This window comes from Caballeronia sp. LZ003 (assembly GCF_031451465.1).
Taxonomy (GTDB): domain Bacteria; phylum Pseudomonadota; class Gammaproteobacteria; order Burkholderiales; family Burkholderiaceae; genus Caballeronia.
Map to the genome: position 1 here is coordinate 1 of NZ_JARUXJ010000186.1, position 57,671 is coordinate 57,671.

The 57,671-nt window shown below is 63.4% G+C and carries 38 protein-coding genes, 2 pseudogenes and 1 other annotated feature (1 of these 41 running past the window's edge); of the genes and pseudogenes, 19 read left to right on the plus strand and 21 right to left on the minus strand.

Going from position 1 to position 57,671, the window contains the following annotated elements:
• Positions 1-449 precede the first annotated feature (449 nt).
• Positions 450-2,342: a methyl-accepting chemotaxis protein gene (locus tag QCE79_RS33720; RefSeq protein WP_309851896.1), complete on the minus strand. Its 1,893-nt coding sequence runs from the start codon at positions 2,340-2,342 to the stop codon at positions 450-452.
• Between the two features lie 314 nt (positions 2,343-2,656).
• Here QCE79_RS33720 and QCE79_RS33725 point away from each other — a divergent pair, with 314 nt between their 5' ends.
• The 8 genes and pseudogenes from QCE79_RS33725 to QCE79_RS33760 all read left to right on the plus strand — a co-directional run bounded on the left by QCE79_RS33725 (position 2,657) and on the right by QCE79_RS33760 (position 11,432).
• Positions 2,657-4,123 carry a diguanylate cyclase domain-containing protein gene (locus tag QCE79_RS33725; protein WP_309851899.1) on the plus strand — a complete coding sequence of 489 codons (1,467 nt, stop codon included), beginning with the start codon at positions 2,657-2,659 and terminating at the stop codon, positions 4,121-4,123.
• Between the two features lie 21 nt (positions 4,124-4,144).
• On the plus strand, positions 4,145-5,908 hold the full coding sequence (locus QCE79_RS33730) for a sensor domain-containing phosphodiesterase (RefSeq protein ID WP_309851902.1): 1,764 nt from the start codon (positions 4,145-4,147) through the stop codon (positions 5,906-5,908).
• Positions 5,909-6,431: 523 nt separating this feature from the next.
• A complete protein-coding gene (locus tag QCE79_RS33735) occupies positions 6,432-6,665 on the plus strand; it encodes a hypothetical protein (RefSeq protein WP_309851905.1) in 234 nt (77 codons plus the stop codon).
• A 413-nt stretch (positions 6,666-7,078) separates the two neighbouring features.
• Positions 7,079-8,167, plus strand: a complete 1,089-nt coding sequence (locus tag QCE79_RS33740; RefSeq protein ID WP_309851908.1) for a hypothetical protein — start codon at positions 7,079-7,081, stop codon at positions 8,165-8,167.
• Positions 8,168-8,556: 389 nt separating this feature from the next.
• Entirely contained in the window at positions 8,557-9,186 is a 630-nt protein-coding gene (locus QCE79_RS33745; RefSeq protein WP_309851911.1) for a hypothetical protein, read from the plus strand.
• 15 nt (positions 9,187-9,201) lie between these two features.
• Positions 9,202-10,442, plus strand: a pseudogene (locus QCE79_RS33750) (IS3 family transposase).
• Positions 9,504-9,620 (plus strand) — a sequence feature (AL1L pseudoknot). (Overlaps the previous pseudogene by 117 nt.)
• A 185-nt stretch (positions 10,443-10,627) precedes the next feature.
• Entirely contained in the window at positions 10,628-11,029 is a 402-nt protein-coding gene (locus QCE79_RS33755) for a hypothetical protein (RefSeq protein WP_404989479.1), read from the plus strand.
• A gap of 202 nt (positions 11,030-11,231) precedes the next feature.
• A complete protein-coding gene (locus QCE79_RS33760) occupies positions 11,232-11,432 on the plus strand; it encodes a hypothetical protein (RefSeq protein ID WP_309851913.1) in 201 nt (66 codons plus the stop codon).
• Between the two features lie 33 nt (positions 11,433-11,465).
• Here QCE79_RS33760 and QCE79_RS33765 read toward each other — a convergent pair whose 3' ends face one another.
• Entirely contained in the window at positions 11,466-11,774 is a 309-nt protein-coding gene (locus QCE79_RS33765; protein WP_309851217.1) for an HU family DNA-binding protein, read from the minus strand.
• 630 nt (positions 11,775-12,404) lie between these two features.
• Here QCE79_RS33765 and QCE79_RS33770 point away from each other — a divergent pair.
• The 4 genes and pseudogenes from QCE79_RS33770 to QCE79_RS33785 all read left to right on the plus strand — a co-directional run bounded on the left by QCE79_RS33770 (position 12,405) and on the right by QCE79_RS33785 (position 15,926).
• The gene (locus QCE79_RS33770; protein ID WP_309851916.1) at positions 12,405-13,286 is read left to right on the plus strand and encodes a site-specific integrase; all 882 of its coding nucleotides are present in this window, start codon (positions 12,405-12,407) and stop codon (positions 13,284-13,286) included.
• Positions 13,287-13,291: 5 nt separating this feature from the next.
• Positions 13,292-14,494, plus strand: a pseudogene (locus tag QCE79_RS33775) (IS91 family transposase).
• 878 nt (positions 14,495-15,372) lie between these two features.
• On the plus strand, positions 15,373-15,630 hold the full coding sequence (locus QCE79_RS33780; RefSeq protein ID WP_053572633.1) for a type II toxin-antitoxin system ParD family antitoxin: 258 nt from the start codon (positions 15,373-15,375) through the stop codon (positions 15,628-15,630).
• Complete coding sequence (locus QCE79_RS33785; protein ID WP_309851919.1) at positions 15,627-15,926, plus strand: type II toxin-antitoxin system RelE/ParE family toxin; 300 nt, start codon at positions 15,627-15,629, stop codon at positions 15,924-15,926. Before QCE79_RS33780 ends, QCE79_RS33785 begins: the two co-directional genes overlap by 4 nt.
• Positions 15,927-15,975: 49 nt before the next feature.
• On the opposite strand, the gene QCE79_RS39545 is transcribed toward QCE79_RS33785, so the two are convergent.
• Complete coding sequence (locus tag QCE79_RS39545; protein ID WP_404989480.1) at positions 15,976-16,401, minus strand: DUF4148 domain-containing protein; 426 nt, start codon at positions 16,399-16,401, stop codon at positions 15,976-15,978.
• Positions 16,402-16,988: 587 nt separating this feature from the next.
• On the opposite strand from QCE79_RS39545, the gene QCE79_RS33795 reads away from it, so the two are divergent.
• Complete coding sequence (locus QCE79_RS33795; protein WP_309851921.1) at positions 16,989-17,783, plus strand: hypothetical protein; 795 nt, start codon at positions 16,989-16,991, stop codon at positions 17,781-17,783.
• A 175-nt stretch (positions 17,784-17,958) separates the two neighbouring features.
• Positions 17,959-18,204, plus strand: coding sequence for a hypothetical protein (locus QCE79_RS33800; RefSeq protein WP_309852014.1), 246 nt, complete (start codon positions 17,959-17,961; stop codon positions 18,202-18,204).
• Positions 18,205-18,371: 167 nt separating this feature from the next.
• On the opposite strand, the gene QCE79_RS33805 is transcribed toward QCE79_RS33800, so the two are convergent.
• The 3 genes from QCE79_RS33805 to QCE79_RS33815 all read right to left on the minus strand — a co-directional run bounded on the left by QCE79_RS33805 (position 18,372) and on the right by QCE79_RS33815 (position 20,660).
• Complete coding sequence (locus QCE79_RS33805; protein ID WP_309851923.1) at positions 18,372-18,695, minus strand: hypothetical protein; 324 nt, start codon at positions 18,693-18,695, stop codon at positions 18,372-18,374.
• A 160-nt stretch (positions 18,696-18,855) separates the two neighbouring features.
• Positions 18,856-20,094: a hypothetical protein gene (locus tag QCE79_RS33810; RefSeq protein ID WP_309852009.1), complete on the minus strand. Its 1,239-nt coding sequence runs from the start codon at positions 20,092-20,094 to the stop codon at positions 18,856-18,858.
• Positions 20,095-20,219: 125 nt separating this feature from the next.
• Positions 20,220-20,660, minus strand: a complete 441-nt coding sequence (locus tag QCE79_RS33815) for an SET domain-containing protein (RefSeq protein WP_309851926.1) — start codon at positions 20,658-20,660, stop codon at positions 20,220-20,222.
• 99 nt (positions 20,661-20,759) lie between these two features.
• Between QCE79_RS33815 and QCE79_RS33820 the strand changes: the two genes are divergently transcribed.
• Positions 20,760-20,960 (plus strand): hypothetical protein, encoded by a 201-nt coding sequence (locus QCE79_RS33820; protein ID WP_309851929.1) that lies wholly within the window; start codon positions 20,760-20,762, stop codon positions 20,958-20,960.
• Positions 20,961-20,989: 29 nt separating this feature from the next.
• Here QCE79_RS33820 and QCE79_RS33825 read toward each other — a convergent pair whose 3' ends face one another.
• The 3 genes from QCE79_RS33825 to QCE79_RS33835 all read right to left on the minus strand — a co-directional run bounded on the left by QCE79_RS33825 (position 20,990) and on the right by QCE79_RS33835 (position 22,716).
• Positions 20,990-21,268 carry an HU family DNA-binding protein gene (locus tag QCE79_RS33825; RefSeq protein ID WP_309851932.1) on the minus strand — a complete coding sequence of 93 codons (279 nt, stop codon included), beginning with the start codon at positions 21,266-21,268 and terminating at the stop codon, positions 20,990-20,992.
• 80 nt (positions 21,269-21,348) lie between these two features.
• Positions 21,349-21,624: a hypothetical protein gene (locus tag QCE79_RS33830; protein ID WP_309839577.1), complete on the minus strand. Its 276-nt coding sequence runs from the start codon at positions 21,622-21,624 to the stop codon at positions 21,349-21,351.
• An 84-nt stretch (positions 21,625-21,708) separates the two neighbouring features.
• Entirely contained in the window at positions 21,709-22,716 is a 1,008-nt protein-coding gene (locus tag QCE79_RS33835; protein WP_309851934.1) for a DNA-binding protein, read from the minus strand.
• A 134-nt stretch (positions 22,717-22,850) separates the two neighbouring features.
• Between QCE79_RS33835 and QCE79_RS33840 the strand changes: the two genes are divergently transcribed.
• The 4 genes from QCE79_RS33840 (at position 22,851) to QCE79_RS33855 (ending at position 25,603) form a co-directional block, all read left to right on the plus strand.
• Positions 22,851-24,077: a tyrosine-type recombinase/integrase gene (locus QCE79_RS33840; RefSeq protein WP_309851938.1), complete on the plus strand. Its 1,227-nt coding sequence runs from the start codon at positions 22,851-22,853 to the stop codon at positions 24,075-24,077.
• 42 nt (positions 24,078-24,119) lie between these two features.
• Complete coding sequence (locus QCE79_RS33845; RefSeq protein WP_309851941.1) at positions 24,120-24,389, plus strand: DUF1488 family protein; 270 nt, start codon at positions 24,120-24,122, stop codon at positions 24,387-24,389.
• 225 nt (positions 24,390-24,614) lie between these two features.
• Positions 24,615-24,911, plus strand: coding sequence for a hypothetical protein (locus QCE79_RS33850; protein ID WP_309851945.1), 297 nt, complete (start codon positions 24,615-24,617; stop codon positions 24,909-24,911).
• Entirely contained in the window at positions 24,908-25,603 is a 696-nt protein-coding gene (locus tag QCE79_RS33855; RefSeq protein ID WP_309851948.1) for a 4'-phosphopantetheinyl transferase superfamily protein, read from the plus strand. Before QCE79_RS33850 ends, QCE79_RS33855 begins: the two co-directional genes overlap by 4 nt.
• 137 nt (positions 25,604-25,740) lie before the next feature.
• Here the strand turns inward: QCE79_RS33855 and QCE79_RS33860 are convergent, their stop codons facing one another.
• The 12 genes from QCE79_RS33860 to QCE79_RS33915 form a co-directional block, all read right to left on the minus strand.
• Positions 25,741-26,778 carry an acyltransferase gene (locus QCE79_RS33860; protein ID WP_309851952.1) on the minus strand — a complete coding sequence of 346 codons (1,038 nt, stop codon included), beginning with the start codon at positions 26,776-26,778 and terminating at the stop codon, positions 25,741-25,743.
• Between the two features lie 47 nt (positions 26,779-26,825).
• The gene (locus QCE79_RS33865; protein ID WP_309851955.1) at positions 26,826-29,327 is read right to left on the minus strand and encodes a penicillin acylase family protein; all 2,502 of its coding nucleotides are present in this window, start codon (positions 29,325-29,327) and stop codon (positions 26,826-26,828) included.
• Positions 29,328-29,411: 84 nt separating this feature from the next.
• Positions 29,412-31,058 carry a cyclic peptide export ABC transporter gene (locus QCE79_RS33870; protein WP_309851958.1) on the minus strand — a complete coding sequence of 549 codons (1,647 nt, stop codon included), beginning with the start codon at positions 31,056-31,058 and terminating at the stop codon, positions 29,412-29,414.
• A 58-nt stretch (positions 31,059-31,116) separates the two neighbouring features.
• On the minus strand, positions 31,117-39,060 hold the full coding sequence (locus QCE79_RS33875; protein WP_309851961.1) for a non-ribosomal peptide synthetase: 7,944 nt from the start codon (positions 39,058-39,060) through the stop codon (positions 31,117-31,119).
• Positions 39,061-39,062: 2 nt separating this feature from the next.
• Positions 39,063-47,372: a non-ribosomal peptide synthetase gene (locus tag QCE79_RS33880; protein WP_309851964.1), complete on the minus strand. Its 8,310-nt coding sequence runs from the start codon at positions 47,370-47,372 to the stop codon at positions 39,063-39,065.
• A gap of 46 nt (positions 47,373-47,418) precedes the next feature.
• Positions 47,419-48,387: a YqcI/YcgG family protein gene (locus tag QCE79_RS33885; protein ID WP_309852011.1), complete on the minus strand. Its 969-nt coding sequence runs from the start codon at positions 48,385-48,387 to the stop codon at positions 47,419-47,421.
• 232 nt (positions 48,388-48,619) lie between these two features.
• Positions 48,620-50,047: a peptide synthetase gene (locus QCE79_RS33890; protein WP_309851966.1), complete on the minus strand. Its 1,428-nt coding sequence runs from the start codon at positions 50,045-50,047 to the stop codon at positions 48,620-48,622.
• 399 nt (positions 50,048-50,446) lie between these two features.
• Positions 50,447-52,630, minus strand: coding sequence for a TonB-dependent siderophore receptor (locus tag QCE79_RS33895; protein WP_309851969.1), 2,184 nt, complete (start codon positions 52,628-52,630; stop codon positions 50,447-50,449).
• Between the two features lie 311 nt (positions 52,631-52,941).
• The gene (gene fhuB, locus QCE79_RS33900; protein WP_309851972.1) at positions 52,942-54,969 is read right to left on the minus strand and encodes a Fe(3+)-hydroxamate ABC transporter permease FhuB; all 2,028 of its coding nucleotides are present in this window, start codon (positions 54,967-54,969) and stop codon (positions 52,942-52,944) included.
• Positions 54,959-55,939: an ABC transporter substrate-binding protein gene (locus QCE79_RS33905; protein ID WP_309851975.1), complete on the minus strand. Its 981-nt coding sequence runs from the start codon at positions 55,937-55,939 to the stop codon at positions 54,959-54,961. Before QCE79_RS33905 ends, fhuB begins: the two co-directional genes overlap by 11 nt.
• The gene (locus QCE79_RS33910) at positions 55,936-56,727 is read right to left on the minus strand and encodes an ATP-binding cassette domain-containing protein (RefSeq protein WP_309851978.1); all 792 of its coding nucleotides are present in this window, start codon (positions 56,725-56,727) and stop codon (positions 55,936-55,938) included. The genes QCE79_RS33905 and QCE79_RS33910 overlap by 4 nt, the downstream gene beginning before the upstream one ends.
• A 54-nt stretch (positions 56,728-56,781) precedes the next feature.
• A protein-coding gene (locus QCE79_RS33915; RefSeq protein WP_309851981.1) for a non-ribosomal peptide synthetase crosses the window boundary here: on the minus strand, positions 56,782-57,671 show its end. Its footprint extends 4,594 nt past the window's final position; the window shows 890 of its 5,484 coding nt (coding positions 4,595-5,484); its start codon lies off the right edge, out of view; it ends in the stop codon at positions 56,782-56,784.

Sequence of the window (57,671 nt, forward strand, 5' to 3'; positions counted from 1 at the left end):
GCGGTTTCCTCCCTTGGGGCTTGTAGGACGCCTGCCCGCGGGCGTCTGGGCGAGTTGACGTGCCGATGGATCGGGGCAGGCGTCCTACAACCCTAAACAACAAGAGACGTTCGGACTTGCGCTTGATGAGCGGCTGAGTAGGGTCGTCAAGACTCATTCGCCTGTCGAGAAGCCGACGTTTCCCGGCGCCGCGTCGTGAATGACAGCGATGCGGTGAGCAGCCGCCGCACGGCTGCTTAACGCGGAACGTCCGCAAAGGCCGAATCCCTGCATCGACAGATTTGTGCGCCCCGTCGAGAACTATCCGCTCCCAGGAACGTTGATCGGCTGATTGAGTTCGAGGAAGTTATCGCCCTGGCGATCCCCAAAGGGAACCCCAGCCCGGTTGCCAGGCGAATCAGCATTCCAAGGCGACGAGACGGGCGGCCTAGACGGTAATGGATGCTGCCTCAAAGCGAAACTGAATCTACGATGCTCTCATCGAGCTGGAACTTTGCGACGATTCGACTTAGCACCTCCGCCTGTTGCTCCATCGAAGTCGCCGCAGCCGCGGCCTCTTCGACCTGCGCCGCGTTTCGCTGGGTGTTCCCGTCGATCTGCATGACTGCTTGGTTGACCTGTCCGATGCCGTCGCTCTGCTCGGCGCTCGCGTGGGCTATCTGAGTCATGATGGCGGTGACGCTTTCAACGGCCGAAACGATGTCGACCATCGACTGTTGAGCGTGTGCAACTTGACGGCTTCCCGCCTCGACGCTTTGCGATGAACCGTCGATGAGCGCCTTAATCTCTTTCGCGGCACCCGCACTTCGTTGCGCAAGAGTCCGAACTTCCGACGCCACCACCGCGAAGCCCCGGCCTTGCTCGCCGGCGCGTGCTGCTTCGACTGCGGCGTTGAGCGCGAGAATGTTGGTTTGGAACGCAATGCTGTCGATGACAGAGATGATGTCAACGATCTTGCGTGAGGATTCGGTGATCTCGTTCATGGTGCCGACAACGTCGCTCACGACGACGCCTCCTTGTCGTGCCCGCGTCGAAGCCGCAATCACTAGCTGATTGGCTTCGTTTGCGTGGGCGGCGTTCTGCTGCACGGTTGTGGTCAGTTCCTCCATGGCAGCGGCGGTTTGCTGAAGATTGGAGGCTTGTGCTTCGGTTCGCGCGGACAGGTCAAGGTTTCCCGTCGAAATCTGCCGGGATGCCGATGAAATCGCAAGCGTGCTCGCGCGCACCTCACCGATGATGTGGTTGAGCGATTCGATGAAGCGGTTGAAGGAAGCAGCCAGCACACCGACTTCGTCTTCCGTCTCGACCGGCATACGTCGCGTCAGATCTCCATGGCCCTCCGCAATTTCTCGGAGCATGGCGGCGGCACGGCCCAGCGGACCTGAAATGGACCCGCTCACGAAAATAATGATCACCACGCCGATGCCTCCGCCTACCAGCGCGGCAAGCAGCGCGGAGATCGTAGAGGTCCGCGTAATCCCGCCGAGTATTTCCGACTCGGGCACTTCGGCTACCACATAGAGATTCAACTCGGGCACGAACGAAGTGGCGACGACATGTTTTCCGTCTGCGGCTGAATAGATCGAGTGGTCGAAGCGTTTGCCACTCAACAGTCCAGACACGATCTGTTTGGTTAAGCCGCTGGCTTCCCCAAAGAAATGTCGTCCGTCGGCAAGCGCGGCGTCGGGATGGATAACATACGCGCCGTCAGGGCTGACAAGGTAGACGAAACCGTGCTGTCCGATCTTGTAACTGCGGATCGTATCCGCCAGGTCGTTCACTGACAGGCCAATCGAAGCGACGCCCGTCTTTCCGTTGGCATCGAAACGGACGTTGATAAAAAGGTTATAGGCCGGCGAAGCCTTGTCCTTGTCCAAGTCCAATTGATAAGGCTTGCCGCTGGCAAGGAAGCGATAGAACCATTGATCGCCCGGGTCGCTTCTGGATACTGTGCGGGAAGCGCCGCTGTCGCTCAGATACTTGCCGGTGGTTTCAGAAACCCACGAAATCGTTGCCGCCTTCGCTTCACGCTTGATGCGCATGGCATAGGTCTTCCAGGCATCGATACCGTTGTCTGGAAGACCTTTTTCCTCGAAGTCGAGCATAAAGGTATTCGCCGCGATTCCCTCGGTGAGCGCAAGCGGCCCCGCGATCTGGCGTAGTATGTCGTTTCGAATCTCGCCTACCGCCGCAGGCAAATCTTGCTCGACAGCGCGTTGCTTCATGCTGTTTCCAGTCAGGAATACGCTCAACGTCGTCGAAGCCATCACGAAGACCAGAACGGATATGCCCATCGAGATAATGAGCTTTTGACGAACGGAGAGACGTCTCAGGAATGTCATGAAATAGGATGTCGAGGGTAGGGAATGAGATGTTGTCAACCATGGGGCCAGAACCGGTGCTGGCCGGCGACAAGGACGCCGAAGCCGATGACCTCAGTTACGGCCGAGCAGAATCAAACTTGAGGCAGTGAGTTGCGAATTTGCGCGCCAGATGCAGCAGTGCGCGCGGCGATAGCGGCTACAGCACGCGTGCGTCGAAGGCAGGAGCATGCGCGCTCAAGTTCGGTCGCATCCGGTCGTTATACGTTATATCTCCACAATGCCAGTCTGTTCAAGAAAGCGGTCCTTTCGCACCTGGTCGGCCACCGTGTCCTATGAAGTTGCTTTCAAAAGTCAGCGCGATTTCGGTCGCGTTTGCGATAGCCGCGAGCTTCGGCATAGCTCTGACGCATGCGACATGGGGCGTGAGCAGCATCTGGCCCGCTAACGGGCTTATCGTCGGCATGCTGTTCCAGCGGCGGAAGACGCCATGGCGCGAAATGATCGGGGCTGTCGCGATCGGCGGCGTCGCCGCGAACCTTTGGCTTCATATCGACGCCGCAACGGCATTCATCTTCGCTTCGGGCAATGTCGTCGAGGTTGCCATTTTGTCGGTCGTTCTGGGAGGACACTTCGCGCCGGTGTCCCCTGTCGTGCATCCGAAGGGACTGTATCAGTTCCTCGCGCTCGCCGTGCTTGCTCCGGCGGCGGTCGCGGGAGCACTCATTGGGTTACTGTCGCATGTGCTATTGAGCTGGCCAGCCCTGACGATAGCTTTAACCTGGCTCCGCAGTGATGCGCTCGGCCTCGCGGTGTTTTTGCCTATCGGTTATATGGCAAGACGGGCATTTCGCGGACAGATACATCGATGCATATGGAATAGCACGCGACGACGTTGCGCGAGAGGACTGCTGGCGCACGGTATTGTGCTTGCCGTCAGCGCGAGCATCTTTGCTCCGAAGCATCTCATCTCGCCGTATTGGGCCCTTCCTTCCATCGTACTGGCGGTACTGTGGGCGGGCGGCTATGCCGCCATTACAGGCACCTTCATTACCGCCGCGTTCGCGGTTGTCACAACGGTCAACCACCCGGTGCAAAGCACGTTCGGGTCATTTCGCTTTCCTACGGGCGCGATTCTCGAAGTTCAGGGATTCACGCTTGCGTGCACGGTGGCGTCGTATCTCATGGCGGCGGTGTTATCCGATAGGCAACGATTCTTTCGACAGGCAACACGGGGCCATAAGAAGCAGCTTGAACTGGCGGCCAGTTTGCTCGCTGTCAATGAGGAATTGAAGGTCCTCGCGCGACTCGATCCACTGACTGGCCTGGCTAACCGGCGCAGTTTCGACGGATCGTTGAGCGACGCCCTCGCCAAGGCACGAGCAGGCGCAAGCGCAATCGGCGTGATGTTCGTCGACATCGATTGGTTCAAACGCTACAACGACCGCTACGGGCACGGGAAAGGAGATGACGCTCTGGCCGAGGTTGCGCGCGCGCTGCGCACGGTCTTTCCGGAAGGCTCTAGTATTGCCAGGCTCGGAGGCGAGGAGTTCGCGGTCATCGTGCCGGAAGGCGACGCGGCAGCACTCGTTGAGCTGGCCACAGCCGCTGTGCAGCGCATATATGATCTTTCCATCCTTCACGGTGATAGTCCTTATGGATGCCTGACCATCAGTGTCGGGGTGGCGACTTCAAGCGTCCCACCAACCGATGATGGCGCGCAATTGCTTCGCCAGGCGGACGCCGCGATGTACCGGGCAAAGCGTGACGGTCGTAACGGATATGCGACGCATCTTGAATAGGTGCATTAGACCGAGGAAGCCATGTTCATACCGCCGTATCCTGCTGACGAAGCCGAACGACTGAGTGCGTTGCGCTCCACTTACCTGTTGGACACCCGGCCTGAGTCGTTCTTCGACGACATCACGCGGCTGGCCGCCGAGATGTTCGACGTTCCGATTTCATTGGTGACGCTCGTGGACAAAGAACGGCAGTGGTTCAAGTCACGTGTAGGCTTGAAGCTCGCCGAGAGCGCCAGGGAGATTTCCTTCTGTGGCCACGCGATTCTGTCGAAAGAGCCCACCGTTGTTCTCGACGCGAATCTCGATGAGCGCTTCCACGACAATCCATTGGTCACGGGTGAGCCGAGTATCCGCTTCTATGCGGGAGCGCCTGTCGTAACCGACGACGGGTATGCCATTGGAACCCTTTGCATCATCGACAGCGAAAGCCGGCCTGTTTTCGGTGACAGCGAGCAATCGCGTCTCTCGGCGCTCGCCGGACTCATTGCACAACGAGTCGACGCATTACGCTCGAATGCATACCGCGACAACGTGACCGGTTTGCCGAATCTTGCTCGCTTCACGGACGACACCGCCCTCAGCTGCGCTTCGGCGCATGCCGTGCTCCTGGACGTCTGCACGCTGGACTACATCAATAGAATGGTTGTAGCGGTCGGACTGGAGACCGTGAACGCCGTAGCAGTGGCGACGACAAGCAGACTGATGAGGGCGCTCGGAACGGGCGTCACCCTGTACCGTATCGGCTATGCTCGTTATCTGTTCGTCACTGAAGCGTCTTGCGGCGAGATCAGCGAGATGGTTCGGAAATGCGTGAGGGCATTCGAAAGTCCCTTGATCGTCGGACGAGACTTGCCTATTGATGTCACACCGTCGGTCGGCATTGCACGAATCTGCGACACTTCCGGACCTTCCGACCTGATAGCAGCATTGATCTTCGCTTCGGAACGGGCGCGTGAAAGCCACGCAAATGCAGTTGTCTATGACCGTGAAATGGGTCTTGGCAGACATAGGACGTTTTTGCTGCTCAACTCGTTCAAAGATGCACTCGCCCGAAACCAGCTTCGGCTCGTTTATCAGCCGCGCGTGCGCCTGATCGATGGGGTATGTGTCGGCGCTGAAGCACTGGTCCGATGGCGGCATCCGCAGTTGGGCGAAATCTCTCCAGGTGAATTCGTCCCACTCATCGCGAACACCGCATTGATCAATGCACTCACGGATTGGGTACTGGCGACGGCGCTGCGGCAACTCGCTGAATGGCACATACAGCATCCGGGGCTCGTCATCTCAGTCAATGCCGTTGGCTCGGACTTGTCACGCGCCGACTTCGTGGAGCAGGTGAACGTCGCGCTTCAATCGGCCGGCGTCAGTCCACAACGACTGGAGCTCGAAGTCACGGAGGGCTCGCTCATGCTTCACACCGAGAGAAGCGCCAGCAACGTGAGCGCGCTCCGGCGGCTTGGCGTGTCCCTGGCAATCGACGACTTCGGTTCGGGATTCAGTAACCTTACGCAATTGAGTTCGCTAGACGTAGCGGCAGTGAAGATCGATCAAGCGCTGGTCAGGGCCATCATGACGAGCCCGCGCGACGCGACGATCGTGCGTTCGGTCATTCGACTGGTTCACGAATTAGGGTATAAGGCCGTCGCGGAAGGTGCGGAGACCGCCGAGATACTTGGTCAGGTCCGTGATTGGGGATGCGACGAAATCCAGGGCTACTTCATTGGACGCCCAATGGAAGAAGACGTCTTCGCGGCATGGCTCGCGGGGTCAGTCTGTCAGCTTTAGCCCTAGCTACAGCGCGCATCGGCGCATGTGCAATGGGCCTCCGGGGAAAGCCTTATCAGCGATCGGCGACTGCCAAGTGGAAAGACCGGAAGGAAGCGGATAGCAGCCGGAACTCCACCAGAACTTTGACGTCCGCAAAGGCCGAACAGGGAGCAGTGCCGCCTGCTTTGCTTCGCCGGTCCTGTTCACAGCGGTCGTCCACTCAGGCTGACGACGTTCCAACGCAACTCTGCGTCGATCCATCGACTGCCGAAAGCGACGTTTTTCAATGCGCTCAAGTTCGCCGACGCCCGAATAGGCGTTCAGTCCGCGGGGCAACGCGGCGCGCGCCACAGTAACACGTCCAGTGGCCTGATATTATTTCCCCGCACCCGTTGAGTACACTTTCTTTCCGTCTTCGCCGATGTCATCCCGCCGCCCCTCCGCGCGAACTGCCCGGTCGCTGTTTCGAAAACCTCTCAGCAAAGAGATGTTGCTTCCCCTCCCTTCGTCAGCGGCACGGACCGTCGCATTATCGAACCACTTGACGTTCGCGGCGTGTCAATCCGGCGCTGGATCGGCGTATCTCTTCAATGAGCTTGTCCAACTCCTCTACGTCACCTTCTTTGTGCAAGATGCGGGCTATGGGGACACGGATTTAATCATCTATGCACGCGCTGAAGCAGTTCTCGAGCGCGGCTTGCAACGCGCCGAAGTCGAGCGACTGTGGGAACTTGAGGCGGCCGAGCTACCGTCGTTTCAAGCGGTGCTGCAATAGGCCGACCGCCAACTAGCAAGCGCGCCAAAGTACGTTCATGCCGATGCACGAGACCGGCTCAAGCGGTTTGCCGCCAGCGGACGCGCCTCGCCGCTCAAGTCCACCGCGTCGCGCCACTGACGGCGATAAGGTCATCCAGTAACGAACGCGCCATCACCTCGCCCCTACCCGCGATTCACGAGAGTCGTTCACGTGGAGGACGGCCGATATAATAGTTGCCGGAATCTTACGCATTGCATCGGAGTTCTCCTATGAGTCAAACCCGCGGACCAAATGCGGGATATCGGGGCAAGCCAAACAGTCGACGCCAACCACATCACCTGGCGAGTCCAAATCGCGCACCGCGAGACCAACCTCCTTTAAGAGCGCGTGACGACGGGCCCACGCAGGCGTCCATTATCAAGACTCGTTCGTTGAAATTCCTCGTCGATGCAGTCGGCGCGGAGAATATTGCTTTGGCACTTGAGTCCAGCTTGGCCCGAATCGCAGAACTGCTACGAGGAGAGCGATTCACGCCCGAGACCGCGTTCCACATGGAAACTACGCTTGGGCTACCGTCCGGCTTTTTCGACCAATCTCATCCACTTCTTTCGTCGGAGACGATTGCGCGCCTGAAGGTGCCGCTCGAGTTCGTCCATACGGACGAGTTCAGCCACGAAGGGGACGTCGGGGAAGCACCCGTCCTTCCAAGTGCGCAGAAGCCTTCGCTGCTTGCCAGCAGTTTGTCCGAGGACACCACAATGTCGTCTAAGAGTTCGAAAGAAGTGTTGGGCGCGCCCAAGACCCGCGCCCAAAAGCTTTCAGAGCGGGAAAGCGGTCAACCTTCCGGAGAAGGAAATTCGCCCAAACCGCACCGATCGCATCAAGCGGCCGGGCGGAAGCAGTCCCAAGCGAGCGGCGGTGCGACAGTAGAGAGTATCAGGCAGGCCAACCTTCACGTTCTTACCACACGCAACGGTTCAAAGGTCAAGCTCGGCGCAGTCTTGGGTCTAGGCGGATCGAATATGGCGCACCGACTGCACGGAAAGAAGCGCATGGATGATGCTGAAGCCGAGCGCTTCACCGCGGGGCTCGGTTTGCCTGCGGGCTGGTTAGACACACCTCGCTCTGTAGCCGACATTCCCGAGTCCGTCGCGCTGCTGCTTGCGCCCGCATCACGCGTGCGCGCGCCCGGTCGAGCACCCGCGCCAACCGCCGCGGTACCGTATGAGGACACCCAAGCCACCGCCGCTCCGACCGACGAGATCGACCGCGCCCTGCCCACCTCTGCGAGCAGCCCGAACAGTGAAGCATTGCCAGCCGATACCGCGGGGACGACGGCGCAGCACGCGTTCACAACGAAAACGTCATCAATTCATCCGTCACCCGCGACGACGGTTTCGTCGAACGCGCCGAGCCAGGAACGCCAGCAGCCATCGCCGCACCGGCGGAGTCCCTGCCCGCATTCTCGATGGCAAAGCCTACAGCCACGCCACCCTCCGCCACTTTGGGAACCAGCTTAGCCGGTCTTGACGGAATCGCACCTATCGCAGAGGCGCTCTTGAAGACGCTCGCGGGCAAGGCACGCTCCGGTCGCTTGGACGAACTGAAAGCGTTGGAGCTATTGCAACAAGCCGTCCTGCTATAACAGGGACGTCTGGAACTATCGTCTAGCCACGTCGGTAACAGGCGGTGATCGAGCTGACGGCCGAGCAGTTGCATTGGCTGCTCGACGGCATCGACATGGACGCAGTACGCCGCCGTCCGATGCTGCGGTACCGTCACGCGAGCTTGATGCCGATACCCGTGCTGTCGCCCTTCAAACTTCGAACCACACAGGTCGCTTGCGCAGCCGGCATCCGGCTAAAATATCGCCTTGGTTTCGACTCCCGCGACAACCGGAAGCTCTCTCATGACCAAGGCGATCCGCCAGGCCGTCAGCATCGCGCCGGGCCACAACCAGGCTAGCCTGTCCCGGGGACAGAAGGCATTCAACACCCTGATCAGACAGATCGAGAAGCGCCGTGACCGTCTGCGGGCGTGGGAGACCGTCATGCCGGCGTTCCAGAAAAAGTACATTGACGAACTATTGCCTCTCGAACGGGAATCGACGGATCTGCACGTCAAGATGGTTTATCGGCTCGATGGTGCCTTCGACCAGAAAGGACTGACCAAGGCCGAGCGGCGCACCATCTCGGAGCTGATCGCCGGCCTGGCTGGCGATCTGATCGAGGAAAGCGACGATGCGCAGTTGAAGGTCATTTACAACAGACATAGCCAATCCGACTACGATAGCGAAGCGGCGGCCGAACTCGAGGATATGAAGTTGGCGCTCGAGGCAATGCTCGGCGTTGAACTGGGTGACGACATCGACATGAGTTCGCCCGACGAAGTCTTGCAGCGCGCGCATGCCAGAATGGAAGAGCAGCACACGCAGGAAGCAGCCGCAAATCAGGCTCGGGAAGCGCGACGCGCCAAACGGAAGAAGTCGGCAAAACTGAACCGCACCGGGAATGTAGGAGACTTCGGATCTTGGCTGTAATTGGAGATTTGAAGTATGGAAAACGAAAGCAGGGCAAGGAAGCCCACCGGGACGCGATATTCGGATGAGGTCCGTGAGCGAGCGGTGCGAATGGTGTTCGAGCACCAATACGAGTATCAAACGCAGGGGGCGGCGATCCGCTCGATCGCCTCGAAGATGGGGATGTCGCGCGAGACGCTTCGCAACTGGATCATTCAGGCTGAGCGCGACCGTGGCCAACGAGCGGGCGCGACAACTTCGGAGCTAGCGCGTCTGAAGGAACTGGAGCGCGAGAATCGTGAACTGCGCACGACCAACGAGATCCTGCGCAAGGCCTCCGCATATTTCGCGCAGGCGGAGCTCGACCGCCGATCGAAGCCGTGATCGCGTTCATCGACGAGCATCGCGACGTCTACGGTATCGAGCCGATCTGCCGCCTGCTGCCGATCGCGCCGTCGACGTATTACCGCCACGCCGGGCGGCGCAGCGATCCGGAGCAATGGCCAGCACGAGCGCGTCGCGATATTAAACTGAAGGCCCTCATCCGGGCGGTCTGGGACGAGAACTTCGGCGTGTATGGAGTGCGCAAGGTCTGGCGCCAGTTGTTGCGCGATGGCGTAAAGGTCGCGCGCTGCACGGTTGCGCGCCTGATGAAGGTGATGGGCCTCGAAGGTGTGCGGCGTGGGCGCCGGATCAAGACGACGCAGCGCGACGATGCGGTGCCGTGCCCGCTGGACCGGGTCAAACGTCAGTTCCGGGCCGAGCGGCCTAACGCGCTGTGGGTCGCAGATTTTACCTACTGCTGGACATGGTCGGGCTTTGTCTACGTGGCCTTCGTGACCGATGTGTTTGCGCGCCGTATCGTCGGCTGGCGCGTGTCGGCATTGATGAAGACTGACTTCGTGCTGGATGCGCTGAATTAGGCGTTACACGATCGCCAGCCACCGCCCGGGCTCATTCATCATAGCGATCACGGGTCGCAATATCTCAGCATTCGGTACACCGAACGTTTGGTGGACGTGGGCGTTGAGCCATCAGTCGGAACTGTCGGCGACTCTTACGACAACGCTCTGGCCGAAACGATCAACGGCTTGTAAAAGACCGAAGTCGTGCATCGCCGTTCATGGCGTACGCACCAGGATGTCGAACTCGCCACGCTCGAATGGGTGCACTGGTACAACCACCATCGGTTGCTCGGCCCGCTCGGGTACGTATCGCCTGCGGAAGCAGAGGAAGTCTACAATCGGAATCTGGTGCGCTCCGCTCGCGCGGCGTAGCGCCGAACTCGGCGGTCTCCGACAAAGCCGGGGCGGTTCAAAACAGCTCGCCGCGCAGGCCAAGCAGGAAGCAGAGCAGGCAGAGTTGAGCCAGTCTATCCGCGAGGTCTATCGAAAACTCGCCAGCGCTTTACATCCTGATCGCGAAGCGGATCCTCAGGAACCGCGAACGCAAGACCGGGCTGATGCAGCGGGCCAACCAGGCTTACGGCAAAAACGATCTCCTGAAATTGCTGGAATTGCAACTGGAGCTCGAGCACATCGACCAGCGCGCCATCAATGTCATCAGCGAAGATCGACTAAAGCATTACAACAAGATCCTCAGGGAGCAGCTCGGCGAACTGGACCAGGAAATCCTGCACGTCGAGGCCGGCTTCAGGCATGCCTACGGAATTCCTCCATTCGCTGAAGTATCTCCCGGGACCGTCTTGCGCAATCTCTCGAATGACATCGTCGGGCTCCGGCAAAGCATGCGCGATCTGGAAGCAGATCTGCATGTGTTTGAAGACCTCAAGCAATTCAAAAGCTGGTTGAAGCACCTGAAACGTCGGCAGGCCGCGCTCCATTTCGACGAGATGCCATTCTGACATTCATGCGTTTCGCATGAATATGCCCGTTGTGGGGTGAATGGAGCGCTTGCGCTGACCGCGAACACACTGCGAGCCGTGGACGAAGGACGACCGGATGGCAGTCGGCGGCTCGGTGCGAATCTGAAGAGACAAGAACAAAAGGGTCGCGGTGAATCGCGCAACGTTGGATAATCGGTCAAGCCCGTATTGCAATACGCCTATGCCCCGCTCCGCTGATCGCCCTATCAAGCGCAAGCCGCCTCGCGGCACACTGGCTCACTACCGAGACCGGATCGTTGAGGTGCTCGGCGAAGCGCGCGGGCAACGCGTCATGATCCGTTCTGTCCACGAGGACGGAACCGAGCGACGCACGGCGATCAAGCTCGTGAATCTGTTGCCGTTGGACAGCCAGCTTTTCTGACGAACGGGGCGGAGCCTCCTCGCCCCGTTTGCCTTACGCGCCGTTGACTGCGTCCTTGAACGCTTTGCCGGCCGTGAACTTCACCGTTTTCGCGGCAGCGATTTGAACCGTCTCGCCAGTCTGGGGATTCCGGCCGGTCCGCGCCGCACGCGCGCCGGTGGAGAAGCTGCCAAACCCGATCAACTGAACCGGCTTCCCCTCGGCCACTTCGCGCGAGATCGTGCTCACAACGGCGTTGATCGTCTCTTCCACGGCGGCCTTGCTGGTTCCCGCCTGTGCGGCGACCGCGTCGATCAGTTCCTGCTTGTTCATTCGGCTTTCCTCTTTGGAATCGACTGTCATCTTACCGGACGCGGGCGAGCACCCAGGTCAACGCGTGTAACGATTGATACATGCGCGCCGTGAGGCGCATCGAGGCGAAGTGGCTAGAAGGTGCACGGCTATGGTTGGCGTGTGCAGATGGCCCAGGGTCGTCACCCACGTTGAGGTAAGCGTCGCGCGGCGCCGCGGAACAATTACGCTGCGCGGAGGCAGCTACCAGCTTGCGGTTTGCCGACCCTCCGGCGCAACGCCACGCTAATCAAATGAACTGCCGCGGCTAGGCTACGGCCTCGGCGACCGGCACCGACGACGCGCGGAATCGCCTGTCGCGCCGACGCAATCCGTCTGTCTAGCACTCGATCTCCGCGGTTCGCTTAAGAAAGGGGCACAGCGGGCAAAGGAACGCCAGATATGTTGCCCGGCAACGCGATTCGGACTTGCAGGCCCCGCGGAACGACGCAAGCCGACCACAATCAGCGCCGTCTCAGCGCTTCCCATGCGTGATAAGTCGTATTGAACTAACCCGCTGACGCGGGAGGAGGCGGTCGGCCAGTCGCATTGGCTGCTCGAGGACCGTTGGCGCGGCATCTCCGTTCGGGTGGACCATGGCAGGGCAGTTTGCTGCCGTGCCCATTTTCAGCGGAGTCCACCATGACACCCCTACGTCGACGCATGATTGAGGATATGCGTGTGCGCAACCTCGCCGCCAACACGCAGCGCGCTTACCTTCAGCAGGTGAGCGCCTTTGCCCAGCACTTCGGGCGTTCCCCTGAACTACTGGGCCTCGAGGAGGTGCATCTCTGGCAAGTGCACCTGATCGAGGTGCAGCGGCGCTCATCTAGCACCCTGGTGGTGGCCACTGCAGCGCTGCGCTTCCTGTACAACATCACGCTCAAACGCGATTGGTCAGTGGACGAGATTCCCATGTCCAGGACGCCGCGCAAGCTGCCGGTGATCCTCAGTCAGGAGGAAGTCAGCCAATTTCTCGAAGCGATCCGCAGCGTCAAGCATCGTACCGTGCTGATGGCGGCCTACGCCGCGGGCCTACGTGTCTCGGAGGCCACCCAGCTGAAGGTCAGCGACATTGATAGCGAACGCATGACGCTGCGTGTCGAACAGGGCAAGGGGCATGCCGACCGCTACGTGATGCTCTCGCCACGACTGCTGGAAATTCTGCGCAATTACTGGTGCATTGGTCGGCCCCAGTGCTGGTTGTTCCCCGGCCGCTTCCCGGATCAGCCCGTGGGTGCCGACGTGATACGGAAGGCCTGCCAGGACGCTCGCCGCCGCGCCGGTATCAGCAAGCCCATCACGCCGCATTCTTTGCGTCATGCGTTCGCCACGCACCTGCTCGAATCCGGCACCGACGTGCGCACCATACAATTGCTGCTCGGTCATTGCAGCCTCGCCACCACCTCTGTCTATCTGAAGGTCGCAACCAGCACCGTCTGCGCGACGACCAGTCCGTTCGATCGACTGCCTCAGCAACCCACCACGCTCGTCTGCCCCGAGCCATCGCGCACGACCGACTGAGTGCGATGATGCGCGCCGCGCTGGAACTAGCGGACGTTCTGCGTCGTCACGGCCCCGCCTATCGGGAAGTGCACGCCGCCTCGCTTAGCCGCGAGCAGCATCGCGTCATGGCCGCGATCGAGCAATGTCGTACGGCCGCGTTGGGTGGCCACGTCGAACAGTGTGACACCTGCGGGCATCAGCGCATCGCCTACAACTCTTGCGGTAATCGGCACTGTCCGAAGTGTCAGTCGTTCGCCCGCGCACAATAGCTCGAGGACCGCCAAGCTGATCTGCTGCCTGTGCCGTACTTCCACGTTGTCTTCACGCTTCCCGAGCAGATCGCGTCCATCGCCTTCCAGAACAAGCGGGTAGTCTACGACCTCCTGTTCCAGGCCACCGCCGAAACACTGCACACGATCGCAGCCGACCGACACCATCTCGGCGCGACGATCGGTTTTATCGCGATTCTGCACACTTGGGGGCAGAATCTTGTGCATCATCCTCATTTGCACTGCGTTGTCCCGGGCGGTGGCCTCGCTTCCGACGGCGCCCGCTGGGTGGCGTGCAAGCCAGGTTTCTTCTTGCCCGTGCGGGTGCTTTCGCGTCTGTTTCGACGACTGTTCTTAGAGCGGTTGCAGCATGCCTTCGACATGGGCGAGTTGCGCTTCTTCTCCTCGCTCGCGCACCTCGCCGAACGGAGCGAATTCGCTCGCTATCTCGCCGGTCCGCGGCGCGCCGAATGGGTGGTCTACGCGAAGGAGCCGTTTGGCGGCCCGCAGCAGGTCCTTGATTATCTCGGACGCTATACTCACCGCGTTGCGATCTCCAACAACCGCCTCATCGGTTTGACTGACGGACGCGTTACTTTCCGCTGGAAGGATTATCGCCATCCGGGCCGGTCACGCGTGATGGGGCTGGACGCCCACGAATTTATTCGACGCTTCCTGCTGCACGTGTTACCGCGCGGGTTGCAACGCATCCGTCACTATGGGTTGCTCTGCAATCGCTTGCGTGAGGCTAAGTTGAGTGTGTGCCGCCATCTCCTCAACGTCGAGCCTGTTCGCGTGACTTGCCACGCACCAGAACCCGACTATCGCGACCGCTACGCGAAACTCACAGGTCGTTCGCTCGACGTCTGTCCTGTATGTTCGCGCGGGCGCATGCTCTGCATCGAGCGCTTATTACTTGGTGCGCCACCGCGAGCACCCCCAGCGAATCGTCGATGAATCCCGATCCGCTCACATCCAACACCGATTCCCGTGCGTCCCGCGGACGCCGGTGGAATCGCTCGGCCAAAAGCCGTCGACCGTCTCATGAAGCACCTCGCATCGCCTGTTTATCGCGTGCGCTGCGCGGGCTTCTCTTCACTAGAATTGGCCGAGAGCGATCCGTCCCGGACGCTGCGAATACTGTCGGCTCGTACATCGCATACGCACTTCGATTCAATACTCATAGCCCCCCGTCTGCGGAGCGGCTTAGCTCAAAGAATTCTTAACGAAGTACAGACGGCCCTTACGTTGTGCCAATGCGGACCCATTGCGCCGTCTGTACTTCGTTAAGAATCCTCTGCATTAGCAGGAATAGCTTTAATGCCGGTCTCCGATGTCAGTGCCATCGCCGTGAATAGACCGTCCGCTAAGGCCGATTAGCGAGCAGCGGGGCCCTTCTCTTTGCCCCGACTTCGTTGACGGGCCGGGAATCGCCGCAAAACCGGCAAGCAATGAGCCTTGTGATGGTTGCCGCGCCGCGGTTCAAGGCCGCCCGTCATCGCGGATCTGGTCTGTGGAGACACACGCCGACAGCAGATTGTCACCGTCTTTGCCGATCCGGCTGCTTGCCTCATCAATGCCAACATCGCGCACGGAGTGCGCGAACGCTTTCCGCTAGGCCTTGCAAGGTGCAGGTTCGCGGGCGATCGCGGAGCCGGTGGACTTCTACAACCGTATCGTCCCACTCCTCCTGAGCGGTCTGTTTGCTAAAAACATTGACACCGGCCTCCTGCGCCGTTGTCTGAGCTGTCCTTTGCAGCAGACGGTGCTGACTACGCTTGATAATAGTTATTAAGGGTTATACTGTGGGGGTGACTTGCCTGGAGGACAGAACCATGATCAGTGCAGACCTTGGACAACAGCTCGAGGGATACATTACGAAGCTGGTCGAAACCGGACGGTACGGCTCGAAGAGTGAAGTGCTGCGCGAAGGCGTGCGATTGATTCAGGATCGCGAGACGCAGCTTGCCGCGTTGGATGCCGTGATCGAGCGAGGCATCGCCGATTCAGAGGCTGGCCGAGGACAACCCGGCCAAGAAGTGTTCGACCGACTTGAAGCTAAGTATCAGGCGATGATGAACGGCAAGGCATGATTGTTCGCATTTTACCGGCCGCCGAGGCCGAGCTTGAGGCCATCGGCGACTACATCGCCCGCGACAATCCGCGCCGCGCCTTAAGCTTCGTTCGTGAGATGCGTGACAAGTGCATGAGCCTTGCAGACATGCCCCTCGCCTACCCGCTCGTGCCTCGATACGAAGATCGCGGCGTGCGGCATCGGGTTCACGGCAGCTACCAAATTTTCTACCGCGTCACGGGTCAACCCGAGCGCATCGACGTCATTCACGTCCTGCATAGCGCCAGAGACATCGCCGCTATCCTTTTCCCCTAAACACCCACGAAGAAAGCTAGAACGAGTTAAGTGCTGGGCAAGCCATCGGCTACGCCGGTGGCGGAGGTGCAATTAAGCAAACTGGCCGTCTGCGGTACCACCACACCGGCCAGTTCTTCGAGCAGGAGCCTCGTAGCTCTCCGTCGGGCGAACAATGACCGAAATAGTCAGGCGCGCTGCTATCGCCGGTGTGAGCCGGGGCGCCCGAAGCCGACGCAGTGTCAGCCACGCCGCCGTAGCTCGTTTGCCCGTTCTGCGCCGCGACCTTCGCTTCGGCAGCTCGGATCTCGGCCAGATACGTCACGCGATCCATGCTCGGGCTATATGCAGCGCGTTCGAGTTGGACCAGTTCTGCCTTTACCTGCGCGCGGGTCAACGGCTCCCTCCCGTCTTCAGCAGCGCAGCCTGTCGCCTTGTTGAACCACTTGACGTTCGCCGCCTGTCGGGCCGGTGCTGGATCGGCGTATCTTTTCAACGAGCTTATCGAACTCGTCTACGTCACGTTCTTTGTGCAAGATGCGGGCTATCGGAACACGGATGTAAATATTCATGCACGCGCTGAGGCGGCTCTGGAGCCCGGTTTGCAGCGCGCCGAAGTCGAGCGGCGATGGGGGTTTTAGGCGGCGGACCTGCCGTTGTCCGAAGCGGTGTTGCAACAGGCGGACCGACAACTAGCGAGTGCGCCAAGAAATGTTCACGTTGCGGCACGCGTTCGCCGCTAGGCGGACGCACCTCGCCGCCCAGGCTCACCGCGGCACGCCACTGATCGCAATCGGTCCACGCTGCGCGAACGCGTCCTTTACCGCGACACCTACGCGTGCGCGGGCATAGTCGCTCGGATCGAACGACGGCCGATATAATGGAACGCGCAAATTTCACGCAGCGCACCGGAGTTCTCCTATGAGTCAAACCCGCGGACCGAATGCGGGATATCGGGGCAAGCCAAACAGTCGGCGCCAACCTCAACACTTGACGAATCCGAAGCACCCACCGCGAGGCCAACCTCCTTCAAAAGAGACCAATGGCGGAGCGACGCCGGCGTCGATTATTAAGACTCGTTCGTTGAAGTTCCTCGTCGATGCGGTCGGCGCGGAGAATATCGCGTTGGGACTTGACTCCAGCATGACCCGGATCGCCGAGCTGATGCGCGGAGAGCGATTTACGCCCGAAACCGCCTTCCATATGGAAACGACGCTCGGGCTACCTTCCGGCTACTTTGACCAACATCATCCGGCGCTCTCGCCGGAGACCATTCCGCGCCTGAAGGCGCCGCTCGTGTTCGTCCATACGGACGAGATCGTCGATGAAGGTGACATCGACGCAGCACCCCTTCTTCCAAGCGTGCAGAAGCCATCGCTGCTTGCCAGCAGCTTGTCCAAGGATACGACCATGCCGTCTAAGAGTTCGAAGGAAGCGTCGGGCGCGCTCAAGACCCGTGCCCAAAAGGCTTCTGCGCAGACAAGCGGTCGAGCTGCGACAGCTGAAGATTCGCCGAAATCGCACCGGTCGCATCAAGCAGCCGGAAGGAAGCAGGTCCAGCCAGACGGCGGTGCGACCGTAGAGCGGATCAGGCAGGCCAATCTTCACGTTCTCACCACCCGCAACGGTTCGAAGGTCAAGCTCGGCGCGGTCTTGGGTCTTAGCGGTTCGAATATGGCGCACCGACTCCACGGTAAAAAGCGCATGGATGATGCCGAAGCGGAGCGCTTCACCATGGGGCTCGGCCTGCCTGCGGGCTGGCTCGACACACCTCGCGCGGAAGCCGACATTCCCGAGTCAGTCGCGCAGTTGCTCGCGCCCGCATCACGCGTGCGCGCGCCTGGCCAAGCACGCGCCAACCGCTGCGGCGGCCTATGAGGATACGCAGGTCGCAGCCGCTCCCACCAGCGAGATGGATGGAGCGCTGCCTAGCACTTCTAGTAACCCGCACACCGAGCCATTGCCAGTTGACGCGGCGGGCGACGGCGACAGCATTGGGAGTCCTCAGCACGAGAACGTCAGCAGTGCCGTTGCAACCCGCGCCGACAGCCCCTTGGAGCGCATCGAAAGCCACGCCCCCGCCCCCATCTCTGCGCCCGGGGAGTCGCTGCTCCCGTTGTCACCGTCGCAATCTACAGCAACGCCGCCCTTCGCCGCTTTGGAAACCAACTTAGACGGTCTTGACGGTATTCCACCGATCGCCGAGGCACTCTTGAAGACGCTCGCCGGCAAGGCGCGCACCGGTTGCCTGAACGAGTTGAAAGCCTTAGAGCTTTTGCAACAAGCCGTTCTGCTATGACATCGACGTCCGGAAAGCTCTATGAGTCGGGCCTCACGGACGGACTCGCCGAGACGCCGCCCGTTGTCGAGAGGCAGCAATCGAGCACTGAGGCTTCGCCGCGGCAAGCGGCAAACTCAACCCGTTTGAGACTCGAGTTCAGAGGCCCCGAGGCTTCGAGGACGTCGCTACGCCACGCGGCGTTCGTCGCTCGTGCCGACGTCCACCTGCTTCCTTGCGAGCTGTTCGACGTCAAGCTGTTCGACGTCAAGCTCAAGCGCAGACAGCCGGGCAAGTTGGACGGGCAGCAACGCGTAGGCGACGCGTAGCTCATGCAGACGTGCCCTCCAGTACCGAACGCTTATCGCCAACGGAGCTGATGTTGCACGCACTACCGTCGCCACTTTGCGTATATGAGCGAGTTCGCGTTCAGCTTCCAGGGAAGTCCGCTTGAGCACGCCGGGCGACGTACCGGGGACGTGATGTTTTCGGTCGACTGCGGTTGTCTTCATACGCTGTGCATCTCCTGATTGGTTGAGACCAGCGTATTCAGATTCTCGGGAAGTCAAGGAAGCATGCGGGCGCGCAGCCGGCCGGTCTTTGGGCCTTGGCTGCGAACGATCGGACCGTGCCGGATTTACGCATAGAAGTGCGCGACGCCCAAGGGCTGCATCAGCCGATACCCTTGCTCTTTTCTTCTTTTTTAGCGCCGGGCGCTTCCATGCGCATGTGCAACGCTCGCCCCACCAGCGAATTTGCATTGCGAATCAGGCTTCGCACACAGCCGTCCACCGCGGCCTTCGTCACACGACCGACGAGCGCCGCGGCAAGGAGGGCATCGTAGGCATCGATGACGTCAGTCGCCGAGATTTCGTAGCCATAGCCGGCCTCCATCCAATGCAGCGCGGAGACGGCACACTCCATCGCGAACTGCGGCTGCGTCGTCTCGTAATCTCGCGCCGCGCGAATGAGCGTTTTCGGATCGGTGGGACTCTGCCTGGACAGCGCGACCGCCTGATCGAAAAGGCGGGCGTCTTTTGCGGCGGCGAACCACTTGCCTTCCGACCCGGGCTCGCTGCGCACCAGGTCGGACAAGATGGTTTCCTGCGATTTTTCAGGATATTTTTTGGCGATGCCCCGGAACGTTGCGAGGTACGTGCCTGAACGATTCGCGGAAATGGCGTAGCGCTCGTAGGCTTCGTTTCTCATGCCGCACCCGAGAAGAATCGTCTCGCACGCTCGCGCGATCGCGTGCTCGGGCGCGTTCAGCCCTCGACTCGCTTCAGCCAGACGAAGCGCATCGCCCGGACGTCCGAGGGAAACCAGCGCGTCAACGGCCCACCGTCGATACCACCAGGACTTCAGCCGATCACGCTGGGCGAGCTCAACAAGCTCCGCGAAGCGGCCGGCAGTGAAAAGCGCACTCAAGCACGGCACCGTACCGACGAAGTAGTTGAAGCCTTCGGCCTGAAGCACGTGCGTGACAAGCGGCAACAGCCGATCCGCCCATTCCGACGCCAACTCGGGCGTCACGCACAACGCGCCCCAGTGATCACCCAGATGCTCGATGTAGGGCGTCTGATCGTCTTGCAAGGCCTCAAATAGCCTGTCCAGCCAGCGTCGGCGTACAGCAAGCGTCACGTCGGCCGCTACGATCACCGGCACAAGCGCGTCGATCGTGCGATTGACTGCACTGCCCAGGGCGCCCGAGGAACTGTCGACCTGCTCGAATGCGGGTGATAGCTTTTCAAGCAGCAGAACGGCCCCCTTGGCGGCGAGCGCGCGATCCGTACGCGCGACCGAACGAATCTCAGACACCGCCTCCTTCAGGCGTTGGATCGGTAGCGACGACCGCCACCCGAACGCATTGCGTCTAAAGCGTGAAGCGAATGTCCATTTCGGTGAGGGCATGACAGTCACGTTTCATCAACAGGGTGCACCGTCGACGCCGTCGCGGTCGGGCAGGTGCGATGGTCGAGGTGCGATTGGTGAAGTTCGATAGTTGTTGGCGCGTGCGCATCATTTCATCGGCGGTTTCAGGACAGGTCCAGCATCGTCCCTCGACAGGCGTCGGACCCGCAGCGACACGCATAGAGCCGCTTGAGCGCAGCAGATTTTCGCCCTTCCACAAAAAGCCGATAGTCGATAAACAACTCTTCGCCTGGCGCGATGTCGCGCAGCGCGTGAAAGAACACCCGACTGCCGTCTTGCTCGGTCTCGCAGTTCGGCGCGCAACTGTGATTAATCCATCGCGCCGAGTTGCCGCCCTGTGCACCGTCGATCACGCGCCCGTCGTCGAGATCGAAGTAGAACGTATGGCCGTCTTCGGCGGCCGAGCGCGCAAACTGGCGCTGCGCTTGTGCCCACGACACCCGCTTGCCCTTGTATTCCAGGATCGTCTCGCCAGCACCGATCTGGGTGAGCGCGAATACGCCGCGTCCGTGGACCGGCGAAGAACGTACAACGATGCGGCGCATGCTTTTGCCCTTCCCTGTTGCTGTGACCTGGTGAGCGACACGATGTGCCGCCGCGGCATCTGGGCATGATACGATCGCCGCACGCCCGTCGATACCCCTATGCCTTCTTCCGGTCGCAGCCGCATCAAACGCAAACCGCCCCGCGGTACCCTTATGCGGTACGACGATCGCATCGTTGAGGTGCTGGGCGAAGCGCGTGGCCGACGGATCATGATCCGCTCGATTCATGCGGACGGCACGGAACGTCGCACGGCCGTCAAGCTCAATAGCCTGCGGCCGCTTGATGCGCAACTCTTCTAAGTCGGTGGCGCGACGGGCGCCGCCCTCGCTCAGGCTTGGTTGACGGCGTCCTTGAACGCCTTGCCCGCGGTGAATTTGACCGTCTCGCCTGCCGCGATCTCGATCGGCTCACCGGTCTTCGGATTGCGACCGGTGCGCGCAGCGCGTTCGCCGGCGCCAAACGAGCCAAAGCCGATCAGTTGAACGGCATCGCCTGCCGCCACCGTCTTCGCGATCGTCTCAAACACGGCATTGATGGCTTCCTCGGCGGCGAGCTTGCTCGTACCGGCTCCGGACGCCACTGCGTCAATCAGTTTCTGCTTGTTCATTAAAACCTTTCCTTTCGGTTAGAGACAAACCCGTTCATACCGAACGCTGGCGGCGCATCGGAGCGCGGACCCTCTGCTCTCTACGAGTCTGCGTCGGTCACATCCAAGTCGAACAAATCCGAAGTCGCGCTGCGCGCGTCAAGCAACTCAGGGAAATCGCCCTTTCGAACCTTGGCAAGCGTCTGTGGCGACAGCCAGATTTCCTCCATGGCCTCGATGCCCTCTTCAATCATCCGCTGCAGAAAGAACGATTGTTTGCGCCCCGTGGCCTCGGCCAGCACCCGCAAGCGCTGCTCGATGACGGGGTCGATGCGCACTGCTACCACCCGCAACTTGTTCTCTGCCGATCTTCTCATCTGTTCGCTCCTTTGGCCGACCACGCGCATGGCGCGCCATCGGCCTTGGATTGCGCCTACCCGCGGGCGCGATCCGATCATGATTTACGGACGACCTTTCGCGCTCGCCCTTTTGCCGGCCGCTGCCTTTCGGGCGACTCGCCCCGAACGGTCTTCGCGAGCGGGCCCGCGCGTCGACGGCCGCGCCGCGGTGCGCAGCGACTTCGGCTGGTCCTGAAGCGCGTGATGGGCCGCTTCGAGCGCGGCGAGCTTGCCTTGCAGCACCCCGTTCTGGTGGCGCGTGTCGCCCTGCTGCGCCTGTAGCGCGTCGACGGTGCGACGATGCTCGGCCTCTCGCTTTTCCGCCCGCTTGGCGGCCTCGGCCAGTTCTTTCTGCGCCTTCGCTGTGGCGCTGCGTTCCCGATCGATCTCCAGGAGCGCGCGCTTCTCGGATGCCCGTAGGCGCTCCTCGGCACGGCTGGCGGTTTCCCGTAGCTTCTCTAGGTCGCGCGAGAAGGTGTCGCGCACATTTTCGAGTTCCCGCTCGCGCGTCACCGCTTCCTCAGCAAGACGCTGGATCTGCGCCTGCAGCGCTTTACGCGTGGCGGCCTCTTCCGCCTGTTGCCGCTCTAATTCCCGTATCTCGACCTGCGCCGCGAGCAGTGCCGCGGTGCGTTGCTCGAGCGCCGTTTCCGTGCGGCCCAGCTCCTCCCGGGCCGTGAGAACCTCTCGCTCAGCCTCGGCGCGCTGCGCTTCGACTTCGTCGCGCAGCGACGTCAGTTCGGCCTGGGCAGACGTCGCCGCGCGCGTCCACAGCGTCCCGATCAGCGCGCCCGCCGCTTCGCTCAGGTCCTTGGGCAAGTCCGGATGTTCGATGCGCACCCGGCTCTTCTCGCGCAACTCCGCCCAGAACTCGCTCAAGACCGACGCCGGTGTACTCATGGTGCCGCGCCGGACCAGGTTGTAGAGGCGATTCGCGGTCGGGGCGACGCCGAAGCGAAAGAACAGCAACGCGCAGACCTCGCGATAGAGCTCGCGTGTCTTGGGAAATTCGACTTTGAGGCGTTCGATGTCTGCCGCCAGGCGGGTTTCATCGGAAAGGACGTCGGACATAGATAAAAAGGCCTAAGCGATTCGCTCATATTACAACGTAATACGCAATATATCTAACTCTACAACGCCCGTGATTTGACATTAGTTCTATAATGTTGATTTAATGCCAGAATCGCTGATTCGGAAATCATTCGATGTTAAAGTCCGACCTGCCCTTTTCCTCGGCGCGAGCAATGCAGCCTATGCCGCTAGAAATGCTCGTTGTCCCGTCGGAACTCGACGGTGGCGCGGGTGCTAATCGAGCGTTGTCAGGACGTGCCCAGATTGCAGCCACCAACGACCTGGATGCGATCCGCGCGTGGCTGTCGCGCTTTGCGGATAAGAAAACGACCTTCGAGAATTACCGCAAGGAGGCCGAGCGATTGTTACTCTGGTCGCTTGCCACGCTCAGCAAACCCATTTCCTCGCTCACTCACGAAGACTGCCTGCGCTATCAGCGCTTTTTGCTCGATCCTCAACCCGCCAGCACCTGGGTCGCTGGTGGCGGTCGCAAGCACCCCCGCACCGATGCGCGCTGGCGCCCGTTCTACGGTCCGCTGTCACCCGCAAGTCAGCGGCAGGCGATCGTGATCCTCAATGCGATGTTTTCGTGGCTCGTGCAAGCGGGTTACCTCGCCGGCAACCCGCTCTCGCTGTCGCGCCAGCGGGCTCGTCAGAATGCGCCACGCATTACACGCTATCTGGAACCCGGCATCTGGCAAGAGGTGAAGGACAGCATTGCAGCGATGTCGCGAGAGACCGCGCGCGATACCGCGCACGCCTACCGGGTGCGATGGCTTTTTACCCTCCTCTATTTGGGCGGGCTACGCATTGCCGAAGTCGGCAACAACACAATGGGCCAGTTCTTTATGCGACGCGATTCGGATGGCGCAGTTCGTTGGTGGCTCGCGGTACGGGGCAAAGGCGACAAAGAACGATTGGTACCGGCCACACGCGAAATGATGACTGAATTGTCGCGCTACCGGCAGCACCTCGGCCTGAGCGCGCTACCATCCCAAAGCGACGATACGCCTCTGGTATTGCCGATCGGCGCAACGTTCGAAAATGGTGGCGTCCAAACGCGTCCTGCGTTGACCCGTGCCGCGCTACACGCGATCGTCAAAGAAGTGTTTGCCCGTGCGGCAGCACGATTACGTGAACGCGACGCTTTGGCTGGCGCCCGCGCAGACCTGCTCGAAAAAGCCTCCGCTCACTGGCTGCGGCACTCGGCAGGATCTCACATGGTCGATCGAAAGGTCGATCTTCGACTCGTGCGTGATAATTTCGGGCACGCGTCGCTCACCACGACGAGCATGTACCTGCACCTTGATGACGACCGACGCCATCAGGAGACGGATGAAAAGCACCTTATAGACTGGTAGGACTTGCTTCATCGGTTTCCTGATGTCCGCGCGGCAATTTTTATGAAAGCACATTCACCAGACCCACAAATCTCCGCCGATAAGCGCAGCGTCACATTCATCATGATCTGGCAAGGCGAACCGGTGAAATGCGTGGTCTCTCGCGCCGCACTCGAAACGTACTTCTGGCTCGCTCCGGATGCGGATGATGCTCGAACAATTAGGGTATTCAACAACGGTTTCCGCCGCATTCACGCCGTGGCTGAGCGCAAGTTGCGAGCGCGTGACTCGAAGCACCTTGAGCTATCAACCTCAAATTTCGCAAAGAACTAAGGCACGTCTGCATGTGACGCGTTGCTGACGCGCTATTGGCTGGCGGTTTTCTCTGGCGAAGCTTTCTAAAGCAGAGCGGTGCGCAGACTATTAGTTGCATCTGTGCCTTGCTCGATTGTAGCCGGGGTCGGCTTATGGAGAGAGCATTTCATCACCACCGATTGGATTACCTTGACGGCGACGGAACCAGCGATTGCGGGGCGATGAGCGCATTGGAGAAAGCTCATGTCCCAGCTCTGTCGCATGTTCGCTTTTGCGCTAACTGTTTCAAATTGCGCTGCCGCGCCGCCTTCCGGTTATGGCGATCCGGCTTATCTGCCGGGCAAGATTGCATCTTGGGCTTCTGTTGTTTTCGACGAATCACCAAAATACTGTGCGGCCGGTAGTCGGGAGATGCGCTTCGTGCAAAGCAAGAAGTCATTCAGGGCCGCCGTTCACGACCGCCGCGTAATAACATCCGGTGGTGTCGCCACGCTTCAGACGTTTCGATCTAAGCTCTGTTTAAAGCATCGTCATCTATGATCTTTCTTCCTGCGCAAATCGACTCCCTGCCGCTTCCGCCTGATGTTCCGGACGACCTTCAGGTCTGGGCCGTTTCGATCGATCTTTCGGCGTCGTTCGCAGAGGCTCAAGCAGATGTTCTCAGCCCCGCTGAACGCTTTCGCGCTAAAAGCTATCTTCGACACGTTGATGCGATGCGTTTCGTCACAGTGCGCGCCGCGTTGAGGATTGTGTTGTCTAAACTGACGAACCAAGACCCTGAAAGTCTGATCATCGAAAATAACGAATTCGGACGGCCGACGCTTCGCACTACCGTCGGCATCGACTTCAACGTTTCGCACTCTGGGTCATACGGTGCAATCGCTCTCTCGACGAAACGGCGCGTGGGAATTGATTTAGAGCAGAAAAACATGTCGCTTGATTGGCGAGAGCTGGCGCCCAGTGTGCTGGAGTCGGCGGACTATACAGTCGTCAGCGCCCTCCCCGAGGACAAGCGCATAGAAGCATTCGCGACCACGTGGGTCGGCAAAGAAGCCATTTTGAAAGCGCACGGGACTGGCATCGCAGCACCCGATCTTGCTATGGAGACTTTCTCGGTATTGCCGATTCACGGAGGGGCATATTCTGTCTCAGCTCCGCTGCAGGACTACGCTGCTATTGAGTTGGGGGCGCCGGAGCACTACGTCGCGGCACTCGCGTGGTCGATAAAGTGATGGACGGTCGCGCTCGAGCACAACGCCGTCGACTTTATCGCCACAGGGGGCGATTGTGTCCCGGCATGGCTGTGATCACGCTGAAGCAAGCGTAGTGTCGTGCAGCGGCTGCAACCAGCCAGTGGTCCAGGTCAGTACTATTTGCTACGGCAAGCGCCTGCTTCAGGCACCGCAGGATGCGGTCTAGTCGGCTTGAACCTCAGCATGCGACTTTCGATCCCGTGCCATGAGAGCCATGCCAGGGCCAGCGTGAGCGGTAACGAGATCAGACCTCCGATTACCGGTGATGCCGTTTCGCCCTGGAAGGAAAGAACAATCTGCTGCAGCGGAAAACCGCATATATACACGCCATACGACAGATCGCCGTAGCGTCCCGCATGGCGCAGACCCACGGTCGACATCGTGGCGATTGCGATGACCATCCACAGAAGGAGCACAGCGAACGCGAGGTATGCGTGCCCTGCCTCGTACGCGCAAACAGCAAGCGTGCCGAGAAGAATGCCGAACTGCAGCCTGCGGGCCGCATATAACGCGCGGTACACCCACAGCAGCGTCCCGCCGATGAACATCAATCCGAACTCGAAGAAGAACATCCGCGGCACGTTGGGCGCTTCCTCGCGTTCGATGATGAAAAGCCAGAACGCGCACGCGGCCCAAATGACCGCGACCGCGTGCCGCGACATCCGCATGACCGTCGCGCCCGCGACGGTCAATAGCACATACCAGCCGCATTCCAGCGGTAAAGTCCAGAGCGGCCCGTCGACTTTCTGCATCGGGTTGGCATCGAATACGCCCGGCAGCACTTCGGTCGGCATGAGCACGAGATGCCCGAGAAAGCGCCACGTTTGCAGGTCCCGCAGATAATCGGCGACTCGCCACGACGTCATGAGCGGGTCGACGACGAAAGTCAGCATCAACGTGACGACGGTCAGTCCCGGCCAGATGCGCAGGCAACGGCGCATCAGAAAGCGGACGACATGCGGATCGCGCTCCCAGCTTCCCGCTACGAGATAGCCGCTGAGCGCGAAGAACACCATGACGCCGCCCCATCCGAGATCGAGGTAACGCGTGACGGGGATGAGCTGCCCGTTCATCAGGAACAACTGGTGTGAAACGAACACAGCGAGCGCTGCGACGAGGCGGACCGCATCGCAGTTGTCGTGATCAGCGTTCATACGGTTCCGAACGGGCGCGGCGATCGCAACGCACGAAAAATGCGCAATCAGTAAATGGCGCTGCGCGGCCCCGACAGCACGGACGTGACCGTTCGCGGCGACGCGTCCAGCGCACGCGAAGTAAACGGAAAGCGCGTCCATGTCTTGCTCGCATAGGCGCGCGTCGTCTGCCGGTAATACGGCGATGCGGGATCGTCGGATACGCCGGTCGTGAGCATCGTGTCGGCTTGAGGACCATCGGCGTCGAAGCTCACCACTTGCATGTAGCTGTTGCCATGCGCGTCCTGGTCGAGCGCGTAGCCGTCGCGATCCAGCGGCTGCATCGCGCATGCGACCGTGAAGTAGCCCTCGCGGTCGCAGCCGCCGTAAAGCGGCACGCGCGTCTCGCCTTTGCCGATGCCGAGCATCGCGCCACGCATCAAATCGGCTGCGAAGCCGTTCGCCTGCAGCGCGAGCACCGCGCCGCCAAGCGCATTGCCGAGCGCCCGTACGACAGCGGGGTCGGCCGTATCGATGCCTGCGGGCGTGGTCAGCGGATGGCTCGCATCGAACGGCGTGGTGTAGCGCTGCAATTCGGGCATTGCGCTCGCGCGGTTCCAGAATTCGTCCCACAGGTTCGCGCCGCGCGCGTTGACGTTCGCCGTGCCGTCCCACGATCGCAGGACGGCGCACGCGGGTCCGATCTTCACGTCTTGCGTCCTGGCGGGCGTGGCCGAATCGAGCGTGACGCGCACCGTGTCCGCTTGGCACACGGCGTCGGTGACAGGCTGCAGATACAACTGCGCGGACATCGACGTGCTCGCGAGCACCGCGCGCTCCAGCGCGTCGCGCCGCACGCCGCCCGGCTCAGCGATCAGTTGCGCGGCGATGGCATGCCCCAGCCGCGTGCGCAGCGATTGCTCGATCCCCGTCTGCCCGACGACTTGCGGATAGCCCGTCAGCGGCGCATGCGGATTCGTCAGCCAGTAGCTGCCATTGAAATTGCCGACGTAGTCCGCGCGCTTCAGGCTCGGCATGGAGTCGGCCGGCAAGCGCCCTGCCCGCGTCGCGCCGGCGAGCGTGTGCGTGGTCCACGCGCACGCCGCGCGCGAGCCGTCGAGGAACGGCACGCCGGGCATGCGCGCATCGGCGACGCGGCCGGCGGGCGTGGTGCAATCGGCGGCGAGCTTGTCGGTGACGCCGGGCATCGCGCCGATATCGGCAAACCACACGTCGGGATCGTTGCGTCCGATCGCGAACGTATTCACCCAGGGCATGGCCGCTTCGCGCTTCTGGATCGCGATGAAATCGTCCAGCGAACGCGCTTGATCCCATTGCAGGAAGTTGGAGAACGTCTCGGGGTTGTCCGCGTTCACGTCGAACAGCGCGAACGCTTGCTTGTCGTTCCAGGCCAGCGCGGGCGAGAGCGAGGACAGATCGACGACCGGCCCGAAGCGCGTGCGATACATCGTGCGCGTGACGGGCGCGAGCGTGCCGGTGGTCATGTCGCGCACCTGGACCGTGACGAGCACGGCGTGCATCGCTTCGTCCTGGCCGTCGTAGCGATAATGCGTCGGCGCACCGGGCGCGAGCGTCAACTGGAAAATGCCGAAGCGCCGCGCGCTCGACACCGTATGTGTCCACGCGACGTTCTGGTTGAAGCCGATCATCACCATCGGCACGCCCAGAAACGATGCCCCCGCGACATCGACTTGGCCGCCGATACGCAACTGCATCTGATACAGCCGGTCCGGGCCTTGCCAGAACCAATGTGGATTGCCGAATAAAACGCTCTGGCCATCCTGCGTCGCGGCCGCGCCGAATGCGAGTCCGTTGCTGCCGATGCCCGCCCGGCCTCCCACCGACAAGCGGTCGGCAATCGTCCGAGGCGCGGTTTGCCCGCTCGTCGATGCCGCGCTCGCGGCGCTTCCCGGGAGTTGCGCATGCGCGATGCCGCGATGGAACGGCATCGTGCCGCCCGCAAGGTTGGCTGCGATCAAGCGGCGGTACAGGTCGTCGGCGCTGATATGCGCGACCCAGCGATCGCCCGAACAGGCGGCATGCGCGCCGGGAAAGCGTCCCGCGTGCAGATCGTCGACATAGCGGTTGTAACCGTCCGCGTAACCCGTGATCAGCGCGCGTTCGCGCGACGGCTGCGCGCTGCGGAAACGTGCCACCGCCGCATCGTCGATAACGGATCGGAAGAAGAAATCGGCGTCGAGATTATCCGGCTGGCCGAAAGTCGATGGCGTCGATGGACGGCCTTTTGGCCCGAATACCGCCGAGCGTTCGCCGCGCCAGGTGACGAAGCCGTCGGACAGCGTGCATAGCGCGTCTTGCGCCTGCGCGTATCCGACCGCGAAGCCCAGGCTGCCCCAATCTGCCGCGTCGATGTGCGGTACGCCGTCCTGCGTGCGTTTGATCGTCACCTGATACGGAGTATCGGCCGAATGGGTTTCGGCCGATGCGGTGACGGGCGTATGACACGCGCCGAGCGTCAGCACCACCGCGGACAAAAAGCATGCGGCCGCGAGCTTGCGGCCGCATTTCGAAGCAATCAAACCGAACATGTCCACCTTTGCGTTGTGTTTCGTCGAGTCCTACGGGCTGCCATCGCGCGCTTCGCCTCAAGCGGTTCAAGCGGCTCAAGCGGCTCAAGCCGCCGCGTTGAGCGAATGCTGTTCGAGTTCGCGTCCGTCGCCCGTGGCGACGATCTGGCCGTAGTCGAGTTTGATGTAGCGATCCGCCAGCGCGAAGTAACGGTCGTCGTGCGTGATGACGAGCACGGTCTTGCCGCGCGCCTTCAGATCGGGCAACAGCCGGCGATAAAACACGTCCTTGAAGGTCGGATCCTGATCGGCCGCCCATTCGTCGAACACGTAGAACGGACGATCCTCCAGATACGCCACCAGCAGCGCGAGCCGCTTGCGCTGCCCCTGCGACAGATCCGTCGTCGAGAACTTGCCGTCGCGGATCGTGACTTTGTGCTCCAGATGCAGCAGTTCGAGCAGCTCTTGCGCCTGCTTGTCGAGGCCGTCGATGGCAAAGCCGTGCAGTTCGTCGAAAAGGAAGAAGTCGTTGAAGACCACGGAAAAGTGGTGGCGATAGCGGTCGCGGTCCGCTTCGTTCACTTGTCTGCCGTTCAGTTCCACGTGTCCGCCTTCAGGGATATACAGCCCGACGATCATCTTGGCGAGCGTGGTCTTGCCGCTGCCGTTGCCGCCGATCAGATACACGAGTTCGCCCGGCCTGAACGCGAGATTGACCGGCCCGAGCGTGAAAACTTCGTTTTCCTTCTCGCGAAAGTAGCTGTGCGTGACGTCCTTGAGCGCGATGTTTTCGAACGACGTGGCGGACTCCGCCGGTTCCACGTTCTCCTTCGGCAGATCGCGATTGACCCGGTCGATACGCTCGAGCGCCACCTTGGCGGAACTGAGCGATGGAATCGACGACAGCAGGCCTTCGATCGGCATGATCATGTACAGGAACACGACCGCGTAGCCCGACAGCACGTGCACATCGACCGTGTGGAAGCGCGTCAGCACGAACAGCACGCAGCCGATGAAGGCCAGTAGAATCATGCTGCCCCAGCTTGCGGCAGCCGTGTACAGCACGTAGCCGCGCGTACGCTGCACGCGCACCGCTTCCACATTGGCCGCGATGGAATCGTTGACGAAAGCGTTCTTGCGGCGACGGTGCAGCTTCAGTTCCTTCGCGCCGTCGAAGAGTGCGCGGAAATCCTTTACCAGATCGTCCTCGCGGTCGCGCGAGGTGCGCAGATGAAACATCGCCCGCGTGTTCGCCAGATGAAAACCGAGCGCGCCCGCGACCACCGTTATGACAGCGAACACCAGAACCTGCCAGGAAAGATAGCCGAGATAGGCCAGACAGCCGAGCACGACCGCGCCGTTCATCGCGAGCGACGGCAAGCTCAGAAAGAACACGACAATGGTGTCCAGATCCGAAGTCAGCACCGTTAGCGCGCTCGCTGGACCCTGCCGATCGAGATTCTGGTACGACGCATCGGTCACGCTGTGAATGGTGCGCATGCGCAGCGCCGCCTTGGTGTTCTGGCCGAGCTTCACGAACGCTGTCTGCGACAGCGTGCGCGTGATCAACACCGCGACGGCCAGCAGCAGGAATTGCCAGCCGAGCGCCGGCAGTCGCTCGGGGGTCGTGCCCAGCGCCTGGTTGATGATCGCGACGAGGCCCGCGTTGGCGAAGCCGCCCACGATACTGATGATCAGCGCCACCAGCAACATCCAGCGAGATTGCCGGATCAAATTCAATAGCAGAGACATGTGAATCCTTTGTAGCGTGTTGTCTGTGTCGGCGTAGCGGAGTCGTGTGCGTGCATCGTCATAATTGAGCAAGGATATCGCGCATTGCGTTCGCCATCGCGGCATCGTCGGCAACGGGACGCTGCAGCGACGACAGTGCGAGCGCCAGCTCCTGCAACGGCTGGTTGCGCATCAGGTCGGCAAGCGGCGCGTCGATACCGAGTTGCGCGCGGATCGCCGATTGCACCTGCATCGCCGCGAGCGAATGGCCGCCCAGTTCGAAGAAGCGGTCGCGGCGACGAACCGGCGCGACCTCGAGAACGCTCGACCAGATGCCGGCCAATGTCGTTTCCATCTCGCCCTCGGGGCATTCCGCAGGATCGGCGGATGCCGATACAACCGGCGCCGGCAACGCCCGGCGGTCGATCTTGCCATTCGGGTTCAGCGGCATCGCCTCGAGCACGACCACGGCCGCCGGCACCATGTAGTCCGGCAAACTCGCCGCGAGGGCTTTGCGCAGCGCGTGGCCGTCGAGCGTCGCGCCTTCGGCCGGCACGGCATACGCGAGCACGCGCAGTCCGCCCACGCCGTCGCGCGTGATGACCGCCGCTTCGCGCACGCAGGGTTGCCGTGCGAGCGACGCCTCGATCTCGCCCAATTCGATGCGAAACCCTCGCACCTTCACCTGATGATCGGTCCGGCCGAGATAGGCCAGCGTGCCATCGGGATTCCAGCGCACGATATCACCCGTCCGATAGAGCCGCGCGCCGGGCGTATCCGCAAGCGGATCGGCGATGAAGCGCGACGCGGTCAGCCCCGGGCGGCCGAGGTAGCCACGCGCGAGCAGCGTCCCGCCGATGCACAACTCCCCTGCCACGCCTAACGGCGCGGCGTTGCATTGCGCATCCAGCACACGCAGCGCGCGGCCATCGAGCGGACCGCCGAGCGGAATCTGCGCGGGCACGTCCACGTCGTGCTGAAGGTAAGGCGCGCAATCGAACGATGTCGTCGTGACCACTGCCTCGCTGGGGCCGTATGTGTTCGCCAGCGCTATGTGCGCGAGGCCTGCCGTGCGCCACGCGCGCACGCCATCGGCGGGCATCGCTTCGCCGCCCGCGTGCACGCGTCGAAGCGTTAGGCAGGCATTGCGCACGGCGTGCGGATCGCGTGCTGCGAAATCCTGCGCGAGCGCGTTCCAGTAAGCCGTCGTCAGATCGGCGACGGTGATGCGTTCGCCGGCCACTTCCGCGAGGAAACGCTCGCTGCTCCACAACTCGGGTCCGCGCAGAATCAGCGTCGCGCCGACGGCGAGCGTCGGAAAGACCTGTTCTACGAAGCCATCGAAATTGAAGGTCGAGAATTGCAGTACGCGATCCCGCGACGTCACGCCGAACAGATCAATCGACACCTCCGTATGACGCGCCAGCGCATCGTGCGTGATGCCGACGCCTTTCGGCCGTCCCGTCGACCCCGATGTGTAGATCACATACGCAAGCCGCGTGGGCGACCACGCGCAATCCGGCTCGGGCTGAGTATCAGGCGGCGGCAGCAGGTTCACATCGAGCGTCGTGACGCCGAGCCGCGCGAGGGACTCGACCGGCACGCTGGAGGTGTCGGCACTCGGCGCGGTCAATGCCACCGCTATGCCGCTGTCCTCGATCATGAACGCCAGCCGTTCCGCCGGATACGACGGATCGAGCGGCACATACGCCGCGCCCGCCTTCAGCACGCCGAGAATCGCGACGATCATCGCGATGGAGCGCTCGATCGCCACGCCGACGCGTGCTTCGGGACCGATGCCGGCCGCGCGCAAGGCGTAAGCCACCTGACTCGCGCGGCGATCAAGCGTGCGGTAATCGAGCGCCACGCCGTCGAGCACGAGCGCGCTTGCGTCGGGCCGAAGCGACGCCTGCCGCGCGATACGCACATGAACGGGCTCCACCGCGGGCACTTCCGGCGCGTGGCCAAGCCGGACTAATTGCGCGCGTTCGTCTGCCGGCAACATGCCGAGCGCGCCGAGCGGCACATCCGGTGCGGCGACGAACGCATCGAGCAAGGTGGACAGTTGCGCGGCCATGCGCTCGATCTGGGCGGCGTCGAAGGTGTCGCCCGCATAATCGAAGTCGATGCGCAGGCTATCCGCGCCGCTCTCGCCCTGCCTGCGCCCCTGCGTGACCGATAGCGTCAGCGGATAACTCGTGCGATCTTCGTTGCGCAAGTTCGAGAACCGCAATTCGCCCACGCCGCTCGCTTTCAGGATGTCGTCGACCGGATAGTTTTCGAACACGATGATGCTGTCGAACAATGCCTGCCCGCCTTCCATTCCTGCCCAGCGCTGAATATCGTAAAGCGCGACGTGTTCATGCTCGCGAGCGGCGACGCCCTGTCCCTGCACGCGTTCGAGCCACGCGGATACGGTGATCGACGGGTCCGGCAGGCCGATCACCGGGATCGTGTTGATGAACAGGCCCAGCGTACGATCCGCGCCCGGCAGCGATTCCGGACGGCCCGCGACCGTCGCGCCGAAGGCGACGGCGCGCTGGCCGGTATAGCGTTGCAACAACACGAGCCACGCGGCCTGCACGAGCGTATTCGGCGTCACGCGCCGGGACCTGGCGAAGCGGCTGAACGCGGCCGCGCGTTCGGCATCCCATGTCAGCGACCACGACCCGTTCGCGGCGGCGCGGGACGCATCGGCCGTTCGTGGCGGCTGCACGGCGTGGGCTAGCAAAGTCGGGCCATCGAGCATCGACAAGTGCTCGCGCCACCAGCTTTCGCTCGCGGCTTGCGACCGCGTGCCGAGCCACGCGATGAAATCGCGATAGCGCCCCGGCGCGTGATCGGCGGAACGCCCTTCATATGAGGCCAGCACCTCGGCCAGCAAACGCGCGGCGCTCCAGCCATCGAGCAGCGCGTGATGAAAGGTCCAGACGAAGTGATGACGCGCCGCACCGGTACGCAGCACATCGACGCGCCACAGCGGCGCACGCGTGAGATCGAAGCCTTGCGCGACCAACGCGGCGGCGTGCCGATCGAGACGCGCGTCGAGTTCCGCGCCGGCATGCGGTCCGGCATGCCAGTCCTCGACAACGAACGGCGTCGGGACGCTGCGCGCGACCCACTGACGCGGACCGTCGTCGAACGATAGAAAGCCGGTGCGAAGCACGTCGTGACGGATCGCCGCGGCCGTCCATGCCGCTTCGAATCGCGCACAATCCAGACCGTCGATATCCACGCGCATCTGGTTCACATACGCGCCGGGCTGCTGCCCGAGCAGACTATGAAACACGATGCCCGTCTGCATCGGCGCGAGCGGATAGAGATCCGCGACATCGGCCGCGCGCATCGGCAAGCGATCTAGCCGCGCCTGACCAACGCCGGCCAGCGGCACGTCCGACGGCGTCAGCCCCGACGCGCCGCTTTCGCAATGATCCAGCGCGGCGAGCAGTTCGCGGCGCACGCTGTCGGCGAGCGCGTCGAGCACGGCGTGGCCGTAGCGGTCGCCATTCGCATGCAGCAATGCGACCGACAGCGCGCCATCGTGAATCTGCGCGGCGATCTCCAGTGCGTGCGTCGCGCGATTCAGCGCGCCCGTCGCGCGGCCGCCCGATTCCGTCGCGAGCCGCCAGCCGTCGCCGTCTCCGACATGAGCGGTAGCGTCGAACTGGCCGAGATAGTTGAACAGCACGTCCGCGTGGCCAATGCCCGCGAGCGACGCGCGTTGCGACGGCGTGCCGAGATACTTCGCCATGCCGAAACTGATGCCGTCGTGCGGCACCGCGCGGCGCGCTTCCTTCACGCGCTTGAGCGCCGCGCCGGGTTCGCCGGTCGGCGCGAGTTCGAACGGATAGATGCTCGTGAACCAGCCGACCGTGCGGCTCAGATCCGCCGCGCCGAACGGTGTTTCGCGGCCATGAGCTTCGAGATCGATGCGCAACGCATCGCGCCCGGCGAAGGCGCACAACGCGCGGCCCGTGGCGAGCAGCAGTAGATCGACGAGTTGTGTGCGATACGCGACGCAGGCGTCCTGTTGCAAACGTCGCGTGGCGGCGCGATCGAACTGCACGACGGCACGGACGGCTTCGCCTGCGGCATGCGGCGAACCCGACGAACCCTCGGGCAGCGCGGCGGGGACATCGGCGAGAGGCTGCCAGTGCGTCATCGCGCGTTCGACTTCTGCTCCGCGCGCCGCTTCCTGCAACTGTCGGCCGAAGGCTTGATAGGACGTCGTCGGCTCCGGCAACGACACAGGTTCGCCCGCGCGGCGTCGCGCATAGGCGTGTTGCAAGTCGTCGAGCAGAATGCGCCACGACACGGTATCCACGGCCAGATGATGGATCGCGATGAAAACGCGCCAGGTGCCATCGTCGATGCCGAGCGCGAGCGCCCGGATCAGCGGTCCGCGTTCGATATCGAGGCTAGCTTGAAGGGCGTCGCATCGGGCTTCGATATCGGCCGCAGGAACTTGCGACACGACTTGCAGCGGCGACGCCGTCTCTGCCGCCGCGTAACGTTGACGCCAGCTATCGGTGAAATCGAAGCGCAGGCGCAACGCATCGTGATGCGCAATCGTTGCATGCAGCGCGTCTTGCAGCGCACCGGTATCGAGCGTGTGTCCGACGTTCAGCAATACCGCCTGATTCCAGTGGTTGCGCACGGGAAACGGTTCGGAGAAAAACCACGCCTGGATCGGCAGCAAGGGCACGGGTGCGTGCACATCGATACCGGCGATCGGCGTGACCGTGGCAGGCGATGTTTCATCGAGCGAGACGGAGACGGCGACGGCTGCGAGTTGCGCGACGGTCTGCTGCTCGAAAATCTGCCGCGCGCTCAGACCGACACCCGCGCGACGCGCCAGCGCGACGATCTGCAAGCCCATGATCGAGTCGCCGCCCAGCTCGAAGAAATTCTCGTGGCGGCCGATACGCTCGCGCTTCAACAACTGCGCCCAGATCGCGGCCAGCGCCGTTTCGACTTCCCCCTGCGGCGCTTCGAACGATGACGACGCGGGTTCTTCCGGCGCGGGCAGCGCGCGGCGATCGATCTTGCCGTTCGGCGTCAACGGCATCGCGTCCAGCACGATCAGCATGCCCGGCACCATGTAGTCGGGCAGCGTCGCGGCGAGTTGCGCCCGTAACGTCGCCCTATCGATACGATGTCCCGCCGACGCCGTCACGTAACCCGCCAGACGCGCGCCGTTCGGGCCGTCGAGCGCAACGACGACCGCGTCCGCGACGCCCGTCTGTTCGCGCAGCCGAGCTTCGATTTCGCCCGGCTCGATGCGAAAGCCGCGCACTTTCACCTGTTCGTCGAGGCGGCCCAGAAACGCGAGCTGGCCATCGGCGCGCCAGCGCACGAGATCGCCGGTGCAGTAGAGGCGCGCACCTGGCGTGCCGGAAAACGGGTCCGGCACGAAACGGGACGCGCTCAGTCCGGGCTGGCCGAGATAGCCGCGCGCCAGTCCCGCGCCACCCAGATGCAGTTCGCCGGGCACGCCGGGCGGCACCGGGCGCTTGCGGGCATCGAGCACCCACGCCGTGCGCGGTCCGATGCAGCGGCCGATGGGCGCATAGGGGCCATCGAACGCGGCTTCGTCGGCTTGCCAGACGGTAGGCGTGATGACGGCCTCCGACGGTCCGTAAGCGTTGAAGATGCGCTGCGGCGCGAGTTGCGCGCGTACCGCGTCGAAGCCCGCGCGCGACCACGCCTCGCCGCCGACGATGCACGTCCGCACGCGCACCGCTCCGGCCGCCGTCTGACGCGCGAAGGCATCGATATAAGTGGGCGGAAGATCGAGCGCGGTGATGCCGTGGGCGCCGATTTCATCGACGAGCCGCTCGGCGGACCACACGTCGTCGTCGCGCAGAAGGATCGCGGCCCCGCGCGTGAGCGGCATCAGCAATTGCTCGGCGGCGGCATCGAAGCTGATCGACGCGAAATGCAGGCACCGATCCGTTTCGTCGATGCCGTAGCGCGCGCCGATCGCCTCGCAATGCGCTGCCAGCGCGCCATGCGCGACAGCAACGCCCTTGGGCCGCCCGGTCGATCCCGATGTGTAGACCACGTAAGCGAGGTTGTGCGCGTGCAGCGCAGGATCGGGATCGGCGCCATGCGCGTCGGGCAGCGCGCAGGTATCGAGGTTCAGCATGGGCATGGCGCATGCCTGGCGCGCGCGCGCTTCGGACGAAGCATCCACCAGCAGCAAGCCAATGCCGCTGTCGGTCGTCATATGAGCAAGACGGTCGGCCGGATACGCCGGATCGAGCGGCACATACGCGCCGCCCGCCTTGAGGATGCCGAGCAACGCAGCGACCAGGCCGGCGGAACGCGACATCGCGAGACCGACGCGACCTTCCGGCCCGATGCCCTCGCGCACGAGAAGCGCCGCGATCCGGTTCGCCTGCTCGTTCAGTTCACGATAGGTCATGCGCGCGGCGTCGCCGATCAGCGCGGGCGCATCGGGCGTGGCGCGCGCACGCGCTGCGAAGCGCCGATGAACGAAGTCATGCGCGTCGGCCGAACCTTCGAGCGCGCCGCTCCATTCGTGCAATTGCCGCCGCTGCGCCGCGTCGAGCAATGCAACATCGTCGATGCGTTGCGACGGCTCCTCGGTCAGCGCGCGCAACATGTTCAGATAGTGACCGCCGATTCGCGCGATGCTCGCCGCGTCGAACAATTCGGCCGCGTAGATCAATTCGGCGTCCATCGCGCCGTCCGCGTGTTCGTCGATGTTCAGCGTCAGTTCGAACAACGCCGACTCGTCGGGCAAGTCATAGCGTTCGGCCGTCAAGCCGGGCAACGATTCCGTGATGCGCCAGTCGCTGCGTTGATGATTGAACATGACCTGAAACAGCGGCGTATGACTGAGGCTGCGCTCGGGACGCAGCGCGTCGACCAGTGCATCGAACGGCACATCCTGATGCGCCTGCGCGCCGAGCGTGGCCTGACGCGTCTGTTCGAGCAACGCATCGAGCGTCGTGCCGCTATCGATGCGCGCGCGCAGCACCTGCGTATTCACGAAGAAGCCGATCAACGGCTCCGTCTCCATCCGGTGACGATTCGCCACCGGCACGCCGACGCGAATATCGTCTTGTCCCGTGTAGCGATGCAACAGCGCCTCGAACGCCGTGAGCAACACCATGAACGGCGTCGTCGATGTCGCTTGCGCGCGCGCCTTCAGCGCTTGCGCGAGCGTGTCCGGCAAGCGCACACGATGACGCGCCGCGCGATACGCGGCCTGCGCCTGACGCGGTGCATCGGTGGGTAGCGCGAGCACGGCTTGCGCGTCGCCCAGCGCCTCGCGCCAGTACACGAGTTGCTTGTCCCGTTCGCCCGCATCCAGCCATTCGCGTTGCCACGCGGCGTAGTCCGCGTATTGCACATCGAGCGCGGGCAGCGTCAGCGACTCGTTCAGCACGGCGGCGCGGTAATGCGCCACCAACTCTTCGAGCAGCACGCGCACCGACCAGCCGTCCGAGACGATGTGATGCATCGCCAGCACGAACAGGCTGCGCCCTTCTTGACCGTGATAGAGCGCCGCGCGCAGCAGCGGACCTTGCGCGAGATCGAACGGACGATTCGCCAGCGCACGCGCGGCGTCGTCGATCTCACTTGCCGCCAGCGTGGCCTCTTGCCAGTCGAGCGCGGCGTGCGCGTCGATCCATTGTTCGACCTGCCCCGCTTCATCGGCGATGAAGCGTGTGCGCAGCACTTCGTGACGCGCGACGATCGCTTCGACGCTCGCACGCAAGGCTGACGCATTCACCGCGCCATTCAGCCACAATCCGCCCGCGACGTGATACGCGCTGCTCGCAGGCGACAACTGCCACATGAACCATTGACGCTGCTGTGCATACGATGCCACGACGTGCGGCGCGCCACTGCGCGTGCGCGCGAGAATCGGAAACTGTGCGGGACTGACGCCCTGCTCGTTCATCTTTTGCCAGAAAAGCCTGCGCTTGTCGGGCGTCAACTCGCTGAAGCGTTCGGCGATGCGCCGCGCCGCGTCCTTGTCCATTGCCATGCTCAAAGCGTATCCATGAAGAGATCCAGGCCGCGAAGCGCGTCGTCCGATGGCTGCGCGGCGCGCATTTGCGCCACGGCCGCCGCCTGCGCCGCGAGCGTCGGCGCATTGAACAGCGTCGCGAGCGGCAGGCTCGTGCCCAGTTCGAGCCCGATGCGCGCGTTCAACTGCACCGCGAGCAGCGAATGGCCGCCCAGATCGAAGAATTTGTCGTGTCTGCCGATGCGCTCGATGCCGAGCAGCGTCGCCCAGATCGACGCGAGTTCGCTTTCGATGCCGTCGCGCGGCGCTTCCCACGGCGTGTCGCCGGTCGCGCGATCGAGAGCCGGTTGCGGCAGCGCGTGACGATCGACCTTGCCGTTGGCGTTGAGCGGCATCGCGGAAAGCGGCACGATGCGCCACGGCACCATGTAGTCCGGCAGCGTTCGCGCGAGGGCTGCGCGCAGATCGTCCGGGTCGAGCGCGTCGCCCGTCACCCACGCAACGAGCCGCTCGTCGCGCGCCATCACGACGGCTTCGCGCACGCCGCGCCCGATCAGCGCCGCCTCGATCTCGCCGAGTTCGATCCGCAAGCCGCGCAGCTTCACCTGATGGTCGACGCGGCCCAGACAGTCGAGCGCGCCGTCATCGCGCCAGCGCACGACATCGCCGGTGCGGTACAGACGTGCACCCGGCTCGGTCGCGAACGGGTCCGGCACGAAACGTTCGGCGGTCAGCGCCGCGCGGCCGAGATAGCCGCGCGCGAGTCCCGCGCCGCCGAGATACAACTCGCCTGGCACGCCCGCCGCCACCGGCGTCATGCGCGCATCGAGCACCCGGGTTTGCGTCGCGGCGATCGGCCGGCCGATGGGTACGGCGCGCGCGGCTTCGTCCACGCAGGTCCACGCGGTCACGTCGATGGCTGCTTCGGTCGGTCCATACAGGTTGTGCAACGCGACCGCAGGCAAAGCAGCGGCGACGCGCTGGCGCAAGTCGGCGGACAACGCTTCGCCGCTACAGACGATGCGCGTGAGCGCCTCGCCGCAGCCGGACGCCGCGCCGCTCGCGACGAACGCTTGCAGCATCGACGGCACGAAATGCAGCGTGGTGACTGCATGGCGGCGCATGGTCGCGGCCAGCACGGCGGGATCGCGATGCGCTTCCGGCGCGGCAATGGCCAGACGCGCGCCGACCATCAGCGGCCAGAAAAACTCCCAGACCGAGACGTCGAAGCTGAACGGCGTTTTTTGCAGCACGGTTTCGCCGCGACGCAGTGTGTACTCGCGCTGCATCCATTCGAGCCGATTCCACAACGCGTCGTGACGATTGCCGACGCCCTTCGGTTTGCCGGTGGAGCCTGACGTATAGATCACATACGCCAGATTCGCGCCGTGAAGCGGGACATCGAGATCGGCAGTGTCGAAGCCGCGCGTGTCGATGTCTTCCAGTGCGAAGCACGGCACGCCATCGACCGAAGGAAGCGCGACTTCGCGCTGACGCAACACCACATCCGGCCGGCTGTCCTCGATCATGAAGGCCAGCCGCTCGTCGGGATATGACGGATCGAGCGGCAGATAGGCCGCGCCTGCCTTGACGATCGCATACAGCGCGATCAGCAAGTCGAAGGAGCGCAACGCGGCGATACCCACGCGCGATTCCACGCCGACGCCTTGCGCCCGCAACCAGCGGGCAAGACGATTCGCGCGCGCGTTCAGTTCGCCGTAGCGCATCGTTTCGTCGCCGAACAGCAGCGCCGCGTCGTCCGGATGCAGGGCCGCGTGACGCTCGAACGCGCGGAACACGGGCGCGTAACCCTCGTAGCGCGTCGGGTTCACGCTCCAGCGCGACAGCGTTTCCGCTTCGATATCGTCGATCAACGCGATCTCGCCGATTCGCACGCTGGCCGCCGTATCCTGCGCGAACGCCGCGAGAATGCGTTGGTAATGCCGTGCGAGACGCGCGATGGTCGCCTCGTTGAACAACTCGCGCGCGTAAGTCACTTCCAGCGAGATGGCGCCGTCGGCGTCCTCGCGAGTATCGAGCGACAGTTCGAATTGAGCCATCGGCGCGGGCAGGCCGTAAGGTTCGATGGCAAGTCCGGGAAGTTGCTCCAGCACGCGCCAGTCGCTGCGTTGATGATTGAACATGACCTGAAACAGCGGCGTATGACTGAGGCTGCGCTCGGGACGCAGCGCGTCGACCAGTGCATCGAACGGCACATCCTGATGCGCCTGCGCGCCGAGCGTGGCCTGACGCGTCTGTTCGAGCAACGCATCGAGCGTCGTGCCGCTATCGATGCGCGCGCGCAGCACCTGCGTATTCACGAAGAAGCCGATCAACGGCTCCGTCTCCATCCGGTGACGATTCGCCACCGGCACGCCGACGCGAATATCGTCTTGTCCCGTGTAGCGATGCAACAGCGCCTCGAACGCCGTGAGCAACACCATGAACGGCGTCGTCGATGTCGCTTGCGCGCGCGCCTTCAGCGCTTGCGCGAGCGTGTCCGGCAAGCGCACACGATGACGCGCCGCGCGATACGCGGCCTGCGCCTGACGCGGTGCATCGGTGGGTAGCGCGAGCACGGCTTGCGCGTCGCCCAGCGCCTCGCGCCAGTACACGAGTTGCTTGTCCCGTTCGCCCGCATCCAGCCATTCGCGTTGCCACGCGGCGTAGTCCGCGTATTGCACATCGAGCGCGGGCAGCGTCAGCGACTCGTTCAGCACGGCGGCGCGGTAATGCGCCACCAACTCTTCGAGCAGCACGCGCACCGACCAGCCGTCCGAGACGATGTGATGCATCGCCAGCACGAACAGGCTGCGCCCTTCTTGACCGTGATAGAGCGCCGCGCGCAGCAGCGGACCTTGCGCGAGATCGAACGGACGATTCGCCAGCGCACGCGCGGCGTCGTCGATCTCACTTGCCGCCAGCGTGGCCTCTTGCCAGTCGAGCGCGGCGTGCGCGTCGATCCATTGTTCGACCTGCCCCGCTTCATCGGCGATGAAGCGTGTGCGCAGCACTTCGTGACGCGCGACGATCGCTTCGACGCTCGCACGCAAGGCTGACGCATTCACCGCGCCATTCAGCCACAATCCGCCCGCGACGTGATACGCGCTGCTCGCAGGCGACAACTGCCACATGAACCATTGACGCTGCTGTGCATACGATGCCCGCGTCCGCCCGCGCGATGCATCGGGCAAGCGCGGAATCGTGGTTTGCCGACGCACCGGTGTATCCGCTGCTGTGGACGCTTCGTCGAGCCGCTGCGCGAGTTGCGCCAGCGTGAGTCGTTGAAACAGCAGCTTCGGCGTGAGCGACACATTCGCCTTGCGCGCTTTCGCCACGACCTTGAGGCCGAGAATCGAGTCGCCGCCCGCCTCGAAGAAATTGCATCGGCGATCGATTGCGTTCGCTTCCAGTCCGATCACATCCGCCCAAAGTCGCGCGAGCAGGATTTCGGTCGCGCCGCGCGGTGCGTCGAGATCGGCGGGCGCGGCGGCTGACGACACCGCAGGCAACCATGCCTGCAATGCGGCGCGGTCAAGCTTACCGTTCGCGTTCAGCGGCAACGCATCGACGATCACGATATCGGCCGGGACCATATAGTCCGGCAGCCATGCCGATATGCTGCTGCGCACCGCATCCGCCGAAACGTCGCCCGCGACGAACGCCACGAGCCGCGTACCGCTTTCCGCGTCGTGTGCCAGCACCGCGCCGCCGCGAACGCCGTCGACACGTTGCAGCGCGCGTTCCACTTCCGCAGGCTCGACGCGATATCCGCGCACCTTCACCTGATCGTCCACGCGGCCGAGATACTCGAGCAAGCCGTCAGCACCGATGCGCGCGCGATCGCCGGTTCGGTACAGACGCGCGCCCAGCGCGAACGGATCCGGCACGAAACGCTCGGCGCTCAGACCCGCGCGGCCGTGATAACCGCGCGCGACACCGGGTCCGCCCACGTAGAGTTCGCCCACCGCGCCCGGCTCGACCACTTGCATCGCTGCATCGAGAACATGAATGCGCGTATTCGGCAGCGCCGCGCCGAGCGGCAGATCGCGTTGCCTGTCCATGATGGCCTGCCATTCGTGCATCGCGACCCCCACGGTGGTTTCGGTCGGGCCATAGTGGTTGAAAATTCGGCACACGGGCTGAAGCGCGCGCAGACGTTCGAGTAACGCGGCAGACGTTGCCTCGCCGCCGACGATCAGCGCTTGCGTCGGCAGCACGTCACGCGGTCGCGCGGCACTCAGCAACGCGGACAAATGACTCGGCACGATCTTCAGTATGCCGATGCAATGTTCGGACATGTAGCGCGCGAATCTATCGGGATCGAATGCCAGTTCAGGCGCGAGCAGATGCAGCGTGCGCCCCGAGCACAATGCGCCGAACAAAACCGTGTGGCCGAGATCGGCCGCAGGCGTCGACACCATCGCGAAAGACGCGTGACCATCGATATTCAACGTCGACAGCATGCCTTGAACGTAATTGCCGAGCGCGCGATGCGTGACGATCACGCCTTTCGGTTCGCCCGTCGAGCCCGACGTGTAGATCATGTACGCGGCGCGATCGGGATGCGCCAAAACGGCTGATGGCGCGTGCGTCGCCCGGTCAGTGTGCGCGTCGAAGCATATCGGTAGCGCTGTCGTGTTCGTTGCGCTTAATCCGGCCGGCAAAGGCGCCGCATGCAACAGCAGTTTCGCGCCACAATCGCGCAACTGCGACGCCAGTCGTGCAACGGGCGCTCGCGCGTCGAGCGGCACCCATGTAGCGCCCGCTTTCAGTGAGGCGAGCATGCCCATCACATGTTCGATGGAACGCTCGGCCAGCACACCCACGCGCGCTTCGAGGGTGATATCGCGTGCGACGAATTGCGCCGCAAGCGCATTGGCGGCGGCATCGAGCTCGGCGAAAGTCGCACTGCGATCGCCGTCGCGCAGCGCGACCCTGTCGCCATGTCGCGCGACACTCGTGTTCCACAGGCTCAACACATCGGTTTCGGTATCGAAGCGTGATTGTGCCGGTGCGTGCTCGTTCGGAAGACGTCCGATCGGAACATCGGGCGCATCGAGCAGACGCTGTGCCGATCGCACGAACGTATTCGTCAAATGCGAGACGAAAGCGGCGTCGAACACGGCATCGTCGTAAGCGACGAGAAAATCGATTTGGCCGCCCGTATCGGTGAAGTCGAGCGCGAGATCGAAGTGCGGCGCATCGTTCGGCAAGACACGCACGGAGGCATCGAGAGGCGCGAACAGATGTTCCGCGAACGGACGCTGTTCGGTGAGCTTGACCTGGAACAGCACATCGCCGGCTTGCGCGCGTCGGGGCAACAAGGCGCTTACGAGCCGATCGAACGGCACGTCCCGGTTCTCATGCGCGCCGAGCACGGTATCGCGCGCGGCTTCGACGAGCGAGCCGAAATGCAGATCCGGCGTGATGTGCGTGCGCAAGACCTGCACATTGATGAAGTAGCCGACGATGTCCTGCGCTTCGGGCCGCAAGCGCCGCGACACCGGCGCGCCGACGCGGATATCGTCCTTGCCGCTCGATTCATGCAGCACGACGTTGAGGATCGCGAGCACAGCCATAAACAGCGACGCACGATGCTCGCCCGCAAAGTCGCGCAAGCGTGCGGCCAAATCGGACGGCAGCGCGAACGAGGTGTGGCGCTGACGACCGGCGAGCGTACCGTCCGCAGCCGGAAACAGACGTGCGGCGGCCGCCGGATCGCCGTCGGACGCGAGTTGCGCCCGCCAGTAATCGAGTTGCGCGGCCAGCGCGGCGGCACCGGTGTTGGCGCGATCCCACGCAACGTAGTCCGCGAATTGCAGACGCTGCGGCGCGTGGTCGAAGCGTCCGTGGTAGGCATCGGCGAGCGATGCCAGCAACACGTTCACCGACCAGCCATCCGCGATGACATGATGCATCGCCAGCAGCAGACGATGCTCGCGCGGACTCACGCTCACCAGATGCGCGCGGACAAGCGGCCCGCGTTCGAGATCGAACGGCGCGCGCGCGATCGTCCTCGTGATCGCGTCGAGGTTGTCGCCGGACAGCGTATGGTCCAGTCTCACGACGAGCGAGTCGTCGATCAGTTGCAACGGCTCGCCATCGTCATCGATCTCGAAGCGCGCGCGCAAGATGTCGTGCCGCTGCACGACTGCATCGAAGGCGCGTTGCAGCGCGGGCACATCGAGTTCGCCGTTCAGACGCAGTTCGCCGCTCATGTTGTACGCCGCGCTCGACGGATCGTGGTGCCATGTCAGCCACAGACCGCGCTGCGCGTCGGACGCACGCGAGCTTGCACGCTGCTTGCCGGAGAGGTGCGGAATCGGCGCGAGCGTGGCCGTGACACCTTGCGCGCGAAGCGCGTTCACGCGGATCGCGGCATCGCGTAACACAGGCGCGGAGAAAACGTCGCGCGGCGTGAAGGCGATCGACCAGTGTGCGCTCGCCGAAGCCGCGATCTGCACCGCTGCCAGCGAGTTGCCGCCTAGCGCGAAGAAACTCGCATCGGCGTTCGCCGGGTTCGATCCGGGCAGCGCGTCGGCCCACAGCGCGGCGAGTGCGTGCTCCGTTTCAGATAACGATGTATCCGCGCTCGGCGACGCTTCGTCGTTATCGATGCGTCCGCCTTGCACAAACCACGCATACGCATCGAGCGAACGTTGCGTCCAGCCGAGCGCGCAGGCCGCACGCTGCACCTTGCCGCTCGACGTTTTCGGCAGGCCGCCCGGACTGAGGAGCGCGATCGCGCTCGCGGGTTCGCCGCAAGCGAGCGCAACGGCTTCGGTCAAGGCCGCCGCGAGGTCCGCCGGCGCGACCAGCTTGCGCATCTTCGGCGACACTTCCGCCGCGATGCCGATGGCCGCACGCCCGTCGATATCGACGGAAAACGCCGCGATGCGCCCGCGCCGCACGATGTCCACATCGCGCTCGATCGCGAGTTCGAGATCTTGCGGAAACAGGTTGCGCCCGCGCACGATCAAAACATCCTTGATGCGCCCCGCGATATACAACTCGCCTTCGTGCATGAAGCCGAGGTCGCCGGTGCGCAGCCACGTCGCGCCATCGCGCTGCACGAAGGTGGCGGCGCTCGCGTCCGCGCGACGCCAGTATCCCGCCGCGACGCTCGGCCCGTTCACGCAGATCTCGCCGATCTCACCGGCCTGTAACGGCTCGCCGCGCTCGGCATCGACGATGGCGATCGCATGTCCGCTCGCGGGCCGCCCGCATGACACGATGGCGCTCGCGCGCGCGCCGCCCACGCCCACGCGCGCGCGCCTTTGCGCCACCGCCGCATCGTCGAACGACGGCGCACGCGCGCCCGTGCGACGCGCGACGCCGGTCACGTACAGCGTCGCTTCGGCGAGCCCATAGCAGGGAAACAGCGCATCGGCGTCGAAGCGTGCGGGCGAGAAGCGCGCGACGAAAGCATCGAGCGTCGGCTTGCGCACCGGCTCCGAACCGGAAAACGCCACGCGCCAGCTCGACAGATCGAGCGCATCGCGCTGGGCGTCGTTCACGCGATCCGCGCACAGACGATAGGCGAAATCGGGACCCCCGGAAATCGTGCCGCGATGCCGCGCGATGGCATCGAGCCAGCGCACCGGACGCTCGAGAAAGTATTGCGGCGACATCAGCACGAGCGGAATGCCGCTGAACACCGGTTGCGACAGCGTGCCGATCAGTCCCATGTCGTGGTACAGCGGCAGCCAGGATACGAAGACATCGTCGCGGGTCACACCCAGCCCTTCGCGGATCGCCGACTCGTTGGCCCAGAGGCTGCCGTGCGTGACCATCACGCCCTTGGGCGTCGACGTGGAACCCGACGTGTATTGCAGAAACGCGATATCCGATGCCGCCGCGCGATACGGCTCGAACGAATACGCATCGCGTTCGATATCGAGTGCGTCCATCGTCAGGCGTGCCGCGCTCGGGGCGATGGCGGCGAACGCATCGCCGAGCCTCGCCTCCAGTGCGCGCGTGGTTACGATGAACGCCGCATCCGCGTCCGCCGCGATGGCCGAAAGACGCGTCAGATGCTGCCCGCGCAAGGATTCCGGGGGATAGGCCGGCACCGCGATCGCACCGGCGTACAGGCAACCGAAAAACGCGGCCACGTAGTCGAGGCCGCTATCCATCATCAACAGCACGCGGACGCCGTTCGTCCAGCCGTGCGCGTCGCGCAGACAGCGTGCGAGCGCCGTGGCGCGGCGATCCAGCGCCGCATAGTCGTAACGCGTGTCGCCGGTCGCGTCGACGGTCACGAGCGCCGTGTGGTTCGCGCGCGAGACGGCCAGCGTCCGCAACTGCTCAATCATGTTCTCAGCCATTTCACCATCTCGTTTGCGCGTGGGCGTGTGCAAAGCAGTGACGCAATCAGTCTTCGTCGTGTTCGTGAAAGTCTCGTTCGCGATGCGGCGCGCGACGATGTTCCACCGAGTGAAGGACCGGACGCAGCGGGTACAGTGGGTTGGCCGCCGTGCTCGGACGCTGCCACCATGTCGGACGCGCGGCGGGCTTCGCGGGCGGCGGTTCCGCCGCTTCCACCTTGGCCTGGCGCTGCCGTTTCAGGAATGGACAACGGTCGTCGGCCGGCGTATTGCCGTCGTCGAGAAAGTACTGCTTCCATTCGAGGTTGCCCGGATCGCCGAAGAAGCCCAGGTCGGGGTGGGCCGGAATCTCGTCCCACGTTTCGAGGCGTTTGCGCACCTGATTGCGCGCCTCGCGGCCGATGACCTTGTTCGTGATCGTGTCGACGAATACGCTGCGCGGCTGAAACAGCAGCACCATGCCCGGGCCGAGATTGCGGCTATGACGCGCGCGGAACGACGGGCACGCGCACACGACGAAAGTCTCCACGCCCGCGAACGAAAACTCCCAGTCTTCGCTTGACGGCTCGGGTTGCGCATCCGCGTTCGGATCGGGATCGACATCGTGCAGGTGCTGAAGGATCTTCCAGAACAACGCGTGATACGCATCGTGCGACAGCGGTTCGGCATCCGGCTCGAAGAACACGGCAATATTGTTCTTGCGATACTGCGGCAGCGATACCAGTTCCGCGAAGGTCTGCATGGTCGCGGCAAGCTGGCCGATGTCCTTGCCGTTCACGTACGAATAAAACATCTCGCCGCGCTTTTCCGCCATCGTGCCGAAGAAGCACGGATAGGCCGGGTCCATCACCTGCGTGCGCAGCGTTGCATAGGATGCATCGAGCCAGGCGGGCCGTCGCACATCCGCGCCCGTCGCGCGGCCCGCGATGATGCGGCTCGTCCAGTCGCCCGGATCGAATCCCTCGGCCACCGGAGGGGCTGCCTGCGCGGTTGTCTGCGCAGCTGCCTGCGTCATCCCGGCGTCGGCGTTCGCTGCCTGATCGTCCACTTTGTCCTCTTCCCTTCGCATTGTAGATATCCTCGTTCTTCACGTGTCCGCCTGCGTCGTGCGCGGGCGAACGCCTGCGAGCCACAGGCGCTGCGGCTCGCCGATGAAAGCGTGTCCATGCGGGGAACAGGCGCCCTGTGCCGGGCGCTCTGAAATCAGCGGATCGCGGCGCGGGTGTGAGCGCGCCTGGCGTGCTTGATCAGGTCGAAGCCTTGGCGTCGAGTTCGGCGACCAGCGCCTGGACCCATTCGTCGGGAATGATCGGCTGGTGATACGTGCATTCGCCCGACACCACCGTCGACCCATGAAGCCGGCCATCGGGAATCAACACCATGTCGCCTTCGTTCATCTTGTGCTGCATGCCGACATTGCCCCAGAAGAGCATCTCGCCTTCCTGGATCGTCACGAGCCGATGATCGTTGTGGACATGGGTCGTCGAGCACATTTCATGCGGCTCGATAAACGTCTCGCGATCGATGTCCGGACACTCCGCGTCGATACGCGTGCTGATCCGGTGCGCGAACGCGACGTAATGACGAATCGACGAAAGCCACAGCAGTTGCTCGCCCAAGTCCCAGCGCGCGCGTTCGCACAGCCGCTCCGCCGCGCCGATGCCTTGCGCGGCCATCGCTTGCGCGCTTGCGCCGTAGGCCGTGCCGATCGATTGCAACGCGTGCGATGCGCGTTCCAGCAATTCGGCCTGGCGCGCTTGCGCATCGGCCGCGCCGCCCGCACCACGATTGGCGGACGTCAGATGGGCGCACGCGCGTTCCAGCGCAAGACTGAAAGCGAGCGCTTCGGCTTCGGCGGCGAACGCCGCGCCGACCAGACCGAACGCGCGATCCGGCCTGCGCGCGAGTGCATACAGCAGATTGCATTTCGCCATGCTGGTCGGCAGATAGAATTGCCAGTACGCGTGCTGCTGGCGCGTCACACCGCATGAAGCGGCGACTTTTTCGTGCAGCGCGGCATCGGCGGGAAGGTTGTCGAGCGCGGGGCGCAGTTCGACCGGCAGCATGTCGAACAAACCGCTGGCGGCCGCTCGCGCGAGCGCACGCTGCTTCGACGGCGCCAGCGACCAGCGTTGGACCATGATGAAGCGCAATCCCTCTTCCAGATAATCGTTGCGCATGAGACGGGCAAACGTTTGATCCCAGAACAGCGATTCTGCTTCGAGAATGCGCGCCAGTCCGGCTGCATCGGCCGACGGCGTCTGATCCCGCGACAGGAACTCGAACGCGTAGGCTTCGAGAAACGGCGCGATCTGCGCGCCGAGCACTTGCGCGTCGTCGCTATAGAACTGCACGAAGCGGTTCCATTCCGCTTCGTTCGCGTTGCGCGGCAACCGCGCCGTACCGAGTTCGTAGATCGACAGCAAGGTCCGGTTCGACGCCAACGCCGGCAAGCGGCTCACGTTGTGCGGGCGTACAGGTTTGGCGAACTTCAGGAACTCAAAATCTTCCGGACGCAGCGGACGGCGATGATAATCGTCGTCCAGCACCAGTTCGCTGACTTCCGCGCTGCGAAACGGCTGCGCGGCGGCGAATTGCTTGATGAGATCGACATAGCGTTCGCTCTGGCCGGCGAAAGGCGAGAAATCAAACAGCGAAGACGAGGCGTGGGTCATGGCGGTTTTCCTGCGGCTGACTCTGGGAGACGGGCGAGGCCCTGAAGGTCCTGATGGTGCGAAAGGCCCGGAATGTCGTGGTGCGTGGCGAACGATACGGCGGCATGTCAGCCGCGCGCCTCGACGATGACGAATGACGCAATCGCGTACGTGATGAGTGTGTTCATGAAACATTCAGCTATCCGAATGACATGTCGTCACACCCCCGACATACACCTGCGATACGCGCTCTAACGTAAATGAGAATTATTGGCAACTCGAAACAAATTAAAGTGCTGGGTATCGGCTGTCAAGTCTTTCCGGGGCCGCGATACATCCCCGAAACAATGCAATACGGCGACCCGCTTTCGCGGGCCTCGGCCGAGTGTCGAAGCGGCATAACTTGCTTCGACAGTAAAATCAGAAGTCCGAACGGACCGTCAGCATGACATTACGGCGCTGACCGAATTCACTGTAAAAATTGCCCGGCGGACGAATGTAGTAATCGCGATTGAAAATATTGTTCAGATTGACCGATGCCTGCAGATGCTTGTTGAACCGATAACCGACCTGCGCGTTGAAAATCGCATATGCGCCCTGTTCCACGCCGCGCAAAATGCGCGTCTGCGCGAGCATGCCGCCGCCGACCGAGATACCGCGCAACGTGCCTTGTGTGAACAGGTAGTTCGTCCACAGCTTGAACAGATGCTTCGGATCAGTGCCGGTCGTCAGATCGGGCTGATCGTTGTCGTAGTTGACGTTGAGATAGGTGTAGCCCGCGTAGACATTCCAGTTTTCGACGGGCTGACCCGCCACTTCGAACTCGAATCCCTCGTCCGTGGACTTGCCGCCCGCAATCGATCCGGTCGGGTTGTCGGGATCGGTGATCGCGCGGTTGTTGTCGTTGATGTGAAACACCGCCGCGGTGGTCGTCAGGCGGTTGTTCAGGAAGCTGCTCTTGAGACCGACTTCGTATTGCTCTCCCGAGCGCGGCGGCAGCAAGCCGCCTGTATAAGTGAGCGCGGTCTGCGCGGTCAGAAAGCGTGAATAACTTGCATAAGCAGTCAGCGAGCGCGTGATGTCGTAGACCAGACCGACGTTCGGCAGGAAACGATGATTCACCTGCGCCTGCGTCGCCCAGTCCTCGACCGCCGGAATGGTCGACTGCGACGTTTCCTGCAGGAATGCCTCGCGTGCGCCGAGTACCAGCGTGAGCGGCGTGAGCAGCTTGATTCGCGCCTGCGCATAGATGCCGTACTGCTCGGTGCGATTGTTCGAGCCGAAGGAGAACGGCACATCGGTCTTCGTGACCGCGTTCGGATCGAAGAGACTGAACGTTTGGCCGTTGAACGGGCCGTTGAGCGCGACGAAGCCCGATTCCGCCGTTCCAGTCTGGAGCGAGTAATTCGCACCGATCGTCAGCGTGTGGATCTGGCCGAACGCGCGGATCGGTCCGCTCACGTTGGTGTCCGCGCCCCACCAGTTGTATGTGTTGCGCTGGCGTTGCTCGCCGAAGTAGGACAGACCGTCGGCGGTAGCGCCGGGGCCCGCGTAGGCGTAGTCGGCTTTCGTGAGTTCGTGGCGATAGAACAGGGTCGTCTGCGATTTCCAGCCGTTCTCGAAACGATGCACGAGATTACCGTTGACTTCTTCGAGCGACGTGTACGAGTAGTTCCAACTCGGGCTGAAGTTCTGCGTGTACGAGCTTTGCAGACGTCCGAGCAGATTGCCGTCCGGATCGGTGACGCCGCTCGCGCCGTAGTCGATGCCGTTGATCGGATTGATCTGGTAGCCCGCCGACAACGACAACGTGGTCCGCGGATCGAAGTCGTAGTCGAGCGCGCCGTAGGCCATCACTTCTTTCTGACGCGTGCGATCGATCGACTGCAACGCATCGCTGCCGACGATCACCGCGCGGCCGCGCAATGAGCCATCCTTGTTGAGCGGGCCGGTCACGTCGATCATCTGACGGAAGCTGCCGAACGAACCGACCTGCGTTTCCGTCGCAACATGAAAGGTGTCCTGCGGGCGCTTGCGCACGAGGTTCACCGTGCCGCCCGGATCGGTGATGCCGTCCATCACGCCCGAAGGACCGCGCAGCACTTCGATGCGGTCGTACATCGCGAGATCGAACTGTTGCAGATACTGAAGGCCGCTCACGATGGAAATGCCATCGAACTGCACGCCCAGAAAGTTGCCGCGCGCCTTGTAGTAAGCCGTGCCGTCGCCGTAATCGACCGACTGCACGCCCGTCACGTACTTGAGCGCGTCCTGAATCGTCGTCAGATTCTGGTCGTCCATGCGTTGTCGCGTCAGCACGGACACCGATGCGGGAATCTCCTTGATGGACTGCTCCGTCTTGCCCGCGACCGTCGCCGTGCGGCCCGAATAGGAACCGCTGCCTTCGGTCGTCGCGTCCGGTGTCGCGTTCACTTCCACGGAAGGCAAGGTCGCGGCGGACGGCGACGTGCCTGTGTCCTGCTGCGCCAGCGCCGGGCTCCCCCAGATGGCGACGAGCGCCAAAGCAAAAGGCGTCAGGCCAGACCGTATCGATACCCGCTTGTCGTGCCGCGTCGAGCGGCGCAAGTCCCTATTCTTATTCATCTCTAATGTAAGTATCCGCGTGAAGTCGAAAGCCCGCACTGTCCACATTCAAAGGACACGTTTAGGTATGCTGAATGGATCGCCTGGAAAAACGGCGAAGCTACCAGGCGCGAGGAAACGGCATGGCATTCCTATTACGGTCAGGAACCGCATCCCGCATCACGGAACCAGATGGACGGATCGACGCGCGATTCGAGCGTTCCTGTTTCGAGAGCATCACTATACGATAATGATTCGCATTTGCACACTTAGCCGGAACAAATAATTTGCTTTCAAAAACCTGACGTGATACGCGCTGACCGATGCCCTTCTCAGGTCGACGAAACAGATTTGCGCAGCGTCAGCGCGATCAGATACGGACCGCCGATCAGCGTCGCGACGAGTCCGGCGGGCATCTCCTCGGGAAACATGATCTGCCGTCCGAGCCACTCCGCCAGACCCATCAGCAGCGCGCCGAACACCGCCGCGACGCACATTTGCATGGCGGGGCGTCTCGCGCCGGAATAGCGCGCCACATGCGGCGCGATCAGGCCGACGAAGGACAACGGACCGACGATCAGGGTCGATGCCGCCGTCAGCACGGACGCCAAGATCAAGATCGCGAAGCGCGCGCGCACGACCGGCACGCCGAGACCATCGGCGATGGTCGTGCCCAGACCCAGCGCTTCGAGCCAGCGCGACATCAGCGGCGCGAGCGCAAGCCCCGCTATCGCGATGGCGGCGGCCGAGTACGCCGCAGACGGTTCGACGTAGTAAGTCGAGCCGATGACGAAGTTCATCAGCAGGCCGCCGCGCGGATCGCCGCTAGCGAGCAACGCGCCGACCACGGCCTGAAACAGCGCGCTGATGGCCACGCCGATCAGCAACAGCCGTTCGGGCGCGAACGAGGCGCGCGCGCCGAGCCACAACAGCAGCGCCAGCGTCACGATCGCGCCGGCGAGGCATCCGCCGAACAGCGCGCCGGGCGTCGACGTCAAACCGGCGAACAGGACGACCACGATGCCCAGCGCGCCGCCCGAACTCACGCCGAGCAAGTCGGGGCTCGCCATCGGATTGGCGGTGACACGCTGGATCAGCGTGCCCGCGATGGCGAGCAACACGCCCGCCGCGAGCGCCGCGACGGTATGCGGCAGACGCCAGAACATCAGCGCGGCGATTTCATTTTTATCGGCGACGAACCCGCCATCCAGCCCGCGCGATACGCAAAAGCACAACGTCAGCACCACCGCCAGCGCGACGAACGCCCACGGCAGACGCCGGGCGAGCTTCGCGGGCGGCGCATGCGCGATGGCGACCGTATGCAGGTCGGGCTGCGTGCGCAGGCGCGGCAGTAACGCGAGCAGAAGCGGCACGCCCAAGAGCGACGTCACCGTGCCGGTGGGCACCAGATGGGCGGAGAACAGCTCGCCTGCGGCGATCAGCCGGACGATTTCATCGGTACACCAGAGCAGCACCGCGCCGAGGCACGGCGCCCACACCAAGCGCTGACGCAGCCGCCGCGCGCCCGCGAGCCGCGCGAGCGTGGGCGCAGCCAGCCCGACGAAGCCGATCACGCCCACCGCCGACACCACGCACGCGGTCAGCACCACCGCGATCAGCAACGCCGCGAAGCGCGTGCGCTGCAACGCGATGCCCAGACCTTGCACGGTCGAATCGCCTGCCTCGAACACGCCGAGCGGACGCACCATGAAGACGGTCGCCGCGAAGCACGCGAGCACGCTCAGGAACAAGTGCGCGCTGTCCTGCCAGGCGGTCTGGTCGAGCGCGCCGCCGCCCCAGATCATCAGCCCGCACATCAGATCGAAGTGCGCGAGCGTGATGCCGAGCGCGATCGCACCGCAATACAAGTTGACGATCATGCCGGAGAGGATCACCGCGAGCGACGACATGCGCTGCCGCCAGGCGAGCGCGAAGACGAGCGTCATCGCGAGCGCGCCGCCGCCGAGCGCCACCGCCGTGCGTCCGCCGGCAAGCAGCGACGGCGCCCACAATTCGGCGAGCATCAGCGCGAGATACGCGCCGGGAAAGATGCCGAGCGTCATCGGTTCCGCGAGCGGATTGCGGAGCACCTGCTGCGCGAGCGTGCCGGCCAGCGCCAATGCGCTTCCGCACAACAGCGTCATCGCGATGCGCGGCAACATGCTGTCGCGCACCAGCACCTGACGCAGATCGGTACGATCGGGCGCCAGGACGGTCGACCAGAACGACGCGCCGCCCAGTTCCGCGTGGATGCCCGCAATCGACAACCCGAGCGCCACCAGCCCGAGCACCCCGACCAGCGCCAGCCGATAGTCGCGCGGCGGCTGTGCGCCGGGCAATGCAGTCAGATCACGCGACACCGCCGCCTCCTTGCGCGATCAGACCGAGCGCATTGTCGATGGCGTGCGCGAAGCGTTGCATCGACACGAGTCCGCCGTAAGGCGCGATCACCGGCAGCCTGGCGACGCGTCGCGCGCGCACGGCCGGCAACGCCTGCCAGATCGCGTTGTAGCGGAGTTGCGCGACGACCGGCGCGGCGACCGGTGCCACCAGCAGCAAACTGGCCTGCTGCACGTCGACGAGCCGTTGCAGCGGCACGAGCGCCGCGCCCGCTTGCGTGGCCCACACGCGCCCACCCGACGATGGATTGACTGCGTTGCGCACGCCGAGCTTCGCGAGCATCGCGTCGAACAGGCTGCCTCGCCCGTAGACGCGCAGATGCCGGTCATCGACCAGATCCGCGACGATCACGGGCGATGCGCTCAGTTCCGGCCGCGCGGCGATCCGGGCGCGCACGGCCTCGGTCGTGCGCGATGCGTCCGCGATCAGCGCCGATGCGCGCGCCGGACGTTGCAGCCGCGCGGCCAGCCGCGCGGTATCGTCGCATAGCGCCGCATACGGCGTATCGCTCGACATATATCCGCCCAGCGTGATGGTCGGCGCGAGCCTTTCGAGCGACGGCCGCGCGGGCGCGTGCTCTGCCGTGATGACGAACAGATCGGGCGCGAGCATGCGCAGCACGTCGAAGTTCGGCTGATACAGCAAGCCGATATCGGCCACGCCCGCCGGCAGCGGCGGCTCGACGATGGTCGTGCGATACCAGTCCGGCAGCGACGTGCCCACCGGCGCCACGCCCAGCGCGAGCAGCGTTTCGGTGAGTTCCCAGTTCATCGTGACGATGCGGCGTGCGGTTGCGGCGGCGGGCGCTGGCGCGGCGAATGCGCCGGGCGCGGCGCTAACGGCGGCGACAGCGGCGAGCGTCGCGCCGAGCCAGCGGCGACGCATCGCATCGGGCGATGCCACGGCGGCGGGAACGGAACGGCGCATCATCGCGGATACCCGATCAGATGGCCGCTCAGCGAATCGGTCATGACGCCCATCGGCACACCGTAGATCGCCTGCAACACGTCGGCGCGCATGGTTCCGGCGGGATCGGTCTGCATCAGCAGCTTGCCGCCGCGCAGGGAGATGAGTTGCGTGCAGAAGCGCGTCGCCATGTTGACATCGTGCAGCACGATCACCGCGGTCATGCCGTGCTCGTCGCACAGCTTGCGCACGAGACCGAGCACGCCGAGCTGATGTCCGATATCGAGCGCCGAAGTCGGCTCGTCGAGCAACACGCAGCGGCTGTCCTGCGCGATCAGCATCGCGAGCCAGACGCGCTGCCGCTCGCCGCCCGAAAGACTGTCGACCGGACGGTCCGCGTAATGCGCGACATCGGTCCAAGCCATCGCCTCGTCGACGCGACGGCGGTCGTCCGCCGTGAAGCGGCCGAGCGCGCCATGCCACGGATAGCGGCCGAGCGCCACGAGTTCGCGCACCAGCAGCCCGTCGGTCGCGGGCGTGGTTTGCGGCAGATGCGCGACCTGCTGCGCGAAGCGCCGGTGCGGCAGGCTCGCAAGCGGCTGGCCATCGAACTCGATCGTGCCGCGCGTCGGTTGATGCAGGCGCGCGAGCAGCCGGATCAGCGAGGTCTTGCCCGAGCCGTTGTGGCCGATCAGGCCGACCACTTCACCCGCGCCGATATCGAGCGAGATATCGTGCAGCAACGGCTTGCCGCCGATTTCAAAATCGACGTGAGACAGTCTGTAGAGCGGATGACCGCCGGTTTCCTGCATGACGAATCGTTGCCTTGTGAATTGATTGGGGGAAGCGGTTCTGATGTCCGCCTGTCATCCGTCGATCAGCGCGCGCAGCCGTTCGATCACGCCCGCATGCGCCGCCGGGTGATGCACGATGCCGCTGTGCGTCGCGTCGATGCCGATCTCGTGCACCGCTGCGCTCGTCCACGGCTGCCAGTCGCGTTCGCGTTGCGCCGACGTGTCGCGTGTCGCGCGCCAGAAGCTCAGCGGCACGTCGATGCGAGGCAACGCGTGCGCGACGCGCAGCCGGTAATGCATCTCGTCGATCGACGTCGTGCGTTCGAATAGCGCGCGCAGGCGTGCGCCGTCCGCTTGTGCGTCGAGCCACGCGGACAGCGCGTCGTCGGCCGCGGACGTGGCTTCCGGCATGTCGCCGGTGTGCGTCGCGGTATCGAGCAGGCCCAGAAAGTCGACCTCGAAACCGCGCGCGCGCAACCGTGCGGCCACGGCGAACGCGAGCCTGCCGCCGAGCGACCAGCCGAGCAGCCGGAACGGTCCGCTCGATTGCACATCGAGCACCTGCCCCACGCAGATTTCGGCGAGCGCGTCGAACGAATCGGCGTGAACGCGCGCATCGCCGGCGAAGGCGGGCGAGCGCAGCGCGATCACCGACGCCACGCCCTGCAAGGCGGCGGCCAAAAAGCGGTACTCGCCGACCATCCCGAAGCCCGGGTAAAAGCAGAACAGGTTCAGCGGCGCGCCGCTCGCGTTGAGCGGCTGCACGCAGGCATCTATCGACGGACAAAGCATCGCCTCGGTGATGAAGCGCTGACGCCAGACCTCGAAGGCCCGATGCGTGTCGTCGTCGTCCGATGTGACGACGGGCGCGGCGCGCATGAGGCCGTCGAACAGCGCCAAGCCGGATGCGCGCGGCTTCGCCTCCGTCACCGCGTGCGTGTCGAGGACCTGCGCGCGCACGT

What these genes read in the sequence shown, in the direction of transcription:
- QCE79_RS33840 (WP_309851938.1), top strand. Translation starts at nt 22,851, where the DNA reads ATGTTAAAGTCCGACCTGCCCTTTTCCTCGGCGCGAGCAATGCAGCCT.
- QCE79_RS33835 (WP_309851934.1), bottom strand. Translation starts at nt 22,716, where the DNA reads ATGTCCGACGTCCTTTCCGATGAAACCCGCCTGGCGGCAGACATCGAA.
- QCE79_RS33870 (WP_309851958.1), bottom strand. Translation starts at nt 31,058, where the DNA reads ATGTCTCTGCTATTGAATTTGATCCGGCAATCTCGCTGGATGTTGCTG.
- QCE79_RS33805 (WP_309851923.1), bottom strand. Translation starts at nt 18,695, where the DNA reads ATGAAGACAACCGCAGTCGACCGAAAACATCACGTCCCCGGTACGTCG.
- QCE79_RS33810 (WP_309852009.1), bottom strand. Translation starts at nt 20,094, where the DNA reads ATGCCCTCACCGAAATGGACATTCGCTTCACGCTTTAGACGCAATGCG.
- QCE79_RS33780 (WP_053572633.1), top strand. Translation starts at nt 15,373, where the DNA reads ATGATCAGTGCAGACCTTGGACAACAGCTCGAGGGATACATTACGAAG.
- QCE79_RS33910 (WP_309851978.1), bottom strand. Translation starts at nt 56,727, where the DNA reads ATGCAGGAAACCGGCGGTCATCCGCTCTACAGACTGTCTCACGTCGAT.
- QCE79_RS33895 (WP_309851969.1), bottom strand. Translation starts at nt 52,630, where the DNA reads ATGAATAAGAATAGGGACTTGCGCCGCTCGACGCGGCACGACAAGCGG.
- QCE79_RS33855 (WP_309851948.1), top strand. Translation starts at nt 24,908, where the DNA reads ATGATCTTTCTTCCTGCGCAAATCGACTCCCTGCCGCTTCCGCCTGAT.
- QCE79_RS33905 (WP_309851975.1), bottom strand. Translation starts at nt 55,939, where the DNA reads ATGATGCGCCGTTCCGTTCCCGCCGCCGTGGCATCGCCCGATGCGATG.
- QCE79_RS33745 (WP_309851911.1), top strand. Translation starts at nt 8,557, where the DNA reads ATGACCAAGGCGATCCGCCAGGCCGTCAGCATCGCGCCGGGCCACAAC.
- QCE79_RS33770 (WP_309851916.1), top strand. Translation starts at nt 12,405, where the DNA reads ATGACACCCCTACGTCGACGCATGATTGAGGATATGCGTGTGCGCAAC.
- QCE79_RS33725 (WP_309851899.1), top strand. Translation starts at nt 2,657, where the DNA reads ATGAAGTTGCTTTCAAAAGTCAGCGCGATTTCGGTCGCGTTTGCGATA.
- QCE79_RS33825 (WP_309851932.1), bottom strand. Translation starts at nt 21,268, where the DNA reads ATGAACAAGCAGAAACTGATTGACGCAGTGGCGTCCGGAGCCGGTACG.
- QCE79_RS33765 (WP_309851217.1), bottom strand. Translation starts at nt 11,774, where the DNA reads ATGACAGTCGATTCCAAAGAGGAAAGCCGAATGAACAAGCAGGAACTG.
- QCE79_RS33755 (WP_404989479.1), top strand. Translation starts at nt 10,628, where the DNA reads ATGCAGCGGGCCAACCAGGCTTACGGCAAAAACGATCTCCTGAAATTG.
- QCE79_RS33785 (WP_309851919.1), top strand. Translation starts at nt 15,627, where the DNA reads ATGATTGTTCGCATTTTACCGGCCGCCGAGGCCGAGCTTGAGGCCATC.
- QCE79_RS33820 (WP_309851929.1), top strand. Translation starts at nt 20,760, where the DNA reads ATGCCTTCTTCCGGTCGCAGCCGCATCAAACGCAAACCGCCCCGCGGT.
- QCE79_RS33845 (WP_309851941.1), top strand. Translation starts at nt 24,120, where the DNA reads ATGAAAGCACATTCACCAGACCCACAAATCTCCGCCGATAAGCGCAGC.
- QCE79_RS33875 (WP_309851961.1), bottom strand. Translation starts at nt 39,060, where the DNA reads ATGGCAATGGACAAGGACGCGGCGCGGCGCATCGCCGAACGCTTCAGC.
- QCE79_RS33860 (WP_309851952.1), bottom strand. Translation starts at nt 26,778, where the DNA reads ATGAACGCTGATCACGACAACTGCGATGCGGTCCGCCTCGTCGCAGCG.
- QCE79_RS33885 (WP_309852011.1), bottom strand. Translation starts at nt 48,387, where the DNA reads ATGACGCAGGCAGCTGCGCAGACAACCGCGCAGGCAGCCCCTCCGGTG.
- QCE79_RS33850 (WP_309851945.1), top strand. Translation starts at nt 24,615, where the DNA reads ATGTCCCAGCTCTGTCGCATGTTCGCTTTTGCGCTAACTGTTTCAAAT.
- QCE79_RS33760 (WP_309851913.1), top strand. Translation starts at nt 11,232, where the DNA reads ATGCCCCGCTCCGCTGATCGCCCTATCAAGCGCAAGCCGCCTCGCGGC.
- QCE79_RS33720 (WP_309851896.1), bottom strand. Translation starts at nt 2,342, where the DNA reads ATGACATTCCTGAGACGTCTCTCCGTTCGTCAAAAGCTCATTATCTCG.
- QCE79_RS33890 (WP_309851966.1), bottom strand. Translation starts at nt 50,047, where the DNA reads ATGACCCACGCCTCGTCTTCGCTGTTTGATTTCTCGCCTTTCGCCGGC.
- QCE79_RS33730 (WP_309851902.1), top strand. Translation starts at nt 4,145, where the DNA reads ATGTTCATACCGCCGTATCCTGCTGACGAAGCCGAACGACTGAGTGCG.
- QCE79_RS33830 (WP_309839577.1), bottom strand. Translation starts at nt 21,624, where the DNA reads ATGAGAAGATCGGCAGAGAACAAGTTGCGGGTGGTAGCAGTGCGCATC.
- QCE79_RS33815 (WP_309851926.1), bottom strand. Translation starts at nt 20,660, where the DNA reads ATGCGCCGCATCGTTGTACGTTCTTCGCCGGTCCACGGACGCGGCGTA.
- QCE79_RS33880 (WP_309851964.1), bottom strand. Translation starts at nt 47,372, where the DNA reads ATGGCTGAGAACATGATTGAGCAGTTGCGGACGCTGGCCGTCTCGCGC.
- QCE79_RS33865 (WP_309851955.1), bottom strand. Translation starts at nt 29,327, where the DNA reads ATGTTCGGTTTGATTGCTTCGAAATGCGGCCGCAAGCTCGCGGCCGCA.